We start from the raw sequence: 45,642 nt of genomic DNA, 5'->3' as shown, positions 1-45,642 counted from the left end.
AAAATCATTTGAATGATTTCTTCTTGGTCTACGTGCCATAAAATACTCCATATATTGATGTTTATAACATCATTTGAGGAGCAGAATATCACTTATAGGAGTTGTTCAAATTTACGGATCCATCTCTGAATAGGCCATTTGGTCGATCATTTGGCAAATATAAATGTAAGTATTCTTTTCAAATTGATGCAATAACGGAAAGATAATGGCGCGATTGTCAATTAAGTGTGACTGAATATTAAATGGCTCATCATTTTAGAAAGATTTAAACACGCTTGCGCCATTTAGCCTGCAAATAGGATTCGAAGGTATAGAACACAAGTATTGATGTGAGCATGTGAAGTCATTAGAGTGATGCTCATTGGTCTTTTACATTTTGTATGAGTGAGTTTGCTTTGAAATTAGTGTCCCCACATGGCGCGATTCCTGTTCATATTATTTCTGGTTTTTTAGGTGCGGGTAAAACCACGCTATTACAGCACTTGTTGGCACAGAAGCCCGAAGGGGAGACGTGGGCCGTTCTGATGAACGAGTTTGGACAAATTGGGGTTGATCAGGAATTATTGCCACAACAAGGTGGCTATGCAGTGAAAGAACTCTTAGGTGGTTGCTTGTGCTGTAGCAGCCAATTACCCATGCAAATTGCTTTATCTCGTTTACTCTCAGAAGAAAAACCAGATCGTCTCTTTATTGAACCAACAGGTCTTGGGCATCCAGCTCAGTTATTAGAACAACTGACAGAGCCGCATTGGTTGCCGCATTTAAGTATGCGTGCTTTAGTGACTGTGGTCGATGGTTCACGTTTGCACGATGCTGATTGGACCAAGCAGAACTTATATGCGGATCAATTGAAAGTCGCGCAAATTGTTTTCATCTCTCATGTTGATATGATGACGAATGCCGATGAGCATGCATTGGACGATTTGCAAAAGGCCTATGCACCTTATCTACAGCTGTGGTTAAAGCCTGAAAATGGCAAGATCGAATTTGCCGAGATAGATCACGTTTATGCAGGCAGCCCACGTAAAATACAGCCTTTACTGCGAATACAAAAACAGCAGACTCAAAGTACGCCAATTGAAATAAAACAATTGCCATATCACTATGTCGAGTCCGCACAAGGCTATAGTGTTGCGGGGTGGAAGCTCCCAAAAAGATGGACATTTGATTTCATGGAATTGCTCGATTTACTGTGTGAGCAGAAAAATTGGCTCCGAATTAAAGGTATTTTTCACACCAATCAAGGTTGGAAAACCTTTAACTTTAATCCAGAGCAATTTAATTATTTGTCGAGCGAAGAAGGTATCGATAATCGAGTCGAAGTCATTTATCAGGGTGAACGTGACTGGCAAGCGTTTGAAGATTTACTCATGCAATGTCGTATTGACGCAGAGAATTAAGTAAATCATGTCAGCAAAGACGCGCCAAATCTTATATGCTAGGCGCCAAATTTGAGGACTCTTGTATGGCGCTGAAAGCTACAATTTATAAAGCAGATTTGAACATTGCCAATATGGATGTACACCAATATGGTGACTATCAACTCACTATGGCATTACATCCATCTGAAACCATTGAGCGTTTGATGGTTCGTGTACTTGCATACGCACGTTATGCAAGTGAGGCGTTAGAATTTACCAAGGATTTGTTTGAAACTGATGAACCGGCTTTGTGGGAAAAAGATTTAACAGGTCAATTGGTCAAATGGATTGAAGTTGGCAGTCCTGACGAAGATAAAGTTAAGAAAGCTAGCGCACGTTGCCCACATGTTGCAGTCATTACGTATGGTTCTTCAGTTGCTGAATGGTACAAGCGTAGCAGCAAATTGAAAACGCTCAAAAACGTCGAAGTTTGGCAGTTGTCAGAAGCAACGACTGAAGCAATTCAAGCGCTGTGTGAACGTACCATGTCTTTGCAGTTAAATGTGATGGATGGTGAATGGACACTGATTGGTGACCATGCACAAGCTGTAATTGAATGGACGCAGTTGCAATAATTTTGATTGTTGATGTTTCAAAGAGGATGTAGATGTCATTTACATCCTTTTTTTATGCCGTAAATAAATTGAGCAGCCTATAAAAAAAATTTAACGATAATTTATACGGGCTACACACAGTCAAATTCAGAGGAGATTGTGAGCCCAGAGTCGAAACCAAGGGCACATCAATTCCAAACTGTTTTATAATATGCTTTTCGAAAAGTACTTATATTTAAGGTTGACGGCATGAGCGCAGAATTAGAGATTATCGATTTAGTGGTAGGTGAAGGTAAAGAAGCGGTAAAAGGTGCTTTGATTACTACTCATTATACGGGTTGGTTAGAAGATGGAACTAAATTCGATTCATCACTTGACCGTGGTAACTATTTTGAAACTGTGATTGGTACTGGCCGTGTAATTAAAGGCTGGGATCAAGGCATTATGGGTATGAAAGTTGGTGGTAAACGTAAATTAATCGTTCCTTCACATCTTGCTTATGGTGAACGTAAAATGGGGAATATTATTCCTGCGAACTCAAACCTTATTTTTGAAATTGAATTATATGACGTTAAAACACGTGATTAATTTAAGTTGACAAAGTTGATCATAAACATGGATGTAATGATCAATTAGATAAAATAGTATTTGGTGATTTCTATTTTTATGCGTAGATTAGAATAAATACTCGACGCTATGCACAGGATTTTGATACGTTGCTTTTTCATTTGCATCGCACCAGTCTGTTCTGGGCATTTACGCTTATATTATTAAGCCTCACCTTGGGGCTATCGCCTGCACAGGCGCAATATGAAACAGCACCAGAGTCTTTTTATTTAGAACATCAAAAAGATGTTAACTCGGTCACATTTACTGAAGATACCAGTACATTATTACATGGCCATTGGTTATTTTATCCCAATCAATTATTAACTGAATCAAGTTCAGTATTGATGGGTAAATCCGTGGTTTTACCTGCTTCATTTAAAGAATTAACAGGTGAAAATAAAGGCTTCGGTACGTTTACTGGCCATTTTAAAATCCCTAAAGTGTTTATTGGACGTCGTATAGCGATATTGATTCCTAACCAATATGGTGCTTATCGTGTGTACCTAAACGGCGACGTACTTGTGCGCTTAGGGGAAGTCAGTACAAGTGAAAGTGAACAAAAAACAGAAAATGCGCCACGAATCGCCTACTTTGTTGCACAAGATGAATATTTTACCTTAACCATCCAAGCCTCTAGCTTTAATACGCTGCATGGCGGTTTTGAAAATCCGATGCGGATTGGTTTAGCCCGAACGGTTAACCGTCAGTTCCAACAGCAAATGATGAGCATTGCGATGGTCTCGGGGGCAGTACTCGGTGTAGGACTGTTTACCATTTTGTTTTCGGTGTTTTCGGTGTTTTCGGTGTTTTCGGTGTTTTCAGTGTTTCGCGGTTTACGTGGACGTAATAGTCGCAGTAATTTCGTTTTTGGCTTATTTATTGTTTTTTTAGCCTTACATAATTTATTTTCAGCACCTTATGCCTATACGGTTTTTACCGATATTAATTGGTTGTGGGGCACACGCTTTGAGTATCTATTTACTTATCTCGCATCAATTTTCTTTTTAAGTTATATCCATTTACTTAGCCATCGCTACTTATTTAGTTTGAACTATCAAATTGCGATGCTGCTTTTGTCGCTCAATATTTCAGTGACTTTGGTTTCAGTTCCAGAAATTTTTCAGCCATTAGCGACCTATAGCTTTGCTTATGTTTTGCCAGTATTACTCAATTTTGCTTATGGCTTTTATCTAACCATAAAAAAGAAAGAACAATATTCACGATTAAATTTATTTGCAGTGATATTTCTATGTATTACCTTTTTGAATGACTTCTTATTCATGATGAATTTAATTGATTCGATGAATTTATCATTTATATCGACCAGCTTATATGCCTTACTCATTATGTTTCAGCAGTCACGACATTATGCACAGCAAACCTTAAACACAGAGCAGCTCAATAACAGGCTATTAGAACTAAATAGTTCATTAGACCAAAAAGTACGTGAACGTACAGCACAGTTAAATACTTTAAATGAGAAGCTTGAATTACAAGTGCGCATCGATGCACTTACTGGTGCTTATAACCGTCGTGCTTTAAATGCAGAAATTCAGTGTTTATTTAGCGAAATACGTTTTCATAGCCATCGTACCTTAACCTTTGCCATGTTAGATGTGGATTATTTTAAAAACTATAATGATCATTATGGGCATCTAAAAGGCGATACAGTTTTACAAAAACTGGTACAGATTATGCGCGACACATTGCCTGACTCTGCGTATATCGCTCGTTATGGGGGAGAGGAGTTTGCGATATTAATGAATGATGTGCCTTATGCCATAGCCAAAGAACAACTTGAAATGGTACTTGAGGCTGTTCGTCAGGAAAATATGCAACATATTAATCGAGGGGATGAAAAAACCTATGTCACTTTAAGTATGGGGATGGCCTGGATGGATCGTCAGCATGATTTTGATAATATTCATGAGTTGATGAAAGCAGCGGATACTTGTCTTTATGCCGCAAAACAAGCTGGTCGAGATCAGCTTCAACCTCAAGTAGATTCATCTGATAGAGCGTCTTTACACTAAAAAGAATAATTTGATAACGAGATAGGCTTTTTAATATCGCTTCGCATTAACATAATTGCTTGCTTAATTTTAAAGGTGTCGGTTCTTGCAATACGCCAAGAGTCGGTTCGAAACCATATTTTTGGTAAAAGGGCAGTGCAGTATGGGTACTTTGCAGATGAATTTCATTGATATTTTTTTGACGAAAGCATTTCATCATATTCATTAAAAGCGCAGTGCCAATACCTCGATTTTGGCATTCAGGGCAAATATAGTTGAGTAGTATTTCACCTTTATCGCTCACTAAAATAAAACCAACAACGCGGTCATGACTGATATATACCCAACTATCGTTATACAGCATCCATAACATGATGTTGGCATGATTGGCTTGTTCTAGCCATGTTTGAATAACGCTTTCATTTCGTTGATGGTCCTGGATACATGAACGAATACTGTTGTGAATGACCTGAATAATTTCAGGAATGTCCTGGATTTGTGCCTCTCGAATCATAAGGTTGTTCTTTTTATATAAACTTCAACAGCCTGACATTTCAGAAGATAATGCCCTTGGCTTAAATAGGCTTATTGTTGCTTTTTATGTCCTTATTGAAGCATTTGCCTATTTAGGTTTAAGTTTTATTTCAAAATTGTTGCAAAATTTACAAATGTATATTTATTTCTCTTTAATTTCTAATCGATTCCAATACTACGATTGATGATACAGAAATTGTATTTAATACAATTTTCTCAAATTTTTTTATTTATTGCCTTGTGTATATCGATGAATTGGTTAAGCATTGTAATAACTTGAAATAATATTTTGGTCTGAAAATGCAGTTTTTGCCAATTTGTTGGCAATTTTAGTGAAGTTTGCAGCATATTCTGCGTTATATTTAAAAATGAAAATATCTAAATACTGAGTGTTTAACTTCAGTGAGTTGAGATTATGGTCACTTTTTTAATATTTCTTTGTATCTTTATTGCCCTTTGCGGTATTGGGATTGTCGCTAAAAAAATCTATAAAACAGAGCGCTATCGTCAAGGTTACACACGATATCAAGCTCCTAAACGCTCTAAAAGTACGTCTAAAATTTCGGTTTCAGAAGTAATGCGTGAAGTGGATGAAACGGTAGAAGTGGACGAATATGAACAACAATTGTTTGATGATATTGCAGCACTTTTTTTTCAACAAAAATATGTTTTAGATTCGCAAGCCGCAGCGGAACAATTACAGGCTGATTTTTTAAGAAAAATGCCAGTCAATTGTAAAACACAAATTCGTCAGCTTGATCTGGGCGAATGGTCAATTTATTGGAACTTTTATAATCAATCGCTTGAATATTATTTAGGGCGCTATGGCGAGTTTTATACTCATGTGGATCGTTTTGGTGAAGAACATAAGCTTGAATATAAAGTTCAAGAAACTGCCAGTTGAGCTAAAATCCGTTCCAATACCAAATCTAAGTAGCTTGAATCTTGCTTCAATCGTGCCATTAAAATTGCGCCTTCATAGTCAGCCAAACTGATTTTGGCCAGTTTTTGGGCTGTGGCTTCATCTAAATAAAACTTAAAAAAAGCTTCAAAGGCATTTTGCCAATCGTGGAAAATGAGCTGTAACTTTGTCACCAAGTCAGTACTGAGTAGATGACGTTCTGTACTTAGAATTCCCACCAAACATCCCATTTCACCGTAGCTGAAAAATTCAACAGCTCGTTGATGCGCCATGGTGAATTGTTGCTGTGGTTGAGCGGTTTTTTGGGTTAAAGTATTAAAGATTTGTTCATTTAAATGCAGATGGGTCATGTTTAAAATATCCATGAGCAGGGCATCTTTACTTGGATAATCATAATAAAAAGCTGCTTTGGATACGTCACATGCTTCCGCAAGTTTTCCCATACTGCATGCGGTATAGCCATAGCTTTTAAAACATTGTGCTGAGCGAATCAGCACTTGTTCAGTAGAGGACTTACGCGGTCTCATGCAGATACTCCCGCATTGTAATAAGCAGCATCGTGACTAGGTTTCATCTGCAATATAGCGATCAAACGTCATTAAGACCTCATCCCAAATGGGCTCAGCACCTTGTCGAAAATAGCCCATATGTCCAATGCTTTTAAGCCCATAATTTTGTGCTTCAATATTTTGATAGTGCATAGGTGCTTGACGGTAATGTTGCATAAAGGCATGACGTGAGTTTGGAAGTGCCCAATCATCATCTAATGCGGCAACTGCATATATAGGGGTTTTGACTTGCGCATATAGGGTTTTTAATTCGGGCTGATCAGGGTCAGCAAAAAAATAAGTTGGATTTTTACACCATCTACGCCACTGCTTATAAACATCGACAGGTAAGTCTGCACCCATATTGAGTTTACTCCAAGGGAGATAGCCTTTAACTGCGACCATGGGTGGGAAAACGATGTTCCACATTACATGCACTTTCATCTTCTCTTTAAAAGGCATATATCCATGCCAACCTGCACCTGTGCCAAAACAGTACATGGCACTGACGCGTTGGTGGTTTGAGGTGAGTCCTAGAGCTTGTCCACCATAGGAATGTCCTACTACAAAAGTTTTAAGTCCAGCATGTTGCACAAACTCAATTGCACCTGAAAGATCAAATTTGCCCCAATCTAGATAGGACATTTCAAAGCCCTTCAAATGTTGAGGTGCAGATTGTCCAATGCCACGATAGTCAAAGGTCAGCACTTGATAACCGAGCGCGGCTGCATATTCAGCAAAACGACGGTAAAATTGTTGTGGCACACCTGTAGCACTCGACACCACGATTTGTGCTTTGATTTGGAGGGCTGGTGTGTATTGAATCCCTGCAAGTGTGTAGCCATCTGTTGCTGAAAACTGAACGTGTTGACTGGTGCTTTTTTGAATGCTGCTAAGTTGGGCTGTGGACATCATTTTCTTCATTCTCTTATTTTTATGATCAATATGGCTTGAAACTATTAAGGTACTATTCACCTTTAAAGTCGGCACTTCTACGTTCCAGCATGGCGAGTACACCTTCTTGCACATCATGGGTATGGAGTAAGGGCTGTAAGTGTTGATTTAACTGTTTAAAGGCCGTATCAGTTCCCTGTGTAACGGCTTGTTGAGCAGATGCTAAAGTTGCTTGCACTGCGAGTGGTGCTGCTTGAGCGATGGCCTGGGCTAGAACTAAAGCACGTTCTAAACTCGATTGTTCAGTTAGTTCGGTTACTAAATTCATGTCATAAGCGGTTTGTGCGTCGAAACTATCACCTGTGAGTAGATAACGCATGGCTTTATTCCAGCCGGCAGCTTGTACAAAACGGACTGTCGCGCCACCAAAAGGCAGAATGCCACGTTGAACTTCCATTTGTGCGAATTGGGTATTTTTATGGGCGACAACCACGTCAGCATTCAACATCAATTCGATTCCAGCCGTAAAGCAAAAGCCTTGAACAGCGACCACTACGGGTTTTTTACGTTGTCTTGATGTTGTTCCCCAAGGGTTGATTTGCGTCTCAGGAAAATCAAACACACCAGTGCTGAGCTTGGGTTGTAGTTCGACTAAGTCGAGACCAGCAGTGAAATGATCGCCATGTGCAAAAATCACAGCACAGCGAAGTTCTGCTTGGTCTTCGTATTCTGTGAGGGCTAAGGACAAGTCTTGAATCATATGACTATCGAAAGCATTTCTTTTATTTACTCGGTCTAAACCAATGAGAAAAAGATGACCACGTACTTCACGACTAACACGCCCCTGTAGTTCTGACATTTTGATTATTCCTTATTCGTTTTATATGTTTTTAAACGATTGTTAGAAAACTGTCAAAACTCTAGCGTTCATATTTGAAAAATTTCAAAATTCAGGTTTAAGGTGTAAAAATCGTAGAACATACGCTATTCAGCATTGGTGAAATTTTGCGGATTTTACTTGCCTTTGACACGGTTTTTTTCATAATAGCAGCAGCTTATTCAGGGCAGCTTTTAGCATGTCAAACTTAGAAATTTTTGCGGTGATTATTAGTATTATTGGTGTTAGCTTGACTATTAAGCGAAATATGCTGTGCTGGTGGTTTAATTTTGCTGCATTCTTGCTATATGCCTATCTGTTCTATACCTATAAGTTGTATGGCGAAACTATTTTGCAGTTTTTCTTTGTTGTAGTGAATTTTTATGGCTTTTACCATTGGTTAAAAGGTAAGCAGCAAGACCATGATATTCGAATAGAGCCTATTGCGACAAAACTGGTCATTATGCAAATGGCAATGGCAGCCGTGGCTGGGTTAATTTTTGGTCTAAGTTTAAAGTATTTTACCGATGCAGCAGTGCCTTTATTAGATGCTCAACTGGCGGCATTTAGTTTATTGGCGACCTATTGGACCAGTCGTAAGCATATTGCGACGTGGGTGCTCTGGGTATTTGTCGATATCGTGTATGTTGGCATGTTTATCTATAAAGATTTATTTTTAACCGCAGGCTTGTATGCTGCCTTTGTTGGACTTGCCGCATTTGGTTGGTGGCAATGGACACAAGTCAAAAACAAACAACAACAGCATGCTATCACTGGGCTTTGATGGGTAGAATCAGTAAGTTTTTAATCTATTCATTATTCGTAGAAGATGTCGTTACAAAGAAAAGGCTTTGGAAAATATTCTGTTGTGATAACTGAGGGAAATAACCCATGATCATTGATTTTTATCATGAACAATGCCTGCGGTTTGACCAACAGGTAGAAAAATTCATGCGTGATCCTATGCATTATTTTCAGTTTGAGCAAATTGCAGATGTATATGCAGCAGAGTGGCTCAACCAATTTCCCAAAGGGACACATTGTCAAGTCAGTGGCTTAGATGATGGGACTGAGGAGTATTGTATTTACGTCAGTTTTCGGGAACAGAGCTTGATGATTGATTATGCTCAACACATCAAACTGGTACATCACGATCGTTTTGGTCATGAACACCGGCTCGGCTAATGTCCCATTGTGTAGAGGAAATACACAGCATAGACATGCACAAACACCTTAATATAAGAAGAATAAAGATGACAGAACTTTTCATACTTGATTTAAAAAGTTTCCAGCAGCAGCGTTTTAATCATATCTGTTTTCAGTTGTTTCATCATTATGGTGAGCATTGTACATCGATGCAGCCTGATGGATTATTGAATGCTGGGCTGCTCAATCAATTACCCAAACAAGCCAGTTTTGATATAGGTGGCTTGGATTTTGGTCATTGGTATGCGAAGTTGTCCTATGCAGGTATGTATCTCAATATTGATGCAGCTTGGTGTTTTGAAATGGAGTATAAGGACTTAGAGGGGCAAGTTTTTGTCTCTAAAATTTAAATATTTTGATTTCATCTTTAAGATTGGCAAATTGGAGAGCGCTTCTTATTTTTCAGTCAATGACAGTCACTTTTGTTTTCGATTAAATCCATATATTCTCGATTTTCGCTTTGGATGTAAGCGAAATAAAACAATAAAACCAAAATTATTTTTAAGGATTATGCGAATGGCGCATCAATTTACAGTGAATGCCACAATTCATGGTGTCTCTTTAGAGGATTTTAAAAGACTAGCAGCAGACACCCGTTTACATGAGGCAGTTTGTAGACGAATTCCTGGAGAAAATTTAGAAATACTTGAATCTAAAAAAGTGGGTGACATCTATACGCTTAAACGTGAATACAGTTTAGACGTAAATATTCCAGATATTGCGAAAAAATTTTTAAAAGATGCTTTTCGTTTACAGCGCACAGACATCAGTGATTTGGCTGCTTTAACGTCTGATGTAATTTTAGATCCAAATTTACCTTTGGCTGCAAGTTGTAAACGCCGTGTTTCCGGTGATGCAACACAAGTAAGTTTTAACTTAGATTGGACAGTCAAAGTAAAAGTTCCTTTGATTGGTGGGATGTTAGAGAAACATGCTGAAGGCGAAATTCGTCGCTTTAGTCAGCTTGAAATTGAAATTGTAGAAGACGAATTACGTAAAATCTTTAAGAGTGAACAGCGTTTTGATTAAAAAAAGCGGCATGTATGCCGCTTTTTTATGCGCTAAAATTTAAGCTTTTTCAAATTTGTTGCGATACAGCATGGCCGTGAAGAACGTCACTACACACACTGTCCAGACATAATATAAAGCACCGATGTTGCTATATAGGCTGAGCCATTGGACTAAAGGAAGCGTAATACCCCCAGCAATAGCGTATGCAAGGTTGTAGGAAAACGAAATACCAGAGAAACGAATTTGGGCTGGGAACATTTTAACCATGCTGTAAGACACCATACCGACAGTGCCAGACGCTAAACCTAAAAGCATATACAGTATGAATATCGTAGAAGCTGCAACATGACCTAAGCTGTTGTAAAAGACGCCAGCAATAATCGCAACGAGTAATGATCCAAACAACATCACTTTTCCTGCACCGAAGCGGTCAGCCAATAAGCCTGCCAAGATACAGCCGAGCATCTGCATGACAATTGCAGCACTTTGCATTTTAAAGGCATCGGCACGTTCAAAACCAAAAGCACCCGTCAGCAAATTTGGCATAGCGAGAATCAACACCACCACACAGCCCGTCAAGAACCAAGTAAACAACATACCAATCACAACACCAGTTTTATGTTGTTGCAATACTTGTTTTACAGGTAGTTCTTTCGCCAATTGCTTTTTTTCTTGCATGGCTTTGAACACAGGCGTTTCTTTTAAATAACTACGTAAATACAATGCGACCAAACCGAAAATCCCGCCGACAATGAAGGGAATTCGCCACGCCCAATCATGTATTTCAGTTTCACTAAATTTTAAAGAAATGAACAGTGACATTAAGGCGCCCAATAAGATGCCCAGTGACAGTCCTGCGGTCAGTAAGCCATTGGCAATACCAATTTTACCTTCAGGTACATGTTCTGATACAAAAGTCCACGCAGCAGGAATTTCTCCACCAATAGCAATGCCTTGAATAACGCGCATGAGTAACAGTAGTAGAGGTGCAGCATAACCTATCGTTTCAAAGGTTGGCATAATGCCGATCATTAATGTTGGAAGTGCCATAAGTAAAATGGACAAACTAAACAAACGCTTACGTCCAACCAGATCACCAAAGTGTGCCATGACGACACCACCCAAAGGGCGGAAAAAATAGCCCGCCGCAAAAATCCCATAAGTATTTAGCATGGCCCAAAATGGACTTAAGCCCGTGGGGAAAAATAACTCAGAAATGATTTTGGCGTAAAACACATAGATGACAAAATCATAGAACTCTAATGCGCCACCGAGTGAGGATAGTCCAAGTGTGCGTTTATCTTGTGGGGTGAGACGAGTCTGTGCTTCCATGCAAAAAAATCCAGTAGCAAATATGCAGTTTTATGATTTTAGTGATTTGTATTTTTGATGAATAATCAAACTTTTTTGAATGATAACAAACTAATTTTTATGACAATTATATTATGTCGAATTTTTAATACCTATGAACAATTCCAAAACTTAGAAGTGTGTATTTTAAGGGCTTAACTGCCACTGTACTTGATTTCGCCCATACCTTTTGGACTGATAAAGTAACAAATCTGCATGCTGAATTGATTCATGAATTTGTGCATAGTCTTGAAAAAAGCTGATACCAAAACTGATTGTTATCTTTATTTTTTGATTTTGAATATTCATGACTGACTGTTCAATGTGATGACGCATACGCTCCACCACTAATAGCGCTGTATCACGGTCAATGTCATGTAACAGGATTAAAAACTCTTCGCCACCAATACGAGAAATTTCATCTTGTTTACGTAAAGATTTTCTTAAAATATCTGCAACTTTCTTGAGGGCTATGTCACCAATTTTGTGCCCATAGTTATCATTAATGTGTTTGAAATGGTCGATATCACAGACAATAACAGCATGCTGAGAAGGGGATGAACGTTGTTGTCGCTGTTGAATTTTTTCTTGAAAAGCCCTTCGATTAAGCAAGCCAGTTAAAGGGTCAATACGGCTTTCACGTTTTAATTTTTGATAAATATCTTGAATAGCACAGCTAATAAGTAAGGCTGCAAGTGCAATACTTAAGACTAAAATTAATAACTGCAATGTAGCGAATAACATATTGTTCGCTAAAATTTCATTGCTCGGTTCAAGGACAAACATTAAATCACCGATGCGAAATATCACCACAAAAATAAGCAGGACGACTGAAACGCGAAGCAAGCGGTCAAGACGATGCTTAAGCTGTGCCTTATACAATGCAGGTAAATTATGAGTAAATAAGGCAATAGGCACGATGGCCAGCATACTTAGGCGATAGCTATATTGCTCATCAATTATTGAAAAATAAAAAGTGATTGACATGCCGATCGCAATGATCAGCAGCATAAACAACCACGAAATTTTTACTTTTAAGCGTAGGCTGACAGCTTGCACAAACAAAGCCACACTAAAAAAAAGCAGACCACTAATAATTGTAGAGATCCGTGGAATTTCTGTGGGCTGAATAATGCTATACATTAACAATGCTGTTCCTGCGAGCGCAGTAGAATAGCCATAACGCACCAAATAATCGGGGATGTGCTTTATGAAAGGCATAATGCTAATCACGAATCCCATAGTGATCATAAATAATGGGGTAACCAGACTAAAAGCATTCAGCTGAGGAACAAGCATAAAAAATAGTATAAAAATACAGCAATAATCAAAAGTAATCTTAGCACTAAATCCTATGTTACAGTTTGTAACTGATCGGAAATTTGAAGAAAAATTTTCATAACAAAGATTGATAAAATCAATGATAAAACTGAATTAAGTGAAACTTCAAAAAATATTAATTTTTTTAAAAACAAATATTTAGAGCCTTTACTTTAGATTGAGTAAAAATAGAATTTTCATCTTAAAATTGTCCATTTTGGCGGATTGATTCGAGTAATTCTGCCCGTACTTCAAGCTGTGTTCGCATGTCTAATTCAAGCTGTAAATTACCACGTAAAGCCTCGGGTTGACGGTGTACATATCTTTGTAAATCACCTAAGACTTGATGCTCTCCTGCTTGATATTGAAACAGTTGATGTAACCACAAAGCATCTTGATACTCATTTGAATCTTGATGGAGCTGAGCCAATGCATCTTGATTCAGTTTGACAACTTCACGGTAACATTGCTGAATATCGTTGGGCGTAGCTTTAAGAATTTCCTGCACTAAACATTGTTGACTGTATGTTATTGCTGATGGTTTCAATTGAAACAAATTTCGGTTCACCTCTAAGGCATCTTGAAAGCGACCCAACTGCATCAATATTTGTGATTTTAAATGTAGAACGGAATAATCTTCGCTAATTTGTGGAATATCCAGCAGTAAAGCATTCAGGTCTTGTTGTAGCTGTAAATGGTCGTGATGTTTGAGATAGTCGTTCCAAGTTCTTTCATAACGTTGCAATAAATCTGCAGCTTGAGACGAAAGGACCTGTTCACTTTTAGACTGAGCAACATGTTCATTTTGGGGCGTAGGTTTACAGGCACTTAATATGAATACAGAGCACAGGATCAGTACAGTAATTTGAACGAATTGCATCATTGGACGTCCATGTTAGATGACGGTGTATCGCTTTTTATTATGATTAAGTTTTTACTTCTGTCGATGAATTTTTGAAGTTACATGTGCCTGAGAATTTTCAGATAACCGATGTACTTTTGAATAAATAAGCATAGCTCTACCAGCTATAATCGCTAAGATGTGATTCAGCGAAAGACAAAAGATTAAAGGAAACTAACATGTCGCAGATTATGGCAGTTGCACAACTAGGTGAAGCAATACTTGGCATTCGTGCGAGTGAAATACAAATTCATGAGTTGGAAAGTAATTGGCTTCAGCATTTAACGGCAAGCATGCAAGCGACCATGTTAGAACGTAATGGTGTCGGTATCGCAGCACCTCAGGTCTATGTTTCTAAACGCGTGATTATTGTGGCCTCTCGACCGAATGTACGTTATCCAGATGCACCAGAAATGCAGCCAATTATCATGATGAATCCTGTAATTACTAAGCGTTCAGAGCAAACGATTTTAGGTGAGGAAGGCTGTTTGAGTGTGCCGGATACGCGGGGGCAAGTGGCACGTGCTGAGAAAATTACCGTGCAATATTTAAACTTACAGGGACAGCCTGTTGAAATTCATCTAGAAGGTTTTCCAGCACGAATTGTACAGCATGAAGTCGATCATTTAGACGGTATCTTATTTACTGAACGACTTTAAGTAGATGTGATGGTTTTACGAATATTGTGTAAGCAAAATATGCAGCACTATTTTGAAAAAAGTTGACCTGAACAGATGACTGTAAAGTTTACTTTTTAAGCCAATTTTAGGGCTGCTTTGAAACTGAGGCATAGTGAGCATTTAACAGCGATAGATTAAAAATAACTCAAATTTTTCATTATTTTACATGTAACAAATCATTTTGGTCATTTCTTTTTATACGCATTTATGGGTATAACTAAGCGCATAATAAAATCAGAAAACAGTACAAAAAATGGGGAAGTATCTTGGATATGGCATCTACAAAAAAATGTGGGTGTATTGGGATAAGCTCAAACATTATCTATTTGAATCAGATAATTTAATTATTAACTGGTCGGATTATGATAAAGGCCGGCTGCTGCTTATTTTTGGCATTTTGGCACAGTTTAGTGTGCTGCGTTGGTCTGTGGCCAATTTTTACTATTCAGAAAATGTCATTTGGTTTGATCCAGCTGCATTAAAAATGCGGATTCTTATTGGGTCATTGGTTTTGAGCATGTTTGCCTTGCTGGCAGCACTGAGTTTTTGGTTTAAAAAGAATAAGCCTTTTCGTACCTTTTTTAGTTATTTCGCCCCCGTATTGTTTGGCTTCGGCATGATTTATGGCGGTTATATGGTGGGTATTTATAGTCCAGCTACCATGGCGGGCACAGTGAATTTACTATTGGTCGGATTGGTCTTTTATCGCCCTATTATTATGTTGGTGATTATGTTCCCAATTACGATTTTTATTGGTGTAATCTGTTATTTAACGGCACAAAATCGTTTGGACTATGCGCCGATATTTAGTCCTTTACTCAACCAATCCAGTTTTTACGATAATTCCTTTTGGCTACTCAGTATGGCGGAGCTGTATTTACCGATCTTGCTGGTCAGTGCTTTGTTTTTTCAAATCTTACTGATGCAATGGCGTCATCGGGAACAAAAAATTGAAGCTTTAAGTCGTGTCGATGGACTGACCAATGTCTATAACCGCCGCTTTGTCAGTCATGAATTGCATCAACTTACCCATGAATACGAACAAGAATTTGCAGTCGTGTTATTGGATATGGATTATTTTAAACAAATCAATGATCAATATGGGCATGAAGCGGGCGATTTGGTATTAAAAAGGATTGCGCAGATACTCAATGACAGTACCCGTAAGCAAGATGTGGTTGGGCGCTTTGGCGGTGAAGAGTTTATTTTAATTTTAAAAGATCAAAATTTAGAACAAGCCATTGAGGTTGCTGAACGTTGCCGTCGTGCCATTTTTGATGAAGACATTATTTTAACCAATCAACATTGTTTAAAAATAACAGCTAGCTTTGGTGTCGCGACTGCTGTTGAGGGGACATCACCTGAATTAGTCACTCGACTCGCCGATCAAGCACTGTATTTAGCCAAGCAACAAGGGCGGAACCAGGTACGTCATTTTCATGAGCTAACATCAACTGACATGAGCTAACTTAAGCTAAATTTAGACTCCATGAATCGTGTTTAAGCTTTGGGTGAGATGAGCCATGCAAACAATTCAATTTCATTTGGCTGCAAACCAATTGCAGTTTGATACAACCGAGCAGCAATGTGTCTTTCAAATCGGTTTAAAACAGTTGATGGAAAAAAGTATTCGCCGTGCTCATTTTGATGATTTAGCGATTGAATATCTCATCTATGCAATTGAAGAAATATTAGAACAATTAAAACTGGAGCATCGTGTTGAACGTATTGGTATAAGCCAAGATGCTGAATTAAAAACCTTAAGTCATGTGTTTTTTGACGATAGTCAGATAATTGATCGTATCGCGCTAGAAGCAGCTTTTAATCAAATGGTTGAGCGCAAAGAATATTATCTAAACCTGTTAGCACAAGATGCTTTTATCTTATTGATCTATTTCGTATTCATTCGCGAGATGATGCATCATTTAAATATTGTTTATATTGAGTTAGGTACCAAGGCTTTATAGAAATATTGTAAGTTTGAATCAAGCCTGAGCCTGAATTTGGTATAAAAAAAAGTACATCCGAACTTATAACAGACATAGGCAAAAGAATGAAAACACCCGTGCCAGATTATCTTCAGCATGTTTTAGCTGCATGCGATCAAAACCATAAAGGTGCACTTGCCGATTATATTCCAGAGCTTGCACAGGCTGACCCAAACAAATTGGCATTGGCACTTTCTACGGTAGATGGCACGATTTACTCAACAGGAGATGATGAGGTTGAATTTACCATTCAATCGATGTCTAAACCTTTTGCTTATGCCTTGGCGATACGTCATCAAGGTTTGGATGTGGTATTTAAAAAAGTCGGGGTTGAACCCTCCGGCGAAGCCTTTAACCAAATTGCCTTAGATAAAAATACCAATCTGCCCAAGAATCCGATGATAAATTCGGGCGCAATCACGACGCATGCTTTACTCCCGCATCAAGATGGCATTTCACGTGCAGAAAAGCTTCGTCAGTTTTTAAGTGAGTTGGCAGGGCGTGAGCTGAGTTTTGATGACGCAGTGTATGCGTCTGAAGTAAAGACCGCATTTCGTAATATGTCGATTGGCTACATGTTACGTACTGTCGGTGCTTTGGATGAAGACCCTGAACAGATTGTGCATGGTTATATTCAACAATGTGCGATAAAAGTCACGGTGAAAGATTTAGCGAAAATGACCAGTGTATTGGCCAATGGCGGAGTACAGGCTGCAACAGGCAAGCGGATATTGTCCCGTGCTGTGGTTCGGCAAGTACTGAGTGTAATGATGACGTGTGGCATGTACGATGCCGCAGGTGACTGGCTGAGCACAGTTGGCATACCTGCAAAAAGTGGCGTAGCAGGAGGCATCATGGGTGTGCTACCGGGGCAGGTAGGTATTGCGGTATTTAGCCCAAAACTCGATGAACACGGCAATAGTGTACGTGGCGTGGAAATTTTTGAACGATTGTCTAAAGATATGGGGCTGCACCTGATGGAGGGGACGCCTAGCGCTCAGACTATTGTACAAAGACGTTATACCTGTGGCGTTGATAACCAAGTTGTGGTGTATGAGCTGCGTGGTGTGCTGCAATTTACGGAGTCTGAAATGTTATTGCGCATACTGCAAAATGAAGCTGTCGAACCGACTCAAATTGTCCTTGATCTCACTAATATTTCTTTGATCCATGATGTCGGTGAACGTATGTTATTTGAAGGTGTAGATCGCTTGATTGCAGATGGTCATGACGTTGTCGTGATTGACTCTGAGCAAATCTTACAACAAGGCCGAAGCCATGCAGGACATGATGTTGTACGCCATGAGGAATTAGAACAATACTTACAACATTTTGCTTAAGTGATTTTTTTTTAATTATCCAATCGATGCTGCATGAACGACACGACACACATTATGTAGCACTGCTTGGGAGGCTGTGTTTTCAGCTATAATGATATTTTCGCTGTACGTTTTCATGTATGTCTTTTGAGTTAAAAACCACGCCTCACACTGTGCTAGAAGTCTCACCACAGCATCAGAAGCTGAATCGTTTAATTGATGAGATTGAACAGCAGAAACAGTTATTGCTTGCATGGCAACATGCCCAAGATGACATTCGTGCCTATAGTCAAAAGGCGCTGATGCCTGCGTATCGTGAGTTATATAGCACTTTGTATGAACAGATGAAGACACTTTGGAATGGTCTAAGTAGTTATAGTTTCACGAAATCAAATACAGCATTGGTGGAAGATAAAATCCAAACTTTAGCACGGTTACTACAAGGTTCACATTTGCTGAGTCAAAAGCAGTTAGATGAAGTGGAAAAAATGCATGTCTATTATCAGCAGGCAGATGAATACAGCAAGAAAAAAAACAAGAAGAAAAATATAGACACTTTTGATGAGCCTGAAACTGAAACAGTCCAAGCCGATGATGTATTTGAAGATTGGAATAATGATCAATACCAACAAGCACGTGAGCAAGCCAAGTTAAAACGTCAGCAAGAAAAACAAGCGCAAGCTGAAAAGATGGTGAATCAATCACTCAAAACTGTGTATCTCAAGATTGCTTCCATCATTCACCCTGATCGTGAGCCCGATGAAGCTAAAAAAGAGGAAAAGACCGAGCTTTTACAACGTGCCAATGAAGCATACGAACAGGAAGATTTATTCTTTTTACTGAAACTTCAGCTTGAAGTTGAGCAAAGTAAAAACGGTTCAAACAAAGGCTTAAGCACAGAACAATTCAAGTTTTACCAACAGGCGTTAGAAGCACAAAGCCAGTCCTTAAAACAGCAGATGCAGGAATTGATTAACTCGCTTGTATGGTCAAATAAAGCCAAAATTGCGGTGCAAAAGTCCAAAGGGCAACTCAATATTGAGCAGTTGTATAAACAGATTGATGCGGATGTGTCGAACGTGAAGCATCAGTTAAAAGCGGAGAAGCAACGGCTGAGTTTTATGGGGAAAGAGAGTGGGCTAGGGATGTTGTTGGAGCATGGGGTTTTGTAAAGAATATAGTTTTTTTGAACTAAGCAAAAAGTTTGTATGCTATTCATTATGCTAAAATATTACAGAAATTAAGATTAGCGTTGAAGTCAGTGAATGAGCAATTTAGATTTAAGCATTTATCAAACAAGTGAAAAATTATCGGCACAACAAAAAAAGTTTAATCGGTTGCTTGAAAAAATTGAGCAATTACAAATGGTATTGGCGGACTGGCAACAAACGCAAAAACAAGTTCAAGAGGATGCAAGAGATGAGCTATTACCTGTATATCGTCAGTGGCACCACGTTTTGTTCGCTCAATTAGAGACGCTTTGGCAATATAAAAATACGCATAAAATCGCAAAAACATATTTAGTGCGTTTAGATGAAAAAATTTCAATTTTAGCGAGTCAGCTGCTTAATAATCTGAATCTTTCTGAACAACAACATGAGTTGACGCTTATCATTGCTCAACATTATGAGCTGATAGAAGAAAGTGCTGATGCTGAAGAAGTCAGCTCTCATGTAAATGATCATTCGCATCAAGCGCATGATGCTGATGAAATGATGCAAAAACAAGCCATAAAAGAAATGATAGCAGACCAAATCGGGGTACCCGTAGCTTGGCTTGACTTTGATTTGGATCTCAATAATCTCGACGCGTTTATGGAAAAAGTAAAAGATAAATTAGATCGAGAAGAAGCAAATTTTATTCAAAATCAGCTTAATGAAGATGAGCGTGATGAATATCAAAAGTTTGCTGAAAAGGAAAAAAAGAAAATTTTAAAGAAGCAAACACAGCTTGAAGAAGCGAAAAAAATGGCAGGGCAATCTCTAAAAAGCATTTATTCAAAAATTGCTGCCTTAATTCACCCTGATCGAGAGCAAGATGAACAAAAGCGCATTGAAAAAACCGAATTATTACAGCAAGCAAATGCTGCATTAGAGGAAAAAGATTTGCTTACTCTTTTGAAATTGCGTGTTTTTACAGCGCAAGGTGATCAGGAACAGGCAACAAAAATCGCGAATGAGCATTTGAAATCTTATAATTTATTGTTGGAAGAGCAAGTAGAGAAATTGCAATTTGAAATAGATGATATTATTTATTCATTTGATTGGATTGGCTCTGGTTTTTACAAACAGCGTTTTAAACCTGTTGATTTGATAAAAAAATATCAACGCGATTTAGCAGATATTCAAGCAAAACTGTTAAGAGATGAAAAGCGTTTAAATGATTATAAGGATTTTGATTACTTAAAAATTTTACTGAAAAGCAGAGCATTTAGTTGGTCATTTGAGTAATTTTTAGCATTGATTGTCATTCAGAGCATCGTCATTTTGACGATGCTTTTTTATGCACTTTAACCCGCTGATTATTCGCCTTCGCCAAATCCATGCGTCACACTGCCACCGATGCAGAACACCTGATGTGGCAAATTCTACGTGCCAAGCGATTTATGAATCTTAAATTTCGCCGTCAGCATGTGATCAAACCTTATATTGTGGATTTTACTGCCATGAAATTGGTTTGGTGATTGAGTTGGATGGGTGTCAGCATGGAACTGGTGATACGATTGATTATGATGCTGAACGCACCAAGTTTTTAGAGGCTTTGGGTTTAACTGTTGTGCGGTATTGGAATCATGATGTGTTGAGTAGGGCTGATGTGGTGTTGGAAGATTTGTTGAATGTATGTTGTGAATTGCGAAATACCTCTCCCTTGCGCAGCAGTGCTGCTCATCTCCTAAGAGGAGAGGGAACTCCATTGTGACACTCATACAGGAATTAAATCAAATGACGCTCCCTCTCCCAATGGGAGAGGGTTGGGGTGAGGGTATTAAGTATAAAAATTAATTTTTTAGTAGTTATCTAACCTGTTGATAGTGTAGAGGGAAAGGTATTATTACAATTAGTAATGTTATATGGATAAGGAAATGGAAAATTTTTTCTTGGAATTGAAAGACCTTACTCTTCAAGAAATTTTAAAACTTTTGGATAAAAGAGAATTAAATAGTAGCTCAAAAAAAGGCGAAATTTGGGAAATCACAAACGAAATCAAACCAATTGATTTATTTTGCTATTTATCAGCAAAATACGGTGACCCCAATGGAATTTTAACAATATTAAAAAATGACAATTCTGATAATTTAATTCATTGGGATTGGATGTTAGATTCCCCTAAAGGATTAGTTCATATCCAAGGACATAATTTCAGAACAGAAATACATGTTAGTGGTGAAGTTATCGAGTCGGGACTAAATAAGTTCGACTTTATTAGCCAAGTTAAAGCAGATTTTAAAAATTATGGACAAGGTATATCTATAACTAAAAAGTCCTTGGAAAAATGGACTGAATTTATTAATCCGTATTATCGTATTAAGTCTACGATTGAACAAAGTTTTATAAAGTTAAATGAGCTGAATTTAAACTTAGAGCAAGATCGTATAGATTTAAAGATCACTCGAAATCAATTGGAGTTTGAGGAAGTTAAAGAAAAGTGGACACAAACACTTCAAAAATATGATTTTGCAGTTGGGCAAGTTTTTGGTTTAAGAGCCATGTTGCCTGTAATGGCTGAATCTTTTGTAAATTTTTTATTATTTATACTAACTAAGCCTGAGGTTAAGCTAAACGAAAGACTGTATCAAACAACCATTAGACAGCCTATTGATATTAGAGTTCAATCACTTCACTTAAACTGTAATGGTTTTTCCTCCAATGTTGACTATACTGCGGAAGAATGTAAAAAATTTCATACTTTGATGAATGAAAGGAATGATTTACTTCATGGTAATGTAAATGTTAATAAACAATCATTTGGCAGTGTATATTTTGATAATAAAATGCCTATTTTCGAGGAATATGAAGATTTTTGGGAAAAGAGTATAGGTGTCTCAATTCGAACGATGAATATCGCATCTATTTATGACGAATATGAAATTGTGAAAAATTTTATAAATTATATTTTGAGTAAATTAGATACAAAAATTAGACCGCAAATTGAACATCTTTTAAGTACTGCTAGATTAGGATTTAATGAAAAAAATAAACGTGTTGGAATACTATTTCCTCCTTATTTAGTAGATATGAGAGTCCCGTTAACCAAAAAATAAAGGACTGAATAATCAGTCCTTTATACACAAATCAGATCAAACTAACAACACATTAAAGCGCTGCAATTTGCTCCATATTCGCTTTAATCTTCGCTAACTGATCAGCAAATTCAGCAAGTTTCACTTTCTCGCCTTCAACCACAGCCGCAGGTGCTTTCGCCACAAAACCTTCATTAGAAAGTTTAGTTGCAATTTGGTCATGCTGTTTTTGAACCTTGTCCAAGTCCTTTTGTAGACGACCCAACTCCGCTTTCGGGTCAATTAGGCCCTTCATTGGAACGAATACAGACACGTGACCCACTACAGATGAAGAAGACAATGGTGGTTGTTCAGCATCTGCAAGGAACGTAATGCTTTCAACTTTCGCCAACGCTTTAAACAATGGTTCAATACGAGCGATTTGCGCTTTTTCTGCATCAGTCGTGTTTTGAAGTAGTACAGGCAATAAGCGAGCATTGCCTAGACCCATCTCACCACGGATGTTACGTACCGCACCAATCAAACCTTGCAGCCATTGCATATCAGCTTCAGCTTGTTCGTTGATAAGCGCTTGGTCAGCAACAGGGTACTGCGCAAGCATAATCGTTTCGCCAACGATGTTCAGTTTCGGCGCAAGTGTTTGCCAGATTTCTTCTGTAAGGTACGGCATCAACGGATGTGCCAAACGTAAAGACGCTTCCATCACAGAAAGAAGAACACGACGCACTTCAGCTTTACGCTCAACTGATACGTTTTCGTCATTTAGAACAGGCTTCGTCAGCTCTACATACCAGTCACAGTATTCATTCCAAATGAACTCGTAAATCGCTTGTGCAGCCAAGTCTAAACGATACGTCGCAAATGCTGTTTGCACCGCTTGTTCCGCTTTTTGTAGACGGCTCACGATCCACTGTTCAGGCAATTCCCAAAGGTCTTGGCGAACTTCTTGACCAATCACTTGCTCTTCGCAGTTCATCATCACGAAACGGGTTGCGTTCCAGATTTTGTTTGCGAAGTTACGGTAGCCTTCAACACGTTTCATGTCGAACTTAATGTCACGACCCGTGTTGGCAAGCGCACAGAAGGTGAAACGAACCGCATCTGTACCGTAAGATTGAATGCCTTCTGGGAATTCTTTACGGGTAGATTTCTCAATCTTCGACGCTTGTTTCGGGTTCATCAAACCTGTGGTACGTTTTTGTACTAAAGTTTCAAGGTCAACACCGTCAATCAAGTCTAATGGGTCAAGCACGTTACCCTTAGACTTAGACATTTTCTGACCTTCGCCATCACGTACCAAACCGTGTACATACACAGTTTTGAACGGAACTTGCGGTGTGCCATCTTCATTTTTCATGAAGTGCATGGTCATCATGATCATGCGGGCAACCCAGAAGAAGATAATGTCGAAACCTGTTACCAATACATCAGTTGGGTGGAACGTATTTAAGAAATAGTTTTCTTTATCTTTCGCAGCGTCGCCAGTCCAACCTAAAGTTGAGAATGTCCAAAGACCTGAAGAGAACCATGTATCCAATACGTCTTCGTCTTGATCCAATTGAACATCAGCAGCAATGCCATTTTTCTCACGAACTTCAGCTTCGTTACGACCTACGTAAACATTACCGTCTACATCGTACCAAGCTGGAATACGGTGACCCCACCACAATTGACGTGAAATACACCAGTCTTGAATGTTGTTCATCCAAGCCATGTACATGTTGCTGTATTGCTCAGGTACAAATTTGATGTCGCCATCTTTAACCGCTTTAATTGCAGGCTCAGCAAGTGGTGCAATCTTTACGTACCATTGATCCGTCAATAACGGTTCAACAATCACGCCTGAACGGTCACCGCGAGGTGGTTTTAAGGTGTACGGTTGAATTTGCTCTAACCAGCCTTCAGATTCAGCTTGTTCAACTAACTTTTTACGCGCTTCAAAACGCTCTAAACCAACATAGTCCGCTGGAGCAGGAATGGTTTTAGAAATTTGCTCACCCGCTTTCGCGATGTATTCAAACTCAGCCAACACTTCAGCATTTTTGTTGAAGATGTTGATGATTGGCAATTCGCAGCGTTTACCTACTTCATAGTCATTGAAGTCATGTGCAGGGGTAATTTTTACACAGCCTGTACCAAATTCTTTGTCTACATATTCGTCTTTAACGATTGGAACTGCACGACCTGTAATTGGCAGGATAATGTTTTGACCTACAAGCGCTGCATAGCGTTCATCATCAAGCGCAACCGCAACGGCAGTATCACCAAGTAGTGTTTCAGGACGAGTGGTCGCAACAACGATGTGATCTTTGCCATCGTGAGTACGCAGTGATTTATCTTCAAAGAAATATTTGAAGTGCCACAATGAACCTGCTTCTTCTTTATCAGACTCAACTTCTAAGTCCGAAAGGGCAGTTTGTAATTTTGGATCCCAGTTAACCAGACGTTTACCACGGTAGATCAAACCATCTTCGTGTAGTTTTACAAACACTTCTTTTACAGCATTTGATAAACCATCATCCATGGTAAAGCGTTCACGTGACCAGTCTACAGATGAGCCTAGGCGACGAATTTGACGGGTAATGTTACCGCCAGATTGTTCTTTCCATTCCCATACTTTTTCGATGAACTTTTCACGGCCAAGGTCATGACGGCTTACGCCTTGTGCACCCAACTGACGCTCTACAACCATTTGTGTTGCAATACCCGCGTGGTCAGTACCCGGTTGCCATAAGGTATTTTTACCAGACATGCGGTTATAACGAGTCAACGCATCCATAATGGCATTGTTGAAACCATGACCCATGTGCAAGTTACCAGTGACGTTTGGTGGTGGAATCATGATACAAAAAGATTCACCTTTTTGAGAGGGCTTGAAATAGCCACGCTCTTCCCAAGTTTGGTACCATTTTTTTTCGATCTCAGTCGGATCGTAGGTTGTCGCGATATTTTGCGCTGAATCAGTCATAGTCTAAACAGATCAAAAGTGGATAAAAAATTGGATCTATTGTAGCAAAAAAAATGACGATTTAGGGATGTTGGGCGAATGTAAACTTTAGCCAATTGGCAGTATAAAAAAGAGTCCGTATGATAGGGCAAGTACAAGAAACACAGATTGATCCCAAAACTAAGATAAAAATAGGAGCAATATCATATGAGTTATTCAATTTTTCTTAAAATTCAGCCAGAAACTTATCAACGTTTTGATTCGATTTATCAAAAATTAAATGCAGGTGAGTCTGAAAGCCAGTCTAAAGTTTTGGGTGACAATCTCGCAGATATTACCTGCGAAATCTTAGATCAAGTGTTTGGTCAAATGGCGCGTATGAATAAATCGGGAGATAACGAGTCTGAAAAAATTATTCAGCAAATTCGTGAAACGACCCGAAAGTATATGCCATGGTCGGTGTCTTTCTTTGGCAATGACCGTTTAAAACCCATGGTGAATTATTTACATGGTCGTTTTTATCAAGAAAATGGTCAGCATTTTATGAATTACCCAGTAGATGCCGCACTTGCCAATGAATTGTTGGGTTGTGTGAATCAAATGAAGGAAGGCAATAATCAATATGTATCGCCTGCTTTAAAAGCCTTTACCAAAGTGGTGGATGAGGGCGTAACATACTTAGTGCGTGAACCAAAAAAAATGCTGAAGTTTAATATGGTGGTGGATAAAACCTTAAATGGTGTCATTAATTTAACCACGCAATTGGGTTATAAACGTTTTGATAAATTAGGTAAAACTTATAATGCACAAGACATGAGTCAATATTTTGACCATTTCATGGCATTTTTTAATGATAAATCGGCAAAAAGTTAATTAAAAAACAAAGTGAAGGATATAGGCACGCGCATGGCAAAGTTTGAAAATTTAGATGGCAAAGTGGTGTGGATTACCGGTGCATCATCCGGTATTGGTAAAACCATGGCAGCAGAATGTGCAGCACAAGGGGCGCAGCTTATTCTTACAGCGCGTCGTGTAGATGAATTGGAAAGTGTACGTTTAAGCCTTACAAACCCTGAGCATCATATAGTTGTTGCAGCAGACTTAACCAATGAAAATCAAGTGCGACATGCCTATGAGCAAGTTTTACAGCGTAAAGGTCGTATCGATTGGCTAATTAATAATGCCGGGCTTAGCCAACGTGCCTTGATTAGTGAAACGTCCATGCAAACAGAACGCGCTATTATGGAAGTAGATTACTTCTCGCAAGTATTCTTAACCAAAACGGTATTACCGACGTTTCTAGCTCAAAAATCTGGGCGTATTGCTTTTGTCTCGAGTGTGGCAGGCTTGCTAGGTACGCAATATCGGGCGTCTTACTCGGCGGCCAAAGCAGCCATTCACATGTGGGCAAATAGCTTACGGGCTGAAGTTGCTCAAGATGGCATTGAAGTTTCGGTAATCTTCCCTGGTTTTGTTAAAACCAATGTTTCGATAAATGCACTGAATGGTGAAGGTAAAGCACAAGGCTATGACAATGAAGCCACTGCCAATGGTTTAGAAGCTGATGATTTTGCCAAAATAACCATTAAAGCTTTACAGCAAGGGCAAGAATATATTGTAGTAGGTGGTCGCAAGGAAAAACTCGGCGTTGTGGTATCACGACTATCGCCGAAGACCTTATATAAGATGATTCGTAAAATGAAAGTGAAGTAATACAGATCCATTTTCAAAAGTTTATGAATTTAAAAAGCCTCCATGACTAGCAATAAAGATATAGGAGGCTTTTTATTTTTTAACCCTGAATTGCCGTGCCATAAGCAAAGACTTCAACCATACCGCCTTGCATGCCCAGCTCGGTGGTACTTAAACGTAAGCCCATAATATGAGTTGCACCCATATTCTCAGCTTCTTGTTTTAAGCGAACTAACGCTTCACGGCGTGCACGTTCGACCACACTTTCATAGCTGGTCAAACGACCCCCAAAAAAGTTTTGAATGTTGGCAATCACATACTTAAAGTAATCATGTGAAATGACAACATTACTCGAAATCATTTGGCCTGTCTGTGTACTGGTTTTAAAACGATTATTGTCTACACGAATATGTGCCAACCTTCGTTCTTGTTCTTCCAATTCTCTCAGATGTTTTTGTTCGGCATGACGACCAAATCCCCAGCCGATGCAAAACAGCACCACAAAAATCAGGACTTTTAAAATAAAAGCATCCATGACTTAGTCCTGTGTTGGAAATGGATCTGGAATTTTATGTTGTAGTGGTTCGACACAAACTGCAGTACCGTAGACAAATAACTCCGATGCGCCTTGTGCGATATTTGATGTTGAGAAGCGGATACCCACGACTGCATTTGCGCCCATCGCACGTGCTTTATCAATCATACGGCTCATGGCTTCTTGACGAGATTCTTCTAATAATTCGGTATAGCCTTTAAGTTCACCACCGACAATATTTTTTAAGCCAGCCATAAAGTCACGGCCAACATGTTTACTGCGTACTGTACTGCCATAAACCACGTCTAATTGTTGGGTAATGGTGTGGCCTGGAACAGATTCGAGATTACTTAAAAGCATTTTTAATATCAAAAAGTAAAGAGATGAATTGAAGATAGAAAAGTCTCATTGAAAAAGCAATAAAAAAAGCCCACCGAAGTGAGCTTTTATTTCGTACTTTAGCAAAGCTAAAATGAATGATTATTTTGTCGCTGCTGCTTTACGTTCAGCAGTTGAAGGTTGGTATTGAACAGCATCAGATGAGTTGGCTTTAATACCACCACCCAAGGTTTTATAAAGCTCAACTTGGTTATTCAAATTGGCTTGTTCGAGCAACAATAAACCTTGCTCAGCTGCATATGATGCGCGCTGTGCATCAAGAACAGTTAAGTAGCTATCAATACCTGCGCGGAAGCGGGCATTCGATAGTTTATAGGTTGTATTGGTTGCATCAACTAAACGACGTTGTGCTGCAATACGGTCACCAATGTTTTGACGAACAGCTAAAGCATCATTCACTTCACGGAAAGCTGATTGCACTGATTTTTCATAATCAGACAATGCAATTTTCTGGTCAGTTTCAGAGACTTTAATGTTGGCTTGACGTGTACCCCAGTCGAAGATAGGAATATCTAAGCTTGGGCCTGCAGACCATACAAAGTTGCCTGATTTGAACAAATCACCTAGGTCAGTCGAAGCATAACCTGCTGAACCCGTTAAGCTGATGGTTGGGAATAAACGCGCTTTTGCTGCGCCAATGTTAGCACCCGCTGCAGACAGTTTATATTCTGCTGCACGTACATCAGGACGGTTGTTTAACAAGTCACTTGGAATACCTGAGCCAATGGTGTTGGTTGCAGTGATACGATTAACACGCTGGGCAGGAAGTAGGTTTGCCGGAACTTGTTGTCCTACAAGTAAATTCAACAAGTTTTGCGCTTGGGCAATTTGTGTCTTGTAGTTGGCAACATCATTACGTGCTGTTTCTACAGAAATTTGTGCCTGACGTACAGGAACTTCACTGTCGATACCTACATCAAAACGCTTTTTGTTCAGATTGTAAGATTCAAGTTGAGCCTTCAACGTTTGATCTGCAAGCTTTAAATTAGCATTGGCATAAGCATAATTTAACCATGCTTGAGCCACTTGGCCGATCAATGCAATTTGTGTTGCATCACGTGCACTTGCAGTTGCTAGGTAGCTATCTAAAGCGTTGTCTTTCAGGCTGCGTACACGGCCCCAAAAATCTAGCTCATAGGCAGTTACACCCAAACCTACATTATAAGAGGTGATAGGCTTGGTTGTATTTAAAGTGTCTTGACGTAGTACGCCACCACTCGCACCGATCGTCGGTAATTGACCATTGGCAGTGATTTGATACTGTTGCTGCGCGCGGTCAATATTTAATGCCGCAGTACGTAAGTCACGGTTATTGGCTAAAGCTAAGTCAAGAACTTGTACCAGACGTTGGTCAGCAAAGAAATCTTTATAACCCTGTTCAGCCACTGAAGTGCCAGATGCACTTGCTGTATAGCTTTCTGGGATATTGGTCTGAACAACCGGTTCTGGACCACGCATGCTTTGGCAGGCAGCCAAAGCAAGCGCAAGTGAAGAAACCGCAATGCTACGACCTGCAATAGACCATACATTTTGCATCACGATAAATGCTCCTGATTATTTTGTTGTTTTGGTTTGTACTTAAAGATACTTCGAATCCATACGTAGAACACAGGAATAAAGAAGATACCGAGTAGGGTCGAACTGATTACGCCACCCAATACACCATAACCTACAGAGTGTTGGCTACCTGCACTTGCACCCGAAGAAAGGGCAAGTGGAAGTACACCAAAACCAAAGGCTAATGTTGTCATGATAATTGGACGTAGACGCATTTTAGCGGCATGCAATGTTGCGTCAAACAGATCTTCACCTTTTTCTTGAAGTTCTTTGGCAAATTCTACGATCAAGATCGCATTCTTCGCGGACAAACCAATGACGGCAATAATTGCCACCTGGAAGTAAATGTTATTCGCCAAGTTTGGATTTTTGAAGAACACCATTCCAAGGAAAGTCAGTAGTAGCGCACCCAAGACACCCAGTGGCACAACCAATAATACTGAGAACGGAATTGACCAGCTTTCATACAAGGCAGCAAGACATAGGAATACGATTAACAATGAAAGTGCGTATAGGAATGGTGCTTGTGCGCCAGACTCACGTTCTTCTAGTGATAAACCTGTCCATTCATAGTCAAAACCTGGTGCACCCATAGATGGAAGTTTTTGGATAATTTCTTCCATCGCTTTCATTGAGTCACCCGAACTTACACCAATACCTGGTGAACCTTGAATGTTCACAGATGAGATACCGTTATAACGCTCAAGACGTGGTGAACCATAAGTCCATTCACCTGTAGCGAATGTTGAGAATGGAACCATCGTACCTTGGTTATTACGTACATACCATTGGCTTAAGTCTTTAGGCATCATACGTGCTGCAGCTTCACCCTGTACATAGACTTTCTTCACACGACCACGGTCAACGAAGTCGTTGATGTATGAACCACCCCATGCCATACCCATGGTGGTATTGATTTCAGCAATGCTGACACCCATAGCACCAGCTTGAGCTTGGTCAATCGTGATTTTGTACTGTGGTGTATCTTCTTGACCGTTTGGACGAACACCTATGAGGCGTTTATCTTGAGCAGCCATACCGAGCACCATATTACGTGCGTCGATTAATTGTTGATGTGTTTGACCTGCTGATGCTTTCAACTGAAGGTTGAAGCCAGCACTCACCCCTAATTCAGGCATTGCTGGTAATTGAATTGGCATGATGTATGAAGCATCCTTCACAATCATGTTCAATGCCATACCACGTTGAATAATCGCGCCAACCTGAGATTCAGGGCTAGTACGGTCTTCCCAATCTTTTAATTTAATGAAAGCAAGACCCGCGTTTTGACCGACACCTGTAAATGAGAAACCGGAAACGCTGAATACAGAGTCGACGTATTTTTCTTCATTTTTAAGGAAATAGTTGGTCATTGCGGTAACAGTTTTGTCCGTACGCTCTAATGAGGCATTCGGTGGTAACTGTACCAGTGTCATCACGACACCTTGGTCTTCTTCAGGTAAGAACGAAGATGGAAGTTTTTGGAACAATAGCACCAATAAACCAATCACAACTGCATAGATCACACCAGAGAAAATCTTATGGTGTGTCATGAAGTTCACGCCACCTTGGTATTTATCTGCAAGTTTATCGAAACCGTTGTTAAAGCCTCGGAAGAAACGCGCAAAAATGCTGTTGCTTTGAGGTTTATCTTTTTCATGTTGTTTCAACATGGTTGCACAGAGGGCAGGGGTAAAGGTCAAAGCCACAATCAATGACAGAACCATTGCTGTTACCAGCGTGATTGAGAACTGACGATAAATTACACCTGTCGTACCACCGAAGAATGCCATCGGAACGAATACAGCGGTTAAAACAGAGGTAATACCGATTAGGGCGCCCGAGATCTGTTTCATTGAGATTTCAGTTGCAGTCACTGGGTCAAGATGATCTTCGACCATGACACGTTCAACGTTCTCTACCACAACAATCGCATCATCCACGAGGAGACCAATCGCCAGTACCATCGCGAACATGGTGAGTGTATTGATCGAGAACCCAAACATGTTAATGACAGCAAATGTACCCAATACAACCACTGGTACAGCCAATGTTGGAATAATCGTTGCGCGCCAGTTCTGTAAGAACAAGAACATCACAAAGAATACGAGAATCACGGCTTCTACAAGGGTATGTACAACACTTTCAATAGACAACTTAATGAATGGCGTTGTATCAAAGGCAAGAGTATCTTCTAAACCATCAGGGTAGTTTGGACGTAATTCTTTTAGACGTGCTTCAACTGCTTCTGCTGTATCTAATGCGTTTGCACCAGTTGCTAGTTTGATTGCAACACCGCCGGCAGGGTTGTTGTTAAATTTAGAATCGAACTGATAGTTATCCGCGCCTAATTCAACACGTGCTACATCACCTAAACGTACTTGAGCACCATCCGAGCTGTTACGTAGGAAGATGTTTGAGAATTGTTCAGGTGTTTGTAGCAAACTTTGAGCAGTAACTGTTGCGTTTAAAACTTGACCTTGTGTTGATGGTGCACCACCCAATTGACCAACAGCAACCTGCGCGTTTTGTGTGCGGATTGCAGCAGCAACATCACTCGGTGTTACTTTTAGGTTTGCCATTTTGGCAGGGTCTAACCATACACGCATTGCATATGAGCCACCGAATACTTGGACTTCACCTACACCCGCTACACGGCTAAGAGGTTCAGAAATATTCGAGTTTACATAGTCCTTAATGTCGTCGGCAGTCAACTTACCTGACGGTGAGTGGAATGCCACAACTTGCAAGAAGCTCGCGCCAGACTTTGTTACTTTTACACCTTGACGTTGAACGTCTTCAGGCAAAAGTGCTGTCGCAGACTGCAATTTGTTCTGAACTTGAACTTGGGCGATATCTGGATCAATCCCTTGTTCGAAGTTTAATTGGATTGATGCTTGACCGTTACCCGCACTATTTGACGAAATATAACGTAAGCCATCCAAACCATTCATTTGTTGTTCGATGATCTGAGTCACTGTATTTTCAACGGTTTCTGCAGATGCACCAGGATAAGTTGCAGAGATCGACACAGTCGGCGGAGCGATGGTCGGGTACTGCGCAATTGGCATTTTTGTTAGTGTGAGTACACCCGCCAACATAATCACCAATGCAATCACCCATGCAAAAATGGGGCGATGAATAAAGAATTGAGCCATTCAGTCTACTCCTTATGCGTTTGAAGTAGCTTTTTGTTCAGTTTTTGGAGCTGCTTGTTCAGTAGCTTTACCTTGTTCTTTTGCAACAGGTTGTTGCGCACCTTGTGGGGCAGCAGCCTGTGGTTGATACGGTTTTGCTACAACTTGTTGTTCTGGCTTAACTTTAGCAATACCATCAACAATTACTTTGTCGCCAGTATTCAGACCTTGAGTCACAATCCAGTTAGCGCCTTGAGTGCCCACTGTTGTTACAGGACGAGACTCTACAGCACCTTTAGCATTAACAATCATTGCAATCGCTTGACCTGTTGGAGTACGTGTAATTGCAGCTTGTGGAACAAGATAGGCATTCGGAATCACACCTTGCACAATACGTGCATTGGCAAACATACCTGGTAGCAATAAGTGGTTCGGGTTAGAGAACACAGCACGTAAAGTGACTGTACCTGTATCCGGATTCACACTGGCATCAGAGAAAGCTAAACGACCTTCGATTGGATATTCACTGCCATCTTCAAGACGTAATTTAACTTTTGTATTGTTGCTGCTGTCCAAGTTGCCTTTGCTTAATTGTTGACGTAAGCGAAGTAGCTCAGCACTCGATTGGTTGATATCAACATACATTGGGTCAAGACGTTGAATTGTCACCAATGGATCAGCCTGAGATGCAGTAACTAAAGCACCCGCTGTCACTGTAGAACGGTTGGTTTGACCTGAAATTGGCGCACGTACAGTTGAGTAACCTAAGTTAATTTCTGCATTTTTAAGTTCTGCCTGAGATGCAGCAACATCTGCTTCAGCCAGTTTAACTTGAGCAACAATATCGTCATATTCTTGTTTTGAAATCGCATTTGAGCCAACAAGCTGACGGTAACGACCTTCTTTAACACGTAACACGTTTAAGTTAGCTTGTTGACGTGTTAAAGCAGCACGAGCACTGTCAGCTGACGCACGGTTTGTACGTGAATCGATCTCGTACAAGGCTTGTCCTTCGCGAACATAGCTGCCTTCTGCAAATAGACGTTTAAGTACGACACCACTGGTTTGTGGACGTACTTCTGAAATTTCATAGGCAGATGTACGGCCAGAAAGTTCAACAGATTGTTCAACGCTTTGCGGTTGGGCAACAATGACACCGACTTCAGTTGGTGGCATTTGCTGTGCAGCAGCAGCTTGCTGTGCATCTTTAGGATCTTTGCTACAACCAACAAGTGCAATACTTGTTGCCAATGCGCAAGCAGTCAGGGCAGGAGCCCAAAGCTTTGCAGACATCATTGTTCCACCTCAATTAGATATTTATCTAAATTATTCATTTGTTTACGCTTTACTGATTTTGATGTAACTCAAATAAAGTAGCGTGATCCAAATAAAACTTATGCTCCAACCGGATAAGACATCTGTCGGAAAATGAACCCCAACATAAACTCGCGAAACACCCATACACAGCATCCATAACAATGCCAAAATGGTGATCAAGCGATGTTGAGCATGTTGTCGGTAAATCAAGATCATCAGACACGCAAGCGATGCAGCATAACAACTGTGTGCGCTTGGAAATGAACTCCCGTAAGACGCTACAAGATGGTACATTTCTGGGGGACGCGGTCTGGTGAACGTAAATTTAAGCAACCATGCAAGGCCGATACTTCCAAAGATCCCTATACTGATAAAAACAATCTCTGTGTATTTTTTATACCACGCAAAGTGTAAACACCATAGCGTGGTGAAAAATAATACAAAAGGCATGCCGCCTAGCGCTGAAAGTCCGATGGCAATTTGATTAAAAACAGCAATACGGTGCTGACTCATCCATTCCACGATACTCAAATCTAATAGATTTAAATGGCTAGAATAAAGCGACAACACACTGATAATTAATGCAAAAAAACCAACAAACAGTAGCGTTCGTGGCATATTTTATTCCTTGTCATTTTAACCGGTTCGAGCTCGGTTAATTAATGGACTAAAGTGTACTCATCAGTACACTTTATTTCAAGTCTGTGTAAATCATACTGATTTTATTTTTTGTGTTCATTTACATCTTACTAAAATAAAACACAAATCTGCTAATGATTGTTCTTACTGGCTTGTGTGCCATCTTCAACTTCCAGCGGTGTTTTGGGGGGCCAAAAGAAATCACTAGGACGTGTTAGAAAATGGGTCATGACCAATTTAGCCAAGGGTTTCCATTGCTCAAATCTTACGCGACGTGCACGTAATGCCACAATAATGGTTAACGTGAAACTGACGAATAAGTTAGTCAGACCAATCAGGATAACCCCTAAAAATGACACAATAATTAAGCCGATATCTGGTGAGCCATTAATATTAATTAAACCTTGAATAAAATTGGCTGAAGCAAATGCAATATGACGAATATCTAAGGGAAGACCTAAAATGTAACCAATGGTACCCATGCTACCGAGCATAATGCCGAATAAGAAATTACCCGCTAATGCACCAAGATTACGTTCAATATAAGCAGCAAATTTATTAAGACGCTCTTGACCTAACCAGCGTTTGAGCTTCTGGTGTGCTTGTATACGTGGGCCGACTTTTCGGTACACAGCCATGTTGTCAAAATAACCTGCAATTAAGCCAGATAAAAATAAACAGACCCCTGCAATTGCAGCATGTGGCACAGCCAGTGAGGTAAATGGATTGAGGTCATGTAAGGTTTTTGCGGCTTTTGCATGATTCATCAAAGGTTCATGTAAGGCCATATCCCAACTCAGCGCAATCAGGGCGGCAACAGGAATTGCAATACTGATGTTGCCTAAGATTGCAATAAACTGGGTTCGAATGATGTTAATAATCAGTGCAGCTAATTCTGCAATCTGCGCCATTTTAGAGCCTTTACGGTGTTGGACCGTAGCAGCAAGTGCAGCAGCTGTCATAGCTGGCTGTTTGGTCGCAACTGTAAAATGCAAGACATGTATTAGCATAAAGCCGAGAGAGTAATTTAGGCTGTATGAAATGGCTTGCATTAAAGGCGCCATTGTCAAACGTGTCATTAGTACTTTTAAGGTGGCCATACAGGCAATAATGACACCTGCACCCGCAGCAGAGCGGTACATGCTCATAAAGCCTTGTTTGTCTGTACTTACATAATGTTCACCAGTTTTACTTGCATTTTCAGTAACTTGTAGAGCCATTAATTCACTATTAGTAGCGAGCAAATCACGCACACTACGTTCGCTATATATGGCTGAAGTGACATCGCTCAGTAGGCTACCCATCGAGATGTAGCGGACGTCATCTTCTTCAACAATTAGGTTAAGCAAAATTTCTAAACGATCTAAACATTGCTCAAGTAGAGACAGTAAATATGTCAGGCTGACACTCACACCAATACGTTTGGTTGCACGGCGGATTTTTAGGACGACATCGCGGCACTGCTCTAACATCACTAAAGCTTGAGATGCATCCGGAGGAAGTACCGCAGTCATCTGTTCTGCGCTTTGATGGAGCTTTTTATATTGCTGAATAAAATCGTTTATTTCACGGTTTTGTACCAAAAAAGGCGATTCATATTCAGTTAATTCAGGTTGTGCATTAATGAATTCTGGGTAAAGACCAATACCACTGACACGATAAGACAAGACGGTAATTGCTTTGATCAGCTCGCGGCGAATTTGTCTTTTTTCATCTTGGTTGCTATGCCCCTGATTAAATAATCGGAACAATTGAATCCATTGTTGATCTGGGATGCTATCGAGCCAATATTTGTCACTATGTCGATGGAAAACACGACGAACAAGATCTTGTAACTGCGTTTCATCATTAATTAAAGGGAGAAAGTGTGCACCCAGACGTTGAAATAATTGTCCCCAGAAACCATCCAAAGACAAAATCCCAGTATCAGCATAAAGACTGGTTTGCTTATATTTACTGATCAGCTTTAAGACAAAACTTTGCAGTGTTGAGGCTGCATCAGGGGTAATCAATAGGGCTTGAATAAAAGCTTGAAAGCGCTTTTTAATTTCGTCAGTATTTTTTGTGTCTTCAGGACGAATACGATTAATCAGTTCAATCAGTAAATTTTCATCCAGCACAGCTCGAGGCGTGTCGAGCTGTTGCTGCATGTTTAAAAATAAATCATTTAATTTTATATGCATAGGCAAGGGTATTACGATGAATATGGTGAATTATTGAATTCGATGTAATGCCAAGTTTGCTAAATTAATTAAGGCTTGACGATATTCTGATTCTGGCAAAGCATCCAATGCGCTAAGTGCTGCATTGGTTTCCTCTGTGGCACGCTGGCTACAATAATCTAAAGCACCAGATGTTTGCACAATTTGGATCACACGATCTAAATCTGCTGTACCACCTGTTGCAATACTACGGCGAATAATCTCATGTTTTTCACCTGTTGTATTCTTTAACGCAGAGATTAAAGGCAAAGTTGGTTTTCCTTCCATCAAATCATCACCAATATTTTTACCTAATGTTTCAGCATCAGAGGTGTAATCTAAAATATCGTCAATGATTTGGAATGCGTTACCAAAATGACCTGCAAATTTACGCAGTGGCTCACGGAATTCTGGCGTTCCCGTTAAAATAGCAGCACCTTCGGTCGCTAATTCAAAGAGACGCGAAGTTTTACCATGAATGATGTCTAAATAAGTTTGTTCAGTCGTATCAGGTTGGTGCTGCGATTGCAGTTGTAGAACTTCACCTTCTGCAATTTCACACGTCCCGGTCGAAAAATCTTTCAGCAAGACATTGTTGTCTAAATCGACCAACAAATCGAATGCGCGTGAAATTAGGAAATCACCTACCAACACGGCAGTTTGATTATTCCAAGTTGCGTTGGCCGTTGGGCGACCACGACGTAAACCGGATTCATCAACCACATCGTCATGTACTAAAGTTGCTGTATGCAGCATTTCAATAATAGCAGCGAGCTTACGATGCTTTTCAAGGTCTTCTGCACCACATGCTTTTGCCGCCAGTAGACACATAATCGGGCGCATGCGTTTACCACCAGCTTCTACCACATGTTTACTGACCGCCATCACTAAGGCAACTTTAGACGTAATCCCTTCATTAATGAATGTGTCCATCGCAGCAAAGTCAGATGCAACAGGCGCGAGAATATCTTGCTTAAAGTCGATGGTCATATGAAGAGAAACCTCAGTTATTTTTAAATTACAGCCGTAGTGTAGCAATTTGATTTATGAATTACAGACAGAAACGTACTCAATTGGCTTAATCTTAAGTGATTTTTTTATCCTAGGGTATGTTCCTGTCGATTTTTTTAATATTCCTAAGTGTGTTTTTCCAAGTTTTAAAGCGCTAATACTGAAAATTGAAGCCTATATTAGCGAACGCGTATTAAAAATCCATTTCAATTTAAAATAACACGATCAAATGTCTGAACTTTATTGAGTTAAACGCCGCTGTTTAATAAATACACGCATGCTAAACTAATATTTTGCCTAAATAGCTTGTTGTTTTGCTGGTTATCCCTTAAAATCTCTGCCTTTGTGAAACCCCAGTGACGATCGTTTTAAGATCGGTATATCCCTTTACCGGCACGACAACACGGGCATGTTTGGAGTACATTTATGTACGCAGTAATCCAAAGCGGTGGTAAACAACACCGTGTAGTTGAGGGTGAAACCCTTAAAGTAGAATTATTGAAAGCTGAAACTGGCTCAACAATCACTTTTGATGACGTGTTGATGCTTGTAAACGGTGACAGCATTCAAATTGGTGCACCAGTAGTTGCTGGCGCTAAAGTAACTGCTGAAGTAGTTAGCCATGGTCGTCACGACAAAATCCGCATCATCAAAATGCGTCGTCGTAAACACTATCGTAAACAACAAGGTCACCGTCAATGGTTCACTGAGTTGAAAATTACAGCTATTTCAGGCTAATTACGAGGAGTAAGTAGACATGGCAACTAAAAAAGCCGGTGGTTCGACTAAAAACGGTCGTGACTCGAACCCAAAAATGTTGGGTGTTAAAATCTATGGCGGTCAATCTGTGACTGCTGGTAACATCATCGTTCGTCAACGTGGTACTGAATTCCACGCTGGTGTAAACGTAGGTATGGGCCGTGACCATACTTTATTTGCAACTGCTGACGGCGTTGTAAAATTCGAAGTGAAAGGCCAATTCGGTCGTCGCTACGTATCTGTTGAAGCGTAAGTTTTAATAGAAAAAAAGGCCCACATTATGTGGGCTTTTTTTTGTCTATAAAAATAGGATCAAAGTTTCAAGATTGTTAAAAATTATTTTTTTATCAATTAATCAAAATTATAAGTGATTAAATTCACATAAATAAGGGTGGGTCATAAAAGAATAAAAATACAAAAAAGGATAAGGACATGAATAAAATTTTAAAAACAGTGCTGGCGAATACTGACTTTCAGAAAAGGAATTGTTCTGATAAAAACCAAGAAATTGCACTTGAAAAGCTATTAGGACTTGCTGAAACAACTTCAATCGCTATTAAACTGTACCAAAATTACTTGCTGAGAGTATTTACTCTCTCTTGGTTTAACAGGCTCGCAAGGTCTAAGCGACTTATGAAGTCGCACTCAATCAAGGTTTTAATGGAATAGAGTCTCAATGATTATTAAGTCTAAAAGGTGCAAATGGACAAGGTGGTCTTGACACGGAAGATGTGCTGAAGGAGTCCAAAGCCTATACCCATCATCGTGTGAATGAGCTCAATAGCCGATTTGATAGCTTTAGAGATGAAGTATATGCAGCCGTGGCTTCTAGTATTGCCATAGCTTCTTTACCACAACCAACTGATGCTGGATACAATAAGTTCAGCGTAGGTATGGGGACTTGGGAGAGTAAACAAATTTATGCACTTGGATTTAGCGGAGTAGCTGAAAGTAATAAATATGTATATAAAGTCGCAGCAACATCAAATTCTGAAGGTGATTTTGGTGCAGGTGCTTCCATTGGCTAGTAATGGAAATAAAACATGTTAAATTGTTGTCTACTTTAAAAGCTCCGCATAATGACGGAGCTTTTTTATGATTCACCAAAAACTTTGCAAAGCCAAAATGATTGACAGAAATAACACTCAAAAGAAAGTAAAAGATCTGCAAATTTCTCCATCATGATGAATAAAAATGATCAAATTGAATTAATAACCATACAAAACTTCTTATTTTCTCTAAATTTAGCAGCTGAAATTGGTTTAAGATGGCTTATCTAACAAATTGCATTGATGCAAATATAAAAGGTGAATCTATGAAAATGCTTCGTAAAACCATCTGTGCTATGGCATTAGGTGCAGCGACTCTGGCACCTGTAATGAGTACTACAGTATTCGCTGCGCCAGTAGCAGCGTCGGAGCAACAGGCAACTGCGAATCTTGTAAAACAGCTGTCTGGGATTAAAAGCTTTACTGCAAACTTTGAGCAAACCACCAAAGTAACCAATCCGAAGGCCACTCAGAAAAAAGGCTTAAGCGCGCAGCACATGAATCAGACTTTTAAAGGTGTGATGAAAGTTCAGCGTCCAGGTAAGTTCTATTGGGAAACCACAAGTCCATCGAAACAAACCATTGCAACTACAGGTAAAACGGTATGGATTTATGATCCAGACTTACAACAAGCTGTACGTCAAAGCCTAGATGAGCAGGTAGCAAATACACCAGCCTTGTTATTGTCGGGTAATACGGCTCAAATTATGAAGTCTTACCGTATTACGCAGCCGAATAAGAGCAAAACTTATTACACTCTATATCCAAAAAGCGATGATGGTGTATTCCAAAGCTTAACCATTAGTTTTGGTGCGAAAAATGCGCCTACATTGATGATTCTTCAGGATTCATTGGGTCAAACCACAAATGTGCGTTTTAACAACGTTAAAGTGAATGCATCAATTCCAGCATCGACCTTTAATTTTGTACCTCCAAAAGGTACAGATATTATTGATCAATAAATTTGATCTTTAGATATGTAAAAGAGCAGATAAATATCTGCTCTTTTTTTATGGATAAATGTAAATCAACTAAGCGTATGCAGCTATGCATTTAGTAGTATGCTTATTTTGCAAAGCTGAGCGTCAACTTTGCAGCATATCTGATTTGAGGTATAGGGATTTTAGGATGAAAAAAACACGTATCAATGTTTTGGCTACGGCTATCACAACAATTTTGATGGTTGGAGCATTGACAGCTTGTCATCCACGAAATGAACCTGTCGAAGATGCAAGCACGACACAAAGTAAACAAAAGACGACGCAATCGGTTCCCCTGATTGAATCTAAATCTGTTGTGGTTAATTTGCCGAAACCGCAAGCATGCGAAGCTGAAGGGTGTACACAATATTCCATTCAAACTGTAGAAACCAATGTTGATTGGATCAATCAATACTTCCTTGAGCGTATTAAGAAAGCGGATCCAATTGCATTTTCGCCTGAACCTAATGAAAAAGTGGATTTAGCACAAAATCCAGAAGCTGGCATGGGTCAAAGCACAACTTCGGTGCGATATATTAGCCAATGGGGCCATATTGCGACTTTTGCGATAGAAAGTTATACCTATGCCGCACATGCTGCGCACGGTATGTCTCATGTGGAATATGTCAATTTTGATCTGAATGCAAAAAAACGTTTAGCACTACAAGATGTATTGGTGAAAGGTGCCGATGCCAAAGTTATAAGTGCTTTGTTTGATTCCAATTCAATTTGGTTAGATAACCATGATATTGAACGCGGTAAATTACAACTGAGTGATAATTTCTACTATGGGGGTAACGGTATTGTGTTTGTTTATCCATTGTATGAATTAGCAAGTTATGCAGAAGGTATGCCTGAATTAAAACTACCGTATTACTCTGTAAAAGGTTTATTCAAACCTGAGTATTTACCGAATTTGCCAAATTATGAAACGAAATGAAGTTCATTGAGTCAATAATATTGATTCAATAAAGCTCAGGTGTAAGCTCGATCACTGTATTTTTAAACGTTAAGAGCTTACACTATAGCCAGTTTTTTTCTTTACTTCAGATTGGCTATGATCGACCCGAAATTACTCAGAAATAATATTGAGGCTGTAAATTTAGCCTTAGCAAAACGTGGTGTTCAACTCAACGTAGCAGAGTGGGCAGACCTAGAAGCTCGCCGTAAAGAAATTCAGTCAAAAACTGAGTCTTTGCAGGCTGAACGTAATGCTGGCGCAAAACAAGTCGGTCAGATTAAAAAAGCAGGCGGTGATGCTTCAGAAATCATGGCGCGCATGTCTGCCATTGGTGATGAAATTAAAGCAGCAGAAGTTGCACTTTCAGAACTTCAAGCTGAGTTAGAAGCTAAATCTCTTTCAATTCCAAACTTACCACACGAGTCTGTGCCTGAGGGTAAAGACGAAAATGATAACGTGGAAGTTTTAAAGTGGGGCACACCTCGCGAATTTGATTTCGAAATCAAAGACCATACCGATCTTGGCGAAATGATGGGTGGTTTAGAGTTCGAAACTGCGACCAAATTAACTGGTACACGTTTCAGTGTATTAAAAGGGCCTTTAGCGCGTTTACAACGAGCATTGACTCAGTTCATGTTGAACACGCATACATTAGAAAATGGTTATACCGAAGCATATGTACCTTATTTAGTAAATGCTGACTCTTTACGTGGTACAGGTCAATTGCCTAAATTTGAAGAAGATTTATTCAAACTTCAAGGCGAAAAAGAATATTACCTGATTCCAACAGCTGAAGTTCCAGTAACCAACTTCGTGCGTGACGAAATCATTGATCCAGAACGTTTGCCATTAAAATATGCAGCACATACACCATGTTTCCGTAGCGAAGCGGGTTCGTATGGCCGTGATACACGTGGTTTGATCCGTCAACACCAATTTGACAAAGTAGAAATGGTTCAGATTGTAAAACCTGAAACTTCGATGGATGCTTTGGAAGAATTAACGGGTCATGCCGAAGGTATCCTTCAAGCATTAGGCTTGCCATACCGTAAAGTCGTTCTGTGTGGCGGTGATATGGGCTTTGGTGCAATCAAGACCTATGACCTTGAAGTTTGGGTGCCAAGTCAAAATACCTATCGTGAAATTTCTTCTTGCTCATGCATGGGCGATTTCCAAGCACGTCGTATGAAAGCACGTTACCGTGCAGACCAAAAGAAAACTGAATTCGTACATACATTGAATGGTTCAGGTTTGGCTGTTGGTCGTACTTTACTTGCGGTGATGGAAAACTACCAACGCGCTGATGGTTCAATTGAAATTCCTGCTGTACTTCGTCCATATATGGGCGGTGCAGAATTTATCGACTAATGAACGATAAAGTGCACAGTTTTGTGCACAAAATTTGCTTAAGACAATCAGATTTAAAATACTGAGGTAGTGTGTGGATATTTTTCCAATCTCGTTGAAGTTGCAACAGCAACCTTGTCTGATTGTTGGTGGTGGTCGAATTGCATATCGTAAGGCAGTGCTGCTTGCAAAAGCAGGTGCTTGCCTTACGGTGCTTTCACCCGAAATAGAAGATGATTTAATGCAATTGGTGACACATAGCCAAGGGCAATATCTCAATTCACGCTATCAAGATACTCAAGTTAATTTGCGTGCATACCGTTTGGTTATAGCCGCAACCAATGATAAAACGATTAATCAAGCCGTGTTTGAGGCTTGTGAAGCTGAAAATGTTTTGGTCAATAGTGTTGATGATCCGCCGCATTGCCGATTTATGGTACCTGCAATTATTGATCGTTCACCATTGATTGTTTCAGTTGCATCTAATGGAACATCGCCCGTTTTATCTCGCCAAATTCGAACTCAACTAGAAGCAGCTATTCCACATGGTATGGGCAAGCTTGCTGAGTTTTCTGGTAAGTGGCGTGCTGAAGTTAAAGCAAAAATAGCCAATCCAGACGAACGCCGTATATTTTGGGAAGACTTGTATGCAAGTCCACTGAAAGAACAGGTGTTTAACGACAATGTAGCTGAAGCGAATCGCTTAATTCAGCAGGCTCTTATTGAATGGACACGTCCAAAAGGTGAAGTGTATTTGGTTGGTGCTGGGCCTGGTGATCCAGAGCTATTGACACTGAAAGCTTTACGCTTAATGCAGCAAGCAGATGTGGTGATTTACGATCGTTTGGTTTCTCAGCCGATTATGGACCTGTGCCGTCGCGATGCCGAAAAAATCTACGTTGGTAAAGCACGATCCAATCACGCAGTGCCACAAGAAGGCATTAATGCATTATTGGTTAAATACGCTAGTGAAGGTAAGCGAGTTTGTCGTCTGAAAGGTGGTGATCCATTTATCTTTGGGCGCGGGGGTGAAGAAATTCAAGAACTCTTTGCAGCTGGTGTAGCGTTTCAAGTTGTGCCAGGGATTACTGCGGCTTCGGGCTGTTCAGCCTATGCGGGTATCCCTTTAACCCATCGTGATTATGCTCAAAGCGTACGTTTTTTAACTGGGCATTTGAAAGAAGGCTCACCTGAATTACCGTGGAATGAACTGGTTTACCAAAACCAAACGCTTGTGCTGTATATGGGCTTGGTGGGTCTTGAAAAAATTTGTGAAAAATTAATTGCACATGGGCAACGTCCGGATATGCCTGTTGCATTGGTGTCGAAAGGCACAACCCCAGAGCAAAAAGTGGTGGTCGGGACTTTGGCTGATATTGCTTCTAAAGTATCCGAGTACCAAATACAGGCGCCGACATTGACCATTATTGGTGATGTGGTTAGCTTACGTGATCAACTTCAATGGCATGAGCGAGGATAAAGCAGCGATAACGCTGCCCGAGCGCAAGACGAAGGCTGTGCCTGAGTAAAGAGGATAAAGCAGCGATAACGCTGCCCGAGCGCAAGACGAAGGCTGTGCCTGAGTAAAGAGGATAAAGCAGCGATAACGCTGCCCGAGCGAAAGACGAAGGCTGTGCCTGAGTAAAGAGGATAAAGCAGCGATAACGCTGCCCGAGCGCAAGACGAAGGCTGTGCCTGAGTAAAGAGGATAAAGCAGCGATAACGCTGCCCGAGCACAAGGCGAAGGCTGTGCCTGAGTAAAGTGGACATAGCTATAGTTGCTACCCTCATTATTCGGTGTTCGTTATGTTAAAGTGCGAATACTCAGTCGAATGAATTTTTATTTGCTAGCTATGGCATATCATCGCTAAGTGAATATCTTACCTCATCCATTTTTAACCAAAGAGTAGAGTAAATCCTGTGATCCATGTTGTTTTATACGAGCCAGAAATTCCTGCAAATACAGGGAATATCATTCGTTTATGTGCCAATACTGGAGCGCAGTTACATTTAGTCAAGCCTTTGGGTTTTGAACTAGATGATAAAAAATTACGTCGTGCTGGATTGGATTATCATGAATGGGCGCACATGAAAGTGTGGGAAAATTTTGCTGCGTGTTTAGAGCATTTAGCGAGTGTAGGGATCGATCAAAATGCGATTTATCCATTAACGACCAAGGGTTTTGAAACACCGCATACGTCTAATCTAAATCGACCGGTCGCACTTTTGATGGGTCCAGAAACACGTGGTTTACCTGAAGATGTACGTATGATGTTCCCGAAAGAACATTGGATTCGTCTACCAATGGCTGCAAATTCACGTAGTTTGAATTTGTCGAATGCGACAGCAGTAATTTTATATGAAGCTTGGCGTCAACAAGATTTTAAAGAATTGGTTTAAGTTATCATAATTTAAAAAACCGCTTCTAGGAGCGGTTTTTTATTGAGCCTGCATAAGCCTAATCATTTACACTAATGAAGTTTTGTAAATTAATACTTTAAAAACTTCTGCCAAAATATAAAAATGTGTATAAGGACACTGTGAAAAATTAAAACGGGTACTTAAAACTTGAAATCTATAAATTTAAAAGCTTTTGGTGAGAGATGGATCCGTAAATTTGAACAACTCCTATAAGTGATATTCTGCTCCTCAAATGATGTTATAAACATCAATATATGGAGTATTTTATGGCACGTAGACCAAGAAGAAATCATTCAAATGATTT

Annotated in this window: 43 protein-coding genes and 1 pseudogene; 28 read left to right on the top strand and 16 right to left on the bottom strand. The window is 39.8% G+C overall.

All coding sequences use genetic code 11. From position 1 onward, the window contains the following. Positions 1–380 precede the first annotated feature (380 nt). The 4 genes from FTV09_RS08245 (at position 381) to FTV09_RS08230 (ending at position 4,617) form a co-directional block, all read left to right on the top strand. Entirely contained in the window at positions 381–1,400 is a 1,020-nt protein-coding gene (locus FTV09_RS08245) for a GTP-binding protein (protein ID WP_373685047.1), read from the top strand. A 65-nt stretch (positions 1,401–1,465) separates the two neighbouring features. Then, positions 1,466–1,996, top strand: a complete 531-nt coding sequence (locus tag FTV09_RS08240; protein WP_067764480.1) for a YaeQ family protein — start codon at positions 1,466–1,468, stop codon at positions 1,994–1,996. A 228-nt stretch (positions 1,997–2,224) separates the two neighbouring features. Then, positions 2,225–2,563, top strand: coding sequence for an FKBP-type peptidyl-prolyl cis-trans isomerase (locus FTV09_RS08235; RefSeq protein WP_004981094.1), 339 nt, complete (start codon positions 2,225–2,227; stop codon positions 2,561–2,563). Positions 2,564–2,691: 128 nt separating this feature from the next. Further along, positions 2,692–4,617, top strand: coding sequence for a diguanylate cyclase (locus FTV09_RS08230; RefSeq protein ID WP_180057918.1), 1,926 nt, complete (start codon positions 2,692–2,694; stop codon positions 4,615–4,617). A gap of 46 nt (positions 4,618–4,663) precedes the next feature. Here the strand turns inward: FTV09_RS08230 and FTV09_RS08225 are convergent, their stop codons facing one another. Beyond that, positions 4,664–5,110 carry a GNAT family N-acetyltransferase gene (locus FTV09_RS08225; RefSeq protein ID WP_180057911.1) on the bottom strand — a complete coding sequence of 149 codons (447 nt, stop codon included), beginning with the start codon at positions 5,108–5,110 and terminating at the stop codon, positions 4,664–4,666. A 435-nt stretch (positions 5,111–5,545) separates the two neighbouring features. Here FTV09_RS08225 and FTV09_RS08220 point away from each other — a divergent pair, with 435 nt between their 5' ends. Continuing rightward, positions 5,546–6,034: a hypothetical protein gene (locus tag FTV09_RS08220; RefSeq protein WP_180057909.1), complete on the top strand. Its 489-nt coding sequence runs from the start codon at positions 5,546–5,548 to the stop codon at positions 6,032–6,034. Here FTV09_RS08220 and FTV09_RS08215 read toward each other — a convergent pair. The 3 genes from FTV09_RS08215 to FTV09_RS08205 are packed head-to-tail and all read right to left on the bottom strand — an operon-like array spanning position 6,016 to position 8,353. Continuing rightward, complete coding sequence (locus FTV09_RS08215; protein ID WP_180057907.1) at positions 6,016–6,579, bottom strand: TetR/AcrR family transcriptional regulator; 564 nt, start codon at positions 6,577–6,579, stop codon at positions 6,016–6,018. The genes FTV09_RS08220 and FTV09_RS08215 overlap by 19 nt on opposite strands. Before the next feature lie 36 nt (positions 6,580–6,615). Then, positions 6,616–7,515, bottom strand: a complete 900-nt coding sequence (locus tag FTV09_RS08210; protein ID WP_180057905.1) for an alpha/beta fold hydrolase — start codon at positions 7,513–7,515, stop codon at positions 6,616–6,618. A gap of 52 nt (positions 7,516–7,567) precedes the next feature. Then, the gene (locus tag FTV09_RS08205) at positions 7,568–8,353 is read right to left on the bottom strand and encodes a crotonase/enoyl-CoA hydratase family protein (protein WP_180057903.1); all 786 of its coding nucleotides are present in this window, start codon (positions 8,351–8,353) and stop codon (positions 7,568–7,570) included. 217 nt (positions 8,354–8,570) lie between these two features. Here FTV09_RS08205 and pnuC point away from each other — a divergent pair, with 217 nt between their 5' ends. The 4 genes from pnuC (at position 8,571) to FTV09_RS08185 (ending at position 10,606) form a co-directional block, all read left to right on the top strand. Beyond that, positions 8,571–9,155, top strand: a complete 585-nt coding sequence (gene pnuC, locus FTV09_RS08200) for a nicotinamide riboside transporter PnuC (protein ID WP_180057901.1) — start codon at positions 8,571–8,573, stop codon at positions 9,153–9,155. 107 nt (positions 9,156–9,262) lie between these two features. Further along, positions 9,263–9,556, top strand: coding sequence for a hypothetical protein (locus FTV09_RS08195; protein ID WP_180057899.1), 294 nt, complete (start codon positions 9,263–9,265; stop codon positions 9,554–9,556). Positions 9,557–9,624: 68 nt separating this feature from the next. Beyond that, entirely contained in the window at positions 9,625–9,927 is a 303-nt protein-coding gene (locus FTV09_RS08190; protein WP_067764451.1) for a hypothetical protein, read from the top strand. A gap of 166 nt (positions 9,928–10,093) precedes the next feature. After that, complete coding sequence (locus tag FTV09_RS08185; RefSeq protein ID WP_067764448.1) at positions 10,094–10,606, top strand: DUF2505 family protein; 513 nt, start codon at positions 10,094–10,096, stop codon at positions 10,604–10,606. A gap of 39 nt (positions 10,607–10,645) precedes the next feature. On the opposite strand, the gene FTV09_RS08180 is transcribed toward FTV09_RS08185, so the two are convergent. From FTV09_RS08180 to FTV09_RS08170, 3 genes are all read right to left on the bottom strand, one after another. Beyond that, positions 10,646–11,920 carry an MFS transporter gene (locus tag FTV09_RS08180; protein ID WP_180057897.1) on the bottom strand — a complete coding sequence of 425 codons (1,275 nt, stop codon included), beginning with the start codon at positions 11,918–11,920 and terminating at the stop codon, positions 10,646–10,648. A 165-nt stretch (positions 11,921–12,085) separates the two neighbouring features. Further along, entirely contained in the window at positions 12,086–13,159 is a 1,074-nt protein-coding gene (locus tag FTV09_RS08175) for a GGDEF domain-containing protein (protein ID WP_180057895.1), read from the bottom strand. 301 nt (positions 13,160–13,460) lie between these two features. Continuing rightward, positions 13,461–14,141 (bottom strand): hypothetical protein, encoded by a 681-nt coding sequence (locus FTV09_RS08170; RefSeq protein ID WP_180057889.1) that lies wholly within the window; start codon positions 14,139–14,141, stop codon positions 13,461–13,463. Positions 14,142–14,338: 197 nt separating this feature from the next. Here FTV09_RS08170 and def point away from each other — a divergent pair, with 197 nt between their 5' ends. The 8 genes and pseudogenes from def (at position 14,339) to FTV09_RS08130 (ending at position 22,407) form a co-directional block, all read left to right on the top strand. Next, positions 14,339–14,818, top strand: a complete 480-nt coding sequence (gene def, locus FTV09_RS08165) for a peptide deformylase (RefSeq protein WP_180057887.1) — start codon at positions 14,339–14,341, stop codon at positions 14,816–14,818. A gap of 274 nt (positions 14,819–15,092) precedes the next feature. Beyond that, positions 15,093–16,307, top strand: a complete 1,215-nt coding sequence (locus FTV09_RS08160) for a GGDEF domain-containing protein (protein WP_081410305.1) — start codon at positions 15,093–15,095, stop codon at positions 16,305–16,307. A gap of 55 nt (positions 16,308–16,362) precedes the next feature. Then, positions 16,363–16,806 carry a hypothetical protein gene (locus FTV09_RS08155; protein ID WP_180057885.1) on the top strand — a complete coding sequence of 148 codons (444 nt, stop codon included), beginning with the start codon at positions 16,363–16,365 and terminating at the stop codon, positions 16,804–16,806. Positions 16,807–16,892: 86 nt separating this feature from the next. Continuing rightward, the gene (locus FTV09_RS08150) at positions 16,893–18,167 is read left to right on the top strand and encodes a glutaminase (protein WP_180057883.1); all 1,275 of its coding nucleotides are present in this window, start codon (positions 16,893–16,895) and stop codon (positions 18,165–18,167) included. Between the two features lie 119 nt (positions 18,168–18,286). Beyond that, the gene (locus FTV09_RS08145) at positions 18,287–19,318 is read left to right on the top strand and encodes a molecular chaperone DnaJ (RefSeq protein WP_180057881.1); all 1,032 of its coding nucleotides are present in this window, start codon (positions 18,287–18,289) and stop codon (positions 19,316–19,318) included. Between the two features lie 93 nt (positions 19,319–19,411). After that, positions 19,412–20,596, top strand: coding sequence for a molecular chaperone DnaJ (locus FTV09_RS08140; protein ID WP_180057879.1), 1,185 nt, complete (start codon positions 19,412–19,414; stop codon positions 20,594–20,596). 125 nt (positions 20,597–20,721) lie between these two features. Further along, positions 20,722–21,065 (top strand): annotated as a pseudogene (locus tag FTV09_RS08135) (endonuclease domain-containing protein). A 163-nt stretch (positions 21,066–21,228) separates the two neighbouring features. Continuing rightward, on the top strand, positions 21,229–22,407 hold the full coding sequence (locus FTV09_RS08130; protein ID WP_180057877.1) for a hypothetical protein: 1,179 nt from the start codon (positions 21,229–21,231) through the stop codon (positions 22,405–22,407). A 52-nt stretch (positions 22,408–22,459) separates the two neighbouring features. Here FTV09_RS08130 and FTV09_RS08125 read toward each other — a convergent pair whose 3' ends face one another. Further along, the gene (locus FTV09_RS08125) at positions 22,460–25,354 is read right to left on the bottom strand and encodes a valine--tRNA ligase (RefSeq protein WP_180057875.1); all 2,895 of its coding nucleotides are present in this window, start codon (positions 25,352–25,354) and stop codon (positions 22,460–22,462) included. Between the two features lie 186 nt (positions 25,355–25,540). Here FTV09_RS08125 and FTV09_RS08120 point away from each other — a divergent pair, with 186 nt between their 5' ends. Together FTV09_RS08120 and FTV09_RS08115 are read left to right on the top strand one after the other, a co-directional pair. Further along, positions 25,541–26,206, top strand: a complete 666-nt coding sequence (locus FTV09_RS08120; protein WP_180057866.1) for a hypothetical protein — start codon at positions 25,541–25,543, stop codon at positions 26,204–26,206. Between the two features lie 33 nt (positions 26,207–26,239). Next, positions 26,240–27,046, top strand: coding sequence for an SDR family oxidoreductase (locus FTV09_RS08115; RefSeq protein ID WP_067764417.1), 807 nt, complete (start codon positions 26,240–26,242; stop codon positions 27,044–27,046). A gap of 79 nt (positions 27,047–27,125) precedes the next feature. Here the strand turns inward: FTV09_RS08115 and FTV09_RS08110 are convergent, their stop codons facing one another. The 8 genes from FTV09_RS08110 to sdsA all read right to left on the bottom strand — a co-directional run bounded on the left by FTV09_RS08110 (position 27,126) and on the right by sdsA (position 37,800). Beyond that, positions 27,126–27,560 (bottom strand): YbjQ family protein, encoded by a 435-nt coding sequence (locus FTV09_RS08110; RefSeq protein WP_180057863.1) that lies wholly within the window; start codon positions 27,558–27,560, stop codon positions 27,126–27,128. A gap of 3 nt (positions 27,561–27,563) precedes the next feature. Continuing rightward, positions 27,564–27,920 carry a YbjQ family protein gene (locus FTV09_RS08105; protein WP_067764410.1) on the bottom strand — a complete coding sequence of 119 codons (357 nt, stop codon included), beginning with the start codon at positions 27,918–27,920 and terminating at the stop codon, positions 27,564–27,566. A gap of 120 nt (positions 27,921–28,040) precedes the next feature. Beyond that, positions 28,041–29,495, bottom strand: coding sequence for a multidrug efflux RND transporter AdeIJK outer membrane channel subunit AdeK (gene adeK / locus FTV09_RS08100; RefSeq protein ID WP_180057920.1), 1,455 nt, complete (start codon positions 29,493–29,495; stop codon positions 28,041–28,043). Next, the gene (locus tag FTV09_RS08095; RefSeq protein WP_180057860.1) at positions 29,495–32,674 is read right to left on the bottom strand and encodes an efflux RND transporter permease subunit; all 3,180 of its coding nucleotides are present in this window, start codon (positions 32,672–32,674) and stop codon (positions 29,495–29,497) included. Before FTV09_RS08095 ends, adeK begins: the two co-directional genes overlap by 1 nt. Positions 32,675–32,686: 12 nt before the next feature. After that, a complete protein-coding gene (locus tag FTV09_RS08090) occupies positions 32,687–33,949 on the bottom strand; it encodes an efflux RND transporter periplasmic adaptor subunit (RefSeq protein ID WP_180057856.1) in 1,263 nt (420 codons plus the stop codon). 42 nt (positions 33,950–33,991) lie between these two features. Beyond that, the gene (locus tag FTV09_RS08085) at positions 33,992–34,588 is read right to left on the bottom strand and encodes a phosphatase PAP2 family protein (protein ID WP_180057853.1); all 597 of its coding nucleotides are present in this window, start codon (positions 34,586–34,588) and stop codon (positions 33,992–33,994) included. A 152-nt stretch (positions 34,589–34,740) separates the two neighbouring features. Then, complete coding sequence (locus FTV09_RS08080) at positions 34,741–36,792, bottom strand: site-specific recombinase (protein ID WP_067764395.1); 2,052 nt, start codon at positions 36,790–36,792, stop codon at positions 34,741–34,743. A 30-nt stretch (positions 36,793–36,822) separates the two neighbouring features. Further along, the gene (gene sdsA / locus FTV09_RS08075) at positions 36,823–37,800 is read right to left on the bottom strand and encodes an All-trans-nonaprenyl-diphosphate synthase (RefSeq protein ID WP_180057850.1); all 978 of its coding nucleotides are present in this window, start codon (positions 37,798–37,800) and stop codon (positions 36,823–36,825) included. A gap of 447 nt (positions 37,801–38,247) precedes the next feature. Here sdsA and rplU point away from each other — a divergent pair, with 447 nt between their 5' ends. From rplU to FTV09_RS08030, 9 genes are all read left to right on the top strand, one after another. After that, on the top strand, positions 38,248–38,559 hold the full coding sequence (rplU, locus tag FTV09_RS08070) for a 50S ribosomal protein L21 (protein WP_035267860.1): 312 nt from the start codon (positions 38,248–38,250) through the stop codon (positions 38,557–38,559). Between the two features lie 19 nt (positions 38,560–38,578). Further along, positions 38,579–38,833: a 50S ribosomal protein L27 gene (gene rpmA, locus FTV09_RS08065; protein ID WP_067764378.1), complete on the top strand. Its 255-nt coding sequence runs from the start codon at positions 38,579–38,581 to the stop codon at positions 38,831–38,833. A 179-nt stretch (positions 38,834–39,012) separates the two neighbouring features. Then, on the top strand, positions 39,013–39,249 hold the full coding sequence (locus tag FTV09_RS18075; RefSeq protein WP_180057847.1) for a hypothetical protein: 237 nt from the start codon (positions 39,013–39,015) through the stop codon (positions 39,247–39,249). A 62-nt stretch (positions 39,250–39,311) separates the two neighbouring features. Next, the gene (locus tag FTV09_RS08055) at positions 39,312–39,608 is read left to right on the top strand and encodes a YadA-like family protein (RefSeq protein ID WP_067764372.1); all 297 of its coding nucleotides are present in this window, start codon (positions 39,312–39,314) and stop codon (positions 39,606–39,608) included. 287 nt (positions 39,609–39,895) lie between these two features. Next, a complete protein-coding gene (lolA, locus tag FTV09_RS08050; RefSeq protein ID WP_067765007.1) occupies positions 39,896–40,591 on the top strand; it encodes an outer membrane lipoprotein chaperone LolA in 696 nt (231 codons plus the stop codon). 166 nt (positions 40,592–40,757) lie between these two features. Next, on the top strand, positions 40,758–41,549 hold the full coding sequence (locus tag FTV09_RS08045) for an RsiV family protein (RefSeq protein WP_180057844.1): 792 nt from the start codon (positions 40,758–40,760) through the stop codon (positions 41,547–41,549). A 117-nt stretch (positions 41,550–41,666) separates the two neighbouring features. Beyond that, the gene (gene serS, locus FTV09_RS08040; protein WP_067764365.1) at positions 41,667–42,938 is read left to right on the top strand and encodes a serine--tRNA ligase; all 1,272 of its coding nucleotides are present in this window, start codon (positions 41,667–41,669) and stop codon (positions 42,936–42,938) included. 73 nt (positions 42,939–43,011) lie between these two features. Beyond that, positions 43,012–44,397 (top strand): siroheme synthase CysG, encoded by a 1,386-nt coding sequence (gene cysG, locus FTV09_RS08035; RefSeq protein ID WP_180057841.1) that lies wholly within the window; start codon positions 43,012–43,014, stop codon positions 44,395–44,397. Positions 44,398–44,837: 440 nt separating this feature from the next. Continuing rightward, complete coding sequence (locus FTV09_RS08030) at positions 44,838–45,317, top strand: tRNA (cytidine(34)-2'-O)-methyltransferase (RefSeq protein WP_067764359.1); 480 nt, start codon at positions 44,838–44,840, stop codon at positions 45,315–45,317. Positions 45,318–45,642: the final 325 nt, after the last annotated feature.

It is taken from the genome of Acinetobacter sp. YH12227 (assembly GCF_013417785.1).
Classification (GTDB): Bacteria; Pseudomonadota; Gammaproteobacteria; order Pseudomonadales; family Moraxellaceae; genus Acinetobacter; species Acinetobacter gandensis.
Note: the sequence above shows the minus strand (reverse complement) of the source record. Positions and strands in the feature narration are given on the sequence as shown.

Bases quoted from the DNA above. Each gene is read 5' to 3' on its own strand.
- FTV09_RS08245 (WP_373685047.1), top strand. From the start codon at position 381: ATGAGTGAGTTTGCTTTGAAATTAGTGTCCCCACATGGCGCGATTCCT.
- FTV09_RS08240 (WP_067764480.1), top strand. From the start codon at position 1,466: ATGGCGCTGAAAGCTACAATTTATAAAGCAGATTTGAACATTGCCAAT.
- FTV09_RS08235 (WP_004981094.1), top strand. From the start codon at position 2,225: ATGAGCGCAGAATTAGAGATTATCGATTTAGTGGTAGGTGAAGGTAAA.
- FTV09_RS08225 (WP_180057911.1), bottom strand. From the start codon at position 5,110: ATGATTCGAGAGGCACAAATCCAGGACATTCCTGAAATTATTCAGGTC.
- FTV09_RS08220 (WP_180057909.1), top strand. From the start codon at position 5,546: ATGGTCACTTTTTTAATATTTCTTTGTATCTTTATTGCCCTTTGCGGT.
- FTV09_RS08215 (WP_180057907.1), bottom strand. From the start codon at position 6,579: ATGAGACCGCGTAAGTCCTCTACTGAACAAGTGCTGATTCGCTCAGCA.
- FTV09_RS08210 (WP_180057905.1), bottom strand. From the start codon at position 7,515: ATGATGTCCACAGCCCAACTTAGCAGCATTCAAAAAAGCACCAGTCAA.
- FTV09_RS08205 (WP_180057903.1), bottom strand. From the start codon at position 8,353: ATGTCAGAACTACAGGGGCGTGTTAGTCGTGAAGTACGTGGTCATCTT.
- pnuC (WP_180057901.1), top strand. From the start codon at position 8,571: ATGTCAAACTTAGAAATTTTTGCGGTGATTATTAGTATTATTGGTGTT.
- FTV09_RS08195 (WP_180057899.1), top strand. From the start codon at position 9,263: ATGATCATTGATTTTTATCATGAACAATGCCTGCGGTTTGACCAACAG.
- FTV09_RS08190 (WP_067764451.1), top strand. From the start codon at position 9,625: ATGACAGAACTTTTCATACTTGATTTAAAAAGTTTCCAGCAGCAGCGT.
- FTV09_RS08185 (WP_067764448.1), top strand. From the start codon at position 10,094: ATGGCGCATCAATTTACAGTGAATGCCACAATTCATGGTGTCTCTTTA.
- FTV09_RS08180 (WP_180057897.1), bottom strand. From the start codon at position 11,920: ATGGAAGCACAGACTCGTCTCACCCCACAAGATAAACGCACACTTGGA.
- FTV09_RS08175 (WP_180057895.1), bottom strand. From the start codon at position 13,159: ATGCCTTTCATAAAGCACATCCCCGATTATTTGGTGCGTTATGGCTAT.
- FTV09_RS08170 (WP_180057889.1), bottom strand. From the start codon at position 14,141: ATGATGCAATTCGTTCAAATTACTGTACTGATCCTGTGCTCTGTATTC.
- def (WP_180057887.1), top strand. From the start codon at position 14,339: ATGTCGCAGATTATGGCAGTTGCACAACTAGGTGAAGCAATACTTGGC.
- FTV09_RS08160 (WP_081410305.1), top strand. From the start codon at position 15,093: ATGGGGAAGTATCTTGGATATGGCATCTACAAAAAAATGTGGGTGTAT.
- FTV09_RS08155 (WP_180057885.1), top strand. From the start codon at position 16,363: ATGCAAACAATTCAATTTCATTTGGCTGCAAACCAATTGCAGTTTGAT.
- FTV09_RS08150 (WP_180057883.1), top strand. From the start codon at position 16,893: ATGAAAACACCCGTGCCAGATTATCTTCAGCATGTTTTAGCTGCATGC.
- FTV09_RS08145 (WP_180057881.1), top strand. From the start codon at position 18,287: ATGTCTTTTGAGTTAAAAACCACGCCTCACACTGTGCTAGAAGTCTCA.
- FTV09_RS08140 (WP_180057879.1), top strand. From the start codon at position 19,412: ATGAGCAATTTAGATTTAAGCATTTATCAAACAAGTGAAAAATTATCG.
- FTV09_RS08130 (WP_180057877.1), top strand. From the start codon at position 21,229: ATGGAAAATTTTTTCTTGGAATTGAAAGACCTTACTCTTCAAGAAATT.
- FTV09_RS08125 (WP_180057875.1), bottom strand. From the start codon at position 25,354: ATGACTGATTCAGCGCAAAATATCGCGACAACCTACGATCCGACTGAG.
- FTV09_RS08120 (WP_180057866.1), top strand. From the start codon at position 25,541: ATGAGTTATTCAATTTTTCTTAAAATTCAGCCAGAAACTTATCAACGT.
- FTV09_RS08115 (WP_067764417.1), top strand. From the start codon at position 26,240: ATGGCAAAGTTTGAAAATTTAGATGGCAAAGTGGTGTGGATTACCGGT.
- FTV09_RS08110 (WP_180057863.1), bottom strand. From the start codon at position 27,560: ATGGATGCTTTTATTTTAAAAGTCCTGATTTTTGTGGTGCTGTTTTGC.
- FTV09_RS08105 (WP_067764410.1), bottom strand. From the start codon at position 27,920: ATGCTTTTAAGTAATCTCGAATCTGTTCCAGGCCACACCATTACCCAA.
- adeK (WP_180057920.1), bottom strand. From the start codon at position 29,495: ATGCAAAATGTATGGTCTATTGCAGGTCGTAGCATTGCGGTTTCTTCA.
- FTV09_RS08095 (WP_180057860.1), bottom strand. From the start codon at position 32,674: ATGGCTCAATTCTTTATTCATCGCCCCATTTTTGCATGGGTGATTGCA.
- FTV09_RS08090 (WP_180057856.1), bottom strand. From the start codon at position 33,949: ATGATGTCTGCAAAGCTTTGGGCTCCTGCCCTGACTGCTTGCGCATTG.
- FTV09_RS08085 (WP_180057853.1), bottom strand. From the start codon at position 34,588: ATGCCACGAACGCTACTGTTTGTTGGTTTTTTTGCATTAATTATCAGT.
- FTV09_RS08080 (WP_067764395.1), bottom strand. From the start codon at position 36,792: ATGCATATAAAATTAAATGATTTATTTTTAAACATGCAGCAACAGCTC.
- sdsA (WP_180057850.1), bottom strand. From the start codon at position 37,800: ATGACCATCGACTTTAAGCAAGATATTCTCGCGCCTGTTGCATCTGAC.
- rplU (WP_035267860.1), top strand. From the start codon at position 38,248: ATGTACGCAGTAATCCAAAGCGGTGGTAAACAACACCGTGTAGTTGAG.
- rpmA (WP_067764378.1), top strand. From the start codon at position 38,579: ATGGCAACTAAAAAAGCCGGTGGTTCGACTAAAAACGGTCGTGACTCG.
- FTV09_RS18075 (WP_180057847.1), top strand. From the start codon at position 39,013: ATGAATAAAATTTTAAAAACAGTGCTGGCGAATACTGACTTTCAGAAA.
- lolA (WP_067765007.1), top strand. From the start codon at position 39,896: ATGAAAATGCTTCGTAAAACCATCTGTGCTATGGCATTAGGTGCAGCG.
- FTV09_RS08045 (WP_180057844.1), top strand. From the start codon at position 40,758: ATGAAAAAAACACGTATCAATGTTTTGGCTACGGCTATCACAACAATT.
- serS (WP_067764365.1), top strand. From the start codon at position 41,667: ATGATCGACCCGAAATTACTCAGAAATAATATTGAGGCTGTAAATTTA.